This window comes from Acetivibrio ethanolgignens, from assembly GCF_001461035.1.
Lineage (GTDB): Bacteria > Bacillota > Clostridia > Lachnospirales > Lachnospiraceae > Velocimicrobium > Velocimicrobium ethanolgignens.
On the sequence record NZ_LNAM01000079.1, the window covers coordinates 1 to 57,671 of the forward strand.

The 57,671-nt window shown below is 41.8% G+C and carries 55 protein-coding genes and 1 pseudogene (1 of these 56 running past the window's edge); 17 read left to right on the plus strand and 39 right to left on the minus strand.

Annotated features, from left to right (window positions below):
• Positions 1-106: 106 nt before the first annotated feature.
• The 4 genes from ASU35_RS04595 to ASU35_RS19850 form a co-directional block, all read right to left on the minus strand.
• Positions 107-424, minus strand: coding sequence for a DUF6618 family protein (locus ASU35_RS04595; RefSeq protein ID WP_058351883.1), 318 nt, complete (start codon positions 422-424; stop codon positions 107-109).
• A complete protein-coding gene (locus ASU35_RS04600; RefSeq protein ID WP_058351884.1) occupies positions 421-1,239 on the minus strand; it encodes an ExeA family protein in 819 nt (272 codons plus the stop codon). Before ASU35_RS04600 ends, ASU35_RS04595 begins: the two co-directional genes overlap by 4 nt.
• Positions 1,232-2,641: a Mu transposase C-terminal domain-containing protein gene (locus ASU35_RS04605; protein WP_058351885.1), complete on the minus strand. Its 1,410-nt coding sequence runs from the start codon at positions 2,639-2,641 to the stop codon at positions 1,232-1,234. The genes ASU35_RS04600 and ASU35_RS04605 overlap by 8 nt, the downstream gene beginning before the upstream one ends.
• A 79-nt stretch (positions 2,642-2,720) precedes the next feature.
• Positions 2,721-3,224, minus strand: coding sequence for a DUF6431 domain-containing protein (locus ASU35_RS19850; protein WP_187142657.1), 504 nt, complete (start codon positions 3,222-3,224; stop codon positions 2,721-2,723).
• Positions 3,225-3,428: 204 nt separating this feature from the next.
• Between ASU35_RS19850 and ASU35_RS18525 the strand changes: the two genes are divergently transcribed.
• Positions 3,429-3,539, plus strand: coding sequence for a helix-turn-helix transcriptional regulator (locus tag ASU35_RS18525; RefSeq protein ID WP_278278056.1), 111 nt, complete (start codon positions 3,429-3,431; stop codon positions 3,537-3,539).
• A gap of 52 nt (positions 3,540-3,591) precedes the next feature.
• Here the strand turns inward: ASU35_RS18525 and ASU35_RS04615 are convergent, their stop codons facing one another.
• Positions 3,592-4,893 (minus strand): MATE family efflux transporter, encoded by a 1,302-nt coding sequence (locus ASU35_RS04615; protein ID WP_341416087.1) that lies wholly within the window; start codon positions 4,891-4,893, stop codon positions 3,592-3,594.
• A 257-nt stretch (positions 4,894-5,150) separates the two neighbouring features.
• Here ASU35_RS04615 and ASU35_RS04620 point away from each other — a divergent pair, with 257 nt between their 5' ends.
• Positions 5,151-6,641 carry a ParB/RepB/Spo0J family partition protein gene (locus tag ASU35_RS04620; RefSeq protein ID WP_479714982.1) on the plus strand — a complete coding sequence of 497 codons (1,491 nt, stop codon included), beginning with the start codon at positions 5,151-5,153 and terminating at the stop codon, positions 6,639-6,641.
• 283 nt (positions 6,642-6,924) lie between these two features.
• Here ASU35_RS04620 and ASU35_RS04625 read toward each other — a convergent pair whose 3' ends face one another.
• The 4 genes from ASU35_RS04625 to ASU35_RS04640 all read right to left on the minus strand — a co-directional run bounded on the left by ASU35_RS04625 (position 6,925) and on the right by ASU35_RS04640 (position 13,565).
• Positions 6,925-7,644 carry an ABC transporter transmembrane domain-containing protein gene (locus ASU35_RS04625; protein WP_083504140.1) on the minus strand — a complete coding sequence of 240 codons (720 nt, stop codon included), beginning with the start codon at positions 7,642-7,644 and terminating at the stop codon, positions 6,925-6,927.
• Positions 7,641-9,383, minus strand: a complete 1,743-nt coding sequence (locus tag ASU35_RS04630) for an ABC transporter ATP-binding protein/permease (protein ID WP_147525370.1) — start codon at positions 9,381-9,383, stop codon at positions 7,641-7,643. Before ASU35_RS04630 ends, ASU35_RS04625 begins: the two co-directional genes overlap by 4 nt.
• A 1-nt stretch (position 9,384) precedes the next feature.
• Positions 9,385-9,792 (minus strand): YbaN family protein, encoded by a 408-nt coding sequence (locus ASU35_RS04635; RefSeq protein ID WP_058351889.1) that lies wholly within the window; start codon positions 9,790-9,792, stop codon positions 9,385-9,387.
• A gap of 146 nt (positions 9,793-9,938) precedes the next feature.
• On the minus strand, positions 9,939-13,565 hold the full coding sequence (locus ASU35_RS04640) for an S-layer homology domain-containing protein (RefSeq protein WP_058351890.1): 3,627 nt from the start codon (positions 13,563-13,565) through the stop codon (positions 9,939-9,941).
• Positions 13,566-14,103: 538 nt separating this feature from the next.
• Between ASU35_RS04640 and ASU35_RS04650 the strand changes: the two genes are divergently transcribed.
• From ASU35_RS04650 to ASU35_RS04675, 6 genes are all read left to right on the plus strand, one after another.
• Positions 14,104-14,964 carry a sensor domain-containing diguanylate cyclase gene (locus ASU35_RS04650; RefSeq protein WP_058351892.1) on the plus strand — a complete coding sequence of 287 codons (861 nt, stop codon included), beginning with the start codon at positions 14,104-14,106 and terminating at the stop codon, positions 14,962-14,964.
• 194 nt (positions 14,965-15,158) lie between these two features.
• A complete protein-coding gene (locus tag ASU35_RS04655; protein ID WP_058351893.1) occupies positions 15,159-16,172 on the plus strand; it encodes an ABC transporter permease in 1,014 nt (337 codons plus the stop codon).
• Between the two features lies 1 nt (position 16,173).
• Positions 16,174-17,142: an iron chelate uptake ABC transporter family permease subunit gene (locus tag ASU35_RS04660; protein WP_058351894.1), complete on the plus strand. Its 969-nt coding sequence runs from the start codon at positions 16,174-16,176 to the stop codon at positions 17,140-17,142.
• Position 17,143: 1 nt separating this feature from the next.
• Complete coding sequence (locus ASU35_RS04665; protein ID WP_058351895.1) at positions 17,144-17,896, plus strand: iron ABC transporter ATP-binding protein; 753 nt, start codon at positions 17,144-17,146, stop codon at positions 17,894-17,896.
• Positions 17,897-17,911: 15 nt separating this feature from the next.
• Positions 17,912-18,934, plus strand: a complete 1,023-nt coding sequence (locus ASU35_RS04670) for a siderophore ABC transporter substrate-binding protein (RefSeq protein WP_058351896.1) — start codon at positions 17,912-17,914, stop codon at positions 18,932-18,934.
• A 253-nt stretch (positions 18,935-19,187) separates the two neighbouring features.
• A complete protein-coding gene (locus tag ASU35_RS04675; RefSeq protein WP_058351897.1) occupies positions 19,188-19,796 on the plus strand; it encodes a GNAT family N-acetyltransferase in 609 nt (202 codons plus the stop codon).
• Here the strand turns inward: ASU35_RS04675 and cysK are convergent.
• Complete coding sequence (cysK, locus tag ASU35_RS04680) at positions 19,766-20,695, minus strand: cysteine synthase A (protein WP_187142659.1); 930 nt, start codon at positions 20,693-20,695, stop codon at positions 19,766-19,768. The two genes, ASU35_RS04675 and cysK, sit on opposite strands and share 31 nt — an antisense overlap.
• A 122-nt stretch (positions 20,696-20,817) precedes the next feature.
• Between cysK and fliK the strand changes: the two genes are divergently transcribed.
• Together fliK and ASU35_RS04690 are read left to right on the plus strand one after the other, a co-directional pair.
• Positions 20,818-22,578 carry a flagellar hook-length control protein FliK gene (gene fliK, locus ASU35_RS04685; RefSeq protein WP_058351899.1) on the plus strand — a complete coding sequence of 587 codons (1,761 nt, stop codon included), beginning with the start codon at positions 20,818-20,820 and terminating at the stop codon, positions 22,576-22,578.
• A gap of 66 nt (positions 22,579-22,644) precedes the next feature.
• Positions 22,645-23,784 (plus strand): AI-2E family transporter, encoded by a 1,140-nt coding sequence (locus ASU35_RS04690; protein ID WP_058351900.1) that lies wholly within the window; start codon positions 22,645-22,647, stop codon positions 23,782-23,784.
• A 576-nt stretch (positions 23,785-24,360) separates the two neighbouring features.
• Here the strand turns inward: ASU35_RS04690 and ASU35_RS20080 are convergent.
• Complete coding sequence (locus ASU35_RS20080) at positions 24,361-24,609, minus strand: ATP-binding protein (RefSeq protein ID WP_242861200.1); 249 nt, start codon at positions 24,607-24,609, stop codon at positions 24,361-24,363.
• 174 nt (positions 24,610-24,783) lie between these two features.
• Between ASU35_RS20080 and ASU35_RS04700 the strand changes: the two genes are divergently transcribed.
• The gene (locus ASU35_RS04700) at positions 24,784-25,539 is read left to right on the plus strand and encodes a ZIP family metal transporter (protein ID WP_058351901.1); all 756 of its coding nucleotides are present in this window, start codon (positions 24,784-24,786) and stop codon (positions 25,537-25,539) included.
• Positions 25,540-25,567: 28 nt separating this feature from the next.
• On the plus strand, positions 25,568-27,283 hold the full coding sequence (locus ASU35_RS04705) for an N-acyl-D-amino-acid deacylase family protein (protein WP_058351902.1): 1,716 nt from the start codon (positions 25,568-25,570) through the stop codon (positions 27,281-27,283).
• On the opposite strand, the gene asnA is transcribed toward ASU35_RS04705, so the two are convergent.
• From asnA to trpS, 4 genes are read right to left on the minus strand one after another with little or no spacing between them, the layout of a single operon-like run.
• On the minus strand, positions 27,202-28,212 hold the full coding sequence (gene asnA, locus ASU35_RS04710) for an aspartate--ammonia ligase (RefSeq protein WP_058351903.1): 1,011 nt from the start codon (positions 28,210-28,212) through the stop codon (positions 27,202-27,204). The genes ASU35_RS04705 and asnA overlap by 82 nt on opposite strands.
• 42 nt (positions 28,213-28,254) lie before the next feature.
• On the minus strand, positions 28,255-29,295 hold the full coding sequence (locus tag ASU35_RS04715) for a DUF5692 family protein (protein WP_058351936.1): 1,041 nt from the start codon (positions 29,293-29,295) through the stop codon (positions 28,255-28,257).
• A 43-nt stretch (positions 29,296-29,338) separates the two neighbouring features.
• Positions 29,339-29,908, minus strand: a complete 570-nt coding sequence (locus ASU35_RS04720) for a glycerol-3-phosphate responsive antiterminator (protein WP_058351904.1) — start codon at positions 29,906-29,908, stop codon at positions 29,339-29,341.
• 8 nt (positions 29,909-29,916) lie between these two features.
• Positions 29,917-30,921, minus strand: a complete 1,005-nt coding sequence (gene trpS / locus ASU35_RS04725) for a tryptophan--tRNA ligase (protein WP_058351905.1) — start codon at positions 30,919-30,921, stop codon at positions 29,917-29,919.
• Between the two features lie 153 nt (positions 30,922-31,074).
• Between trpS and ASU35_RS04730 the strand changes: the two genes are divergently transcribed.
• A complete protein-coding gene (locus ASU35_RS04730; protein ID WP_058351906.1) occupies positions 31,075-31,479 on the plus strand; it encodes a hypothetical protein in 405 nt (134 codons plus the stop codon).
• Positions 31,480-31,490: 11 nt separating this feature from the next.
• Positions 31,491-31,781, plus strand: a complete 291-nt coding sequence (locus ASU35_RS04735) for a hypothetical protein (RefSeq protein ID WP_058351907.1) — start codon at positions 31,491-31,493, stop codon at positions 31,779-31,781.
• A gap of 61 nt (positions 31,782-31,842) precedes the next feature.
• On the opposite strand, the gene ASU35_RS04740 is transcribed toward ASU35_RS04735, so the two are convergent.
• From ASU35_RS04740 to ASU35_RS04810, 15 genes are all read right to left on the minus strand, one after another.
• A complete protein-coding gene (locus ASU35_RS04740) occupies positions 31,843-32,976 on the minus strand; it encodes a CDP-glycerol glycerophosphotransferase family protein (protein ID WP_058351908.1) in 1,134 nt (377 codons plus the stop codon).
• Between the two features lie 11 nt (positions 32,977-32,987).
• Entirely contained in the window at positions 32,988-33,998 is a 1,011-nt protein-coding gene (gene ilvC, locus ASU35_RS04745; protein WP_058351909.1) for a ketol-acid reductoisomerase, read from the minus strand.
• A gap of 25 nt (positions 33,999-34,023) precedes the next feature.
• Positions 34,024-34,530: an acetolactate synthase small subunit gene (ilvN, locus tag ASU35_RS04750; protein ID WP_058351910.1), complete on the minus strand. Its 507-nt coding sequence runs from the start codon at positions 34,528-34,530 to the stop codon at positions 34,024-34,026.
• Positions 34,531-34,589: 59 nt separating this feature from the next.
• On the minus strand, positions 34,590-35,531 hold the full coding sequence (locus ASU35_RS04755; protein ID WP_058351911.1) for an LCP family protein: 942 nt from the start codon (positions 35,529-35,531) through the stop codon (positions 34,590-34,592).
• Between the two features lie 12 nt (positions 35,532-35,543).
• Positions 35,544-36,476 carry a glycosyltransferase family 2 protein gene (locus ASU35_RS04760; protein ID WP_058351912.1) on the minus strand — a complete coding sequence of 311 codons (933 nt, stop codon included), beginning with the start codon at positions 36,474-36,476 and terminating at the stop codon, positions 35,544-35,546.
• Complete coding sequence (locus tag ASU35_RS04765; RefSeq protein ID WP_058351913.1) at positions 36,473-37,405, minus strand: glycosyltransferase family 2 protein; 933 nt, start codon at positions 37,403-37,405, stop codon at positions 36,473-36,475. The genes ASU35_RS04760 and ASU35_RS04765 overlap by 4 nt, the downstream gene beginning before the upstream one ends.
• A gap of 24 nt (positions 37,406-37,429) precedes the next feature.
• Positions 37,430-39,883: a homocysteine S-methyltransferase family protein gene (locus tag ASU35_RS04770; protein ID WP_058351914.1), complete on the minus strand. Its 2,454-nt coding sequence runs from the start codon at positions 39,881-39,883 to the stop codon at positions 37,430-37,432.
• Between the two features lie 22 nt (positions 39,884-39,905).
• Positions 39,906-41,120, minus strand: a complete 1,215-nt coding sequence (locus tag ASU35_RS04775) for an LL-diaminopimelate aminotransferase (RefSeq protein ID WP_058351915.1) — start codon at positions 41,118-41,120, stop codon at positions 39,906-39,908.
• Between the two features lie 25 nt (positions 41,121-41,145).
• Positions 41,146-42,510: an ATP-dependent Clp protease ATP-binding subunit ClpX gene (gene clpX / locus ASU35_RS04780; protein WP_058351916.1), complete on the minus strand. Its 1,365-nt coding sequence runs from the start codon at positions 42,508-42,510 to the stop codon at positions 41,146-41,148.
• A 206-nt stretch (positions 42,511-42,716) separates the two neighbouring features.
• Positions 42,717-43,373, minus strand: a complete 657-nt coding sequence (locus ASU35_RS04785) for an ABC transporter ATP-binding protein (RefSeq protein WP_058351917.1) — start codon at positions 43,371-43,373, stop codon at positions 42,717-42,719.
• Positions 43,370-44,428, minus strand: a complete 1,059-nt coding sequence (locus ASU35_RS04790) for a hypothetical protein (RefSeq protein ID WP_058351918.1) — start codon at positions 44,426-44,428, stop codon at positions 43,370-43,372. The genes ASU35_RS04785 and ASU35_RS04790 overlap by 4 nt, the downstream gene beginning before the upstream one ends.
• Positions 44,415-45,434, minus strand: a complete 1,020-nt coding sequence (locus ASU35_RS04795; protein WP_058351919.1) for a hypothetical protein — start codon at positions 45,432-45,434, stop codon at positions 44,415-44,417. The genes ASU35_RS04790 and ASU35_RS04795 overlap by 14 nt, the downstream gene beginning before the upstream one ends.
• A gap of 46 nt (positions 45,435-45,480) precedes the next feature.
• The gene (locus tag ASU35_RS04800) at positions 45,481-45,726 is read right to left on the minus strand and encodes a hypothetical protein (RefSeq protein ID WP_058351920.1); all 246 of its coding nucleotides are present in this window, start codon (positions 45,724-45,726) and stop codon (positions 45,481-45,483) included.
• Between the two features lie 222 nt (positions 45,727-45,948).
• Entirely contained in the window at positions 45,949-47,502 is a 1,554-nt protein-coding gene (locus ASU35_RS04805) for a S1C family serine protease (RefSeq protein ID WP_058351921.1), read from the minus strand.
• A 160-nt stretch (positions 47,503-47,662) separates the two neighbouring features.
• Positions 47,663-48,109, minus strand: coding sequence for a hypothetical protein (locus tag ASU35_RS04810; RefSeq protein WP_058351922.1), 447 nt, complete (start codon positions 48,107-48,109; stop codon positions 47,663-47,665).
• Between the two features lie 277 nt (positions 48,110-48,386).
• Here ASU35_RS04810 and ASU35_RS04815 point away from each other — a divergent pair.
• Positions 48,387-48,605: pseudogene (locus ASU35_RS04815) on the plus strand (IS1634 family transposase); the annotation flags it as partial.
• On the opposite strand, the gene ASU35_RS04820 reads toward ASU35_RS04815, so the two are convergent.
• The 6 genes from ASU35_RS04820 to ASU35_RS04845 all read right to left on the minus strand — a co-directional run bounded on the left by ASU35_RS04820 (position 48,595) and on the right by ASU35_RS04845 (position 52,948).
• Complete coding sequence (locus ASU35_RS04820) at positions 48,595-48,825, minus strand: hypothetical protein (RefSeq protein ID WP_058351924.1); 231 nt, start codon at positions 48,823-48,825, stop codon at positions 48,595-48,597. The pseudogene ASU35_RS04815 and the gene ASU35_RS04820 overlap by 11 nt on opposite strands.
• A gap of 589 nt (positions 48,826-49,414) precedes the next feature.
• Positions 49,415-50,092, minus strand: a complete 678-nt coding sequence (locus tag ASU35_RS04825) for a hypothetical protein (protein ID WP_058351925.1) — start codon at positions 50,090-50,092, stop codon at positions 49,415-49,417.
• Positions 50,089-50,733, minus strand: a complete 645-nt coding sequence (locus ASU35_RS04830) for an ABC transporter ATP-binding protein (protein ID WP_058351926.1) — start codon at positions 50,731-50,733, stop codon at positions 50,089-50,091. Before ASU35_RS04830 ends, ASU35_RS04825 begins: the two co-directional genes overlap by 4 nt.
• A complete protein-coding gene (locus ASU35_RS20085; RefSeq protein ID WP_242861201.1) occupies positions 50,734-51,564 on the minus strand; it encodes a hypothetical protein in 831 nt (276 codons plus the stop codon). It lies immediately after the preceding gene.
• Positions 51,564-52,409, minus strand: coding sequence for a hypothetical protein (locus tag ASU35_RS04840; protein WP_058351928.1), 846 nt, complete (start codon positions 52,407-52,409; stop codon positions 51,564-51,566). The genes ASU35_RS20085 and ASU35_RS04840 overlap by 1 nt, the downstream gene beginning before the upstream one ends.
• Before the next feature lie 128 nt (positions 52,410-52,537).
• Positions 52,538-52,948 (minus strand): hypothetical protein, encoded by a 411-nt coding sequence (locus ASU35_RS04845; protein ID WP_058351929.1) that lies wholly within the window; start codon positions 52,946-52,948, stop codon positions 52,538-52,540.
• A gap of 587 nt (positions 52,949-53,535) precedes the next feature.
• On the opposite strand from ASU35_RS04845, the gene ASU35_RS04855 reads away from it, so the two are divergent.
• Entirely contained in the window at positions 53,536-53,769 is a 234-nt protein-coding gene (locus tag ASU35_RS04855) for a helix-turn-helix domain-containing protein (RefSeq protein ID WP_058351931.1), read from the plus strand.
• Between the two features lie 67 nt (positions 53,770-53,836).
• Here the strand turns inward: ASU35_RS04855 and ltrA are convergent, their stop codons facing one another.
• The 3 genes from ltrA to ASU35_RS04870 all read right to left on the minus strand — a co-directional run bounded on the left by ltrA (position 53,837) and on the right by ASU35_RS04870 (position 56,819).
• The gene (ltrA, locus tag ASU35_RS04860) at positions 53,837-55,141 is read right to left on the minus strand and encodes a group II intron reverse transcriptase/maturase (protein ID WP_058351932.1); all 1,305 of its coding nucleotides are present in this window, start codon (positions 55,139-55,141) and stop codon (positions 53,837-53,839) included.
• A 542-nt stretch (positions 55,142-55,683) separates the two neighbouring features.
• The gene (locus tag ASU35_RS04865; protein ID WP_058351933.1) at positions 55,684-56,064 is read right to left on the minus strand and encodes a lipoprotein; all 381 of its coding nucleotides are present in this window, start codon (positions 56,062-56,064) and stop codon (positions 55,684-55,686) included.
• Positions 56,065-56,081: 17 nt separating this feature from the next.
• Positions 56,082-56,819, minus strand: coding sequence for a hypothetical protein (locus ASU35_RS04870; RefSeq protein WP_058351934.1), 738 nt, complete (start codon positions 56,817-56,819; stop codon positions 56,082-56,084).
• Between the two features lie 526 nt (positions 56,820-57,345).
• Here ASU35_RS04870 and ASU35_RS04875 point away from each other — a divergent pair.
• Positions 57,346-57,671 carry part of the coding region annotated (locus ASU35_RS04875) for an IS110 family transposase (RefSeq protein ID WP_147525372.1) on the plus strand (this coding region is incomplete at its 3' end). Its footprint extends 324 nt past the window's final position, so 326 of the 650 annotated nt are shown.

Sequence of the window (57,671 nt, forward strand, 5' to 3'; positions counted from 1 at the left end):
GTCGCAGGACTGCTCTTACGCACTGTCATTAGGATGACCAACTTTCTGTCACCTAAATGTTTGATACCAGAAGCGGGTAATCCCGCCCCTGGCATCTGTTAAGATTTCATCCTATGCATCCATTATCCGCAAGTATCTTCAATGCAGCTACAACTGTACATGCATCCACTTTTTTCATCTTACTGTAGTTTCGAAGTCGTTCTTCATTCCAAAAGGTATCCGACAGGGCGGCAAGTTCCGTACCGATATCCCAGTTGGGAATACAGATATAATTCCCATAGGCATGTTTTCCTACAATCAGGTGAAAATGGCTTCCTCTTGCGTCAAGTTCTGCCTCACAGGGATTACCGTTTCTTATAATTTCAAGCGTACCTTCCCACTGATGTGGGGAGCAGCCTTTTCCTTTGCATAAAAAAGTGATCATTGATGTACGTCACCTCCCAGAAGTTCGTGCTCGATGATATAATGCACCAGATGCTCATCGATCAAACGCTTATTCTGCTGGCTTGCATACATAAGGCTTTTTTCACAGATCCGGTTGATGCTGCGCGGAATCCCTGTGGATTCTTTATAAATATCATCTATGGCTTTATCGGTGAATATCTCCTGTTTCCCTCCGGCGTAAGCCAGATGGGAAACGATATATCTTTCCGTTTCCGCTCTGTCCAGGTGCGGAAGGACGCAGTTGATATCAATACGCTGCCGGACAGCCGCATAACGCTGCATCCGTAGCTTATCCCATAATTCCGTCTGTCCTACCAGAACCAGTGCCATCGGGCTCATGGAATCGAATTTATAATTCAGCAGGAAACGGAACTCTTCAATGGTTTCCTTTTCAAGCAGGTGGGCTTCATCCAGAATACATACGACTTTCTTTTTCTGCACACCTCGGATGATCTCGACTTCCTTCTGGAGCTGCCGCTTGGCATCACCCCGGTAGAACTTTGACTCGATCCCCAGCTGGTCAAGTAATCCTTTATAAAACCACCGCGGGGTAAGCTTTGAATCGGACAGGTAAAGGAAAATGTATTCTTCCTGGGAAAGGGTTGTTACAAACCGGCGGATCAGAGTGGATTTTCCACATCCGGCATCTGCAGTGACAACAGCGAACAGCTGCCGGTCTGCCGCATAGGCAAGCCTGCCAAGGGCGTCTGCCATGGCAGGGGACTCATAAAGTTCCTGTACAGGTGTATCCCTTACGAAAGGGGTATGCGTCATCTGGTAGAAGGTTTCATACATGGCGACCACCATCCTTTCTGTATTTCCCAAAGGAGATGGCATCTGCCCTCTGCTGTCTGGTCTGTACATGTTTTTTTTCCAGAGCGGCCAGCATTCTGGAAGATTCGGTTTCCTGTTCCTGCATAGATACGGGGAGAGAAGGTGCTTTGTCGCAGAACGGGCCGATCTTTACCGGTTCTGCTGTAAAAGGTTCCATTCCGGGATACCGTACGGTGATCGTTTCAGGTACCATGGGATCATAAGAGATCTCCACCCTGCACCCGATCAGTGACGGTTTTGTTTCGTATTTGTGTCCCCGGAAGCTGATGCAGGCACCTTTGTCCACAAGTCGTTCCTCGTGATGCAGGAATGCTTCGGCGACAACCGATGCGTCGAGGAATGTCAGGTGCCTTGTATCCCTTCCCCATTCCTGCAATGGTGTGATGCCTGCCGCCGGTATGGGACTGTTCATGCTCTCGTAGTACTCCCGGATCCCGTCATGCGGTGTTTTGTGATAGTATTCCTCCAGGTAAATCTCCCAGTAACGGTTCAGTTCCTCCAGGGTTTTGATTTTATGTACTTTTGCTTCCCTGAGGAACGAATCTACGACCTGGTGGAATTTCTCCACCTTACCTTTAGACTTCCCGCTCCTGACAGGCGCTGTACGGATGGTGATACCAAGCCTGGAAAGAGAGAACTTCAGCTGTTTTGCCACATACTGTGAACCGTGGTCAAAGTAACAGGCATCGAATTTCCCGTGCTTGAGGATGACTTTCCGGAAAGTATCCTCAACAATGGCTTCTTCCTGATTATCATAAAAACTGGACTGCAGGACATATCGGGAATGATCATCGATTGCCGATGACAGGTACGTCTGCACCATTGCACCGTTCTTTCCGATCGGGAGTTTTAAGCCGTATTTGATATCTCCCTGAAGCAGCATCATCCGGTGCGGTTTACAGAAACGTTTGGAAGAACTCTTCCTTGCGTCATTGTACATCTGCATCTGACGGACACCAAAACCTGCCTTATAAAGATAACGTTCCATGGTGGAGCGCTTCAGGATCCCCGGGGCTGCCCATCCTTCCAGTTCCAGTATGTAAATGATCTGCTTCACGGAACGTTTTGGGACTTCCTTTTTCAGTTGGATCGCCTGCTCAAGAATCTCATCAAAGTTCTCAAGCAGTTTCTGAGACCGCCGCTGTTCCCGGTTCATCGGTTTTAATCCAGCGAAACCGCCGTTCCTGTACGCTGCTTCATAGCGGTACAGGCTGCGTGGGGATATACCGTTCTTCCCGGCAATGTCTTCTCTCATCTGGATGCGTTTTGCATTATCCAGTGTTTCATCCAGCAGGGGAGCGATCAGCTGATACCGGTTAAGGGCCTGCTCATCCTGCCATTGTTTGTTTTCTGTTGTCTGCATGATCTTTATCCTCCTTTTGGAGGAGCGTACCATACTTGATGTGTGACAACAAAACAAAGTCGGTGCATGGACAACAGACTTAAAGGGATACAAGAAAGCCACCAGAATTATAAATAAAGCGGAGAATGGTCTCCAGCCATTCTTCGTTGGAACTGCGTAGCTTGTCAAGCAGAGACATGCTGGTACTCAGGAGTTCCTCACCGAATCCCAACAGACGATATCCTAACGATTTCAGATAACCGTCTATCCTTAGATGGTTTACCATCAGCCAGTGATGCCACCTATACATTGTAACCTCACAAGGATAATCTGCCGAATCGTCATCCTCTGGGGTAACGATCCCATCAAGCACTCCTGATATAACTTCCGTGGCATAGTGTTTAAATGGGACCAGACAATCCGGGAGCTCCCGATGAAGCCTTCCACACTGATGACATTTGAGCCGACGTATGATATAAATACGACGTTCCCGTCCTTCCAGTAGCATAATCCGTTGACAGGAATCACGGTAAGCTAATGGTTCACCACAAATAGGGCAATAGGATATGACACTGCTTTCAACAAAAAATATTTTCTTCCTCATTGTAAGTTACGGTGTAATCTGATACAATAATCATGGTTGTAAAACCATAGTCCCAGAGTGCATGTCTTGCAAGGAGGGTGCTCTGGGATTCCTTTCTTTATACTGATGTCAGTATAATGGTCTATCCAGAGACAATCAAGTAAATCAATTTTTAGTCATATGAGATTAGCATAAACAGTTGCTATCGGTTCCTGCGGACGCACTATCGGACGCATTGAACGAGGCGAAAGAAATGCCTCCCTTGAACTCGCTCTCAGGCTCTCTGCCTATCTTGGAATATCCGTTGAAGAACTATTTAAAGTTGAAGATGAATGATTTAATGCCAGCCTACGCAAGGCTGGCATTTCGATTAATCAAGTAATTATATTTATTCAACGATTCTTTTCTTTTCCCATTTTCTTCCATTCCATCGAACATACACGAATACTGCTCGAATTATTTCATCTAGTGCCATAGCAATCCATACCCCAACAATATCCCAACTCGTATATTTGTAAAACAAAATAGTTAATAATACAGCGATTAACCACTGGGTCGTCATTCCTAAAAAAGTAGGAAATTTAACATCACCCGCAGCCTTCAAGCTATAGATAATAACAATGTTACAGGTTCTTCCAATTTCCAGAAATATCGCAACCAGCATTACCTTTTGACCCAAATATAAAACTTCACTTTCACTAGTAAATAGTGACAGGGTATATGGCGAAAGGAGATAATTGACCGTTGCCACTAATACAGAAAGAATCATCGCATATGTAAGAACTTTCTTAACTTGTTTATATATAAAGTCCAATTTTCCTGCTCCAACCGATTGCCCGACTACAATCGACATAGCAACTGCAATTGCCATTGAAAACGAATATGAAAACTGGGCAAGAATTGAACAATAAATCTTTGTATTTAGAGACATTGTTCCCATCAGATTGATAATTGCTATTATCACTAATTGTGAAATATCATAAGATATATTTTCTCCTGTTGCAGGTACTCCAATTTTAATTAATTTTTTCAACTCATCTTTTGGCAGTGGAAATAAATATTTTATACTTATTTTCCCCTTTATGCTTTTTTGAAAAAATATAATATAAATGACTAATGCGATCACCTCACTGATAACTATAGAGACCGCTACACCAACAAATCCCAATCCCATTATTTTCAGTGGTCCATATAAGAATAGATAGTTTCCAATGATATTTAATCCATTCATACTTAAAGCAATAATCAATCCAATATAAGTCTTGCCATTGCTCCGTACAATTTGGTCAAACACATTGATCAATGCAATTGTAAATAACATAGAACCAACTATTCTTAAATAAGAACTGCTCAATTCAATCAATTCACTGGATACATTGAGCACTCTCAAAATATCTTTAGAAAAAAAGAACAAAATTAAGCCTACCATAATGCCTAAAAATAAATTCAAACAAATAGACAATGTATACACTTTATTTAGTCTTTCAGTCTGTTTTGCTCCAACATATTGAGCAACTACAATTCCAGTCGCTGATGAAATAATCATAAATGCGAGCAAAAAGAAGCTTATTACCTGATTTGCATTTCCAATTGCTCCAATAGCATCTTGTGAAAAATGGCTTACCATCAACATATCTGCGTAACCAATACAAAGCGAAAGAATCGCTTGAAAAAAACCGGGCAGGCTAATTTAAAGAACGCAAATGTCTGCTTTTCATTTTCCATTATCTTTCATATATCATTCTATAATCAACTGATTTTTGCGTCGGTTTACAAAGGGATACATATAAAAATAACTAAAAATGGACTGCCAACCTACTGAATTTACCGCCCTATCGAGACACAGGGCGGTTTTTTCATGGGCAGGGAAAGGAGGTATCCCTATCTGTGGGGCTTGACCGGAAACGGTCAGGCCCTTTTTTCATGCCATCAAATAAGAAGGAGGTAATGCGAATGGCCGATGAAAAAACAAAAGTTGTGACCGACGCAACCGGGCCGGACGCTGGCCCGGCCCCGGTACAGCCCGAGGCGGGCGGCGGAGCTCCGGCACCCAAGCAGGAACAGCCTGCCCCCGAAGCGGTTTCCCCGGATAAGGCCCCGGCTCCCGAGCAGGCGGCACCCGCCCAGACGGAGAAAGGCGCTGACGCTCCCAAGGAACAGAAAGCCGCCAGCGTGTCCGTCTTTAACTTCTCTGAAATTATGGCCGAGAAGAAAGCGGCGGAAAAGGCCGCCGCCCAGCAGGAGGCAAAAACCCCGGATAAGGTTGCTCCCCCTTCACCATCCAAGGAGACCGGGCAGAAGCGGGAACAGTCCAAGGAGCAGGAACAACCCCCGAAGCGCCGGGGCCGCCCTCCCAAGGGGGACAAGGCCAAGCCTGCCGCTCCCGCACAAAAGGAGGCTCCCGGTAAAAAGGATAAGGCGGCGCAGAAGCCCGCTCCCACCAAGAAGGCCGAGAAAGCCCCCAAGGCTCCCAAGCCCGCCAAGGGTGCGCCGGAGGTAAAGGCTCCCGTTCAGGCTGAAACACCTGCGGCTCCCGCCGAGGCTCCCCGTCCGGCCAAGGACGAGCAGATCGTCTATATCAAGCTGTCCGAGCTCCACGCCTTCAAGAACCACCCTTTCCAAGTCCGCAACGACGAGGAAATGAAGGCTATGGTGTCCAGCGTCCGGGACAAGGGCGTGACCCAGCCCGCTATTGTCCGGCCTCGTGAGGACGGCGGCTATGAAATTGTGTCAGGCCACCGCCGCCAGAAGGCCAGCGAGCTTGCGGGCTTTACAGATATGCCCTGTATCATCCGCAACCTGACGGACGAGCAGGCCATCACGCAGATGGTGGAGGACAACACAAACCAGCGTGAAAATATCCTGCCGAGTGAGCGGGCCAAGGCTCTGAAAATGCAGTTGGAGGCCATCAAGCATCAAGGAGCCAAGGAGGCCACTTCGGGCCAACTTGACCCGAAGGACGCCGGGCGGCGCTCCAATGAGATCGTGGCCGAGCGAAACAAGATGACCGTCAAGCAGGTACAGCGGTATATCAAGCTCAATGACCTTGTGCCGGATTTGCAGAAAATGATGGATGCCGGTCAGATCAAATTCACCCCGGCGGTGGAGCTGGCCTACATCAAACCCAAAAACCAGCGGTATATTGCCGTTGCCATCGAAAGCCAGCAGTCGGCCCCATCTCTCTCGCAGGCCCAGCGCATGAGGGAGCTTGACCAGAAGGGCGTTCTGAACGGGGATGTGATTGACGGCATTATGATGGAGGATAAGAAGGAGGTAGACAAAGTGATTTTGACAGGTGCGGAACTGAGCAAATACTTCGGGAAGGAAACCACCCCGAGGGAAATGAAAGACCAGATCATCAAACTTCTGGATGACTGGAAGGGCCAGCAGAAGGAAGTTGCCAAGCCGGAAAAGAAGTCTCCCGAGGCGGAGAAGTAAAGCCCACTTCGGGACAAGTTGGCCCGAGGATGTATGCGGGGCTCTGCCCCGCACCCCGAAGCTCAAAGGATATTTAATATTCCCCGTCGCCGGGTTTTCAGGTAGCATATCCGGGAAAATCAGTCAAGGGCCACAGCCGCCGCAGGCGGTGCCAAAGGCACCCTTGACGGATTTCTCCCGGATATGCTTTCAGGCGGCAAGCGACGGGGATATATATTCCTTTGAGCCGTCCCCCTTCCCACGGGAAGGGGCGGAGGGGTTGGGCTTATCCGGCGCAGCCTCATTAAAAAATATGTAGAAACGGAGGAACAAAACCTTGAAACGACCTTTGGCATACATTACCGCCGCATGGTGCGGCGACCCCGACACGGATATAGAGATTATCAAGCACAACTCCATTGAGTCTTCCATACTTCTTCCGGTACTCCTGTCCTATATCCTGTCCACGCCGGCTGTTTGCTATCGGAATCACCGCCCCAACCAGCAGGTAAAAGAAAGCCGCAATGCCTGCAAAAACCGGATGCAGACTTCCCAGAAAAATACACATAAAAAGGGAGGTTATAACCGCAATTGCAATCGGAGAAATCGTATGTGCGTAAAACACCTCCAAAAGCTCAATATCACTGGTAATAATAGAAATCAGATTACCCTTGTCCCGGCCCTCCAGCTTCGCCGGTGCCAGCTGCCGCAATGCCGCAAATACCTGGTGGCGGATGTTAGCTAAAAGCTTAAAAGCAATATAGTGATTGGCCGATTGTTCTGCATACCTAAGTACACCCCGGAATACAGCAAACAAGAAAAGAAGCAGAAAGACCACAGAAAGCGAAGCAGCAACCGGTCTTCCTAAAGCCACCAAAACACCATAGCCTCCAAGCACAGTAATAAAGGTAGCCATTAAATTTCCAATACAGCCTGCCAGTATCGCCAGACACATAATTCCCAAAAGAGGCTTTACCATACCAAAAAGCCCCAGCATTATCTTAAAGCCACTGTCCTTTTTCATGCAATCGCCTCCCTTCCATAATCCTCCAGCTTTTTCTGCTCCGCATACATCTTAAAATATCCCCCCTGCTTCTCACAAAGCTCTGTGTGTGTTCCTGCCTCCTTTATCCGTCCCCCCTCCAGAACATAAATCATTTCTGCACTGGTAATATTGGCCAGCCGGTGGGAAATCACCACTACCGCCTTGGTCTTTGCAAGCTCCCGTACGACCTCCATAATCCGGTCTTCACTTTCACTATCTACATTTGAGGTAGCTTCATCAAAAATATAAATATCGCTGTCATGAAGCAGCGCCCTCGCAAGACACAGCCGTTGCTTCTGTCCACCGGACAAATTTGCCGCAGCTTCCGTAAGCTCCATATCCAGGCCACCGTTCCGGGAAAGCAGCTCCAGCAGCCCTACCCGCTCCAAAGCCTCTGTCATTTCCTTTTCACCGGCTTTGGGATTACCCATACTTAAATTTTCCCTTACGGTTCCCTCAAAGAGATAGCTGTCATGAGAGACCTTTGTTATTTTCCGCCGCAATGCTTCTTTACTCATTTCACTTATCTTTACGCCCTCCAGACAGACGCTTCCCTGCTCTGGCTCAAATTCTCCCATCAAAAGAGCAGAAATCGTACTTTTCCCACAGCCGGAAACTCCTGCTAATGCTGTCATGCCCTGGGAAGCCACAGTAAGGCTTACTCCATGCAGCACCCTTGTTTCCTCCGTATAGCCAAAGACTACGTCCTTAAGCTCTATTTTATTTCCAACCGGGACTTCCTTTTCTCCCAATGACTTCTCTACTGCATCCAATAGCTGGAAAATCTTATTTGCCGCAGCATTTCCATTCATAGCAATATGAAAAAAGGAGCCCAACAGCCGCAGAGGGAGGAAAAATTCTGCTGAAATCATAATAATGAAAAAGGCCTGCTCCAGCATAAGTCTTCCCTGTAAAAGCTCAGAAACAGCCAGACCAATCCCCAATGCCGCACCACCATATGCTGCCAAATCCATGATACTGATGGAATTTAGCTGCATAATCAGCACCCGCATCGTTACCTTACGGAAACGCTCTGCCTCTTCATCCATTTTTTCAGCATATCGTTCATCCGCCTGATAAATTTTCAGGGTAGTCAAGCCCTGAAGACATTCTAAAAAGGAATCTCCCAGTTCTGTGTAGGTATTCCAATATTTATTAAGCATCCTTTTAGCAAATTTCTGTACTGCAACAATTGATACGGGAATCAGAGGCACGCAAAGCAGTAGAACCACTGCCACCTTAAGACTCATGACTCCGGTAATAAGGAACAGAGTCATAGGTGCCAGGAGACTGTAAAAGAACTGCGGTACATACCTTCCAAAATAGATTTCCAGCTGCTCCACACCCTCTGTACCAATCTGTACAGCCTCAGAGGTTGCAATATACTCCCGGTATCTGCCTCCCAGTCGCAGAAGCTTTTCGTAAATCATCTGCCGCAGTGTAAGCTTTATCCTTTGAGAAGCTGAAAACGATAGTCTTTCATTTATCTCATTCATTAATGCCCGTATCCAAAAGGCTGCAAATACTGCCAGGATAAGCTCCACACCTGAATGCTTTATAGCAGTCTGTCCCTCCTGCCGATACAGCACTCCTACAAAGCAGGACAGCCGGTACACCACCAGCACATTCGCTAGCAGAATAAACCACTGGCAAAGAACCATCCCGACCACCAGCTTCTGATTTTCTTTAAATTCCTTTAATAATCGTTTATGAAACACGCTATACCTCCTCTTGCACCTGTCCGTTCTGCTTGTCCACAGACTTCTCTGGAACGGTTTTAAGCCGGAACAGAAAATAATAGTAGTGAAAAGCCAGCACTGCCACAAGTAAAGCCTTTGCATGCCAGATTGAGCATAGAAAAAAGCTAATGGAAAGCAGTACCGTAATCATGAGCAGCACTTTTCGCTTTTTCTTCGCTGTCATTTCTTTTTTCCTTACCGTATCTTCTATGTATTCTCTGTACAGCTTTGTTCCCAGAAACCACCTATGGAACCTTTCAGACCCCTTTGCAAAGCAGGCCGCTGCCAAAATCAAAAAAGGCGTTGTCGGTAATACAGGAAGCATAACTCCCAGCACTCCAAGTCCTGCAAACAAAAAACCGAGTCCAATAAAAATTACATTTATCATATTCTCACCTGCTTCAATTAAATTTGTTAATATTAATATAAGTTAGTATAAGCTAACAAATATTTGTTGTCAATGGGTAAATTTATCCACAAAAAAACAGCCATGAAAATTATCATGACTGTTTTTCATCTATTTGCTGCTATCATTTACTGTCCAGTGCCGGTACCTGAAATAGCCTCTACAAAATGCTTCAGAACAGTTGAAAGCTCAGCACGGGTAAGTATTCCTTGTGGCTCGAAGCTGCTTCCTTCTCTTTCGTTCAGAATACCTGCCATCTGCAGCTTCTTTACTGCTGATTTTGCAGAATTGCTGATTTTATCCTGGTCAGCAAAGGCCTTTTCTTCGCGAAGCTTTGGCAAATCAAATCCCATGGCTTTTGCATAATTTACCATAATTACCGCCATTTGCTCATGGGTAATAGTCTTGTTCGGCGCAAAGGTGGTTTTAGTATCTCCCTTAATAATCCCCTTTTTATCTGCCCATACAATATACCCAAAATAACTGGATTTCGTCTTGACATCGCTAAAGCTACTCTTTTTATATTTGCTAACATCTGCGTTGGCTATCCGGCCAAGAGTTGCCGCCATCAGCTCTTTTGTCACTGCCTTATCCGGAGAAAATTCCGTCTTTCCTGTGCCTTCAAGGATACCGCGAGCCGTTACAAACTCAATGCTTTCTTTCGCCCAATGCGTCGTAATATCCTTAAAGGTTGTTGTGCCCGTCTTATATCCAACGGCAAATTTTGAGAAATGATCTGTCACAAAGCTAATGGCCTTTGCTTCTTCGTTGTAAACAGAATTTGGCATCTCCTGTGTTTTTCCCTTGTCATTGATGTAGTAGACAACCAGATTACTTGCCTTTTCATTTACACCTAATTTGTAAGGAATAGAAATCTTGACTTTTCCATTTCCAAAATCGGTGACCTTTTTTCCATTTTTAGCTGTAATGCTGAAATCATAAACAGGCCTCTTGCCTACCTTTTTCTTTGCACTTGCAGATAATGTACTGTTATCTACCTTGTTTATTGTTGCAGTTACATCCTTATTTACCTGTTTTTGGATTTCCTTCAAAGTATCCCTATCCAGCGTAATAGTGGAAACATCATTGCGGATGCTTATTTCCTTGACCTCGTTTTCCACTAGCTCTGAAACTGTAGCTTTTGGCAGATTGAAAGCAAAGTTCTTTGCCTTATCCGTATCTGCCTGTATCGTTACCGCGATTTCATCTGCTTCTTTCCCACTCTTTTCTGCTTCTGCCTTCGCCTCTTTGATAGCCTTATTTACCGTAGATTTGCTCAATGTTGCAGTAGCCTTGCTTCCCTGATAGGTAGCCTTCACTGTGGTGGCAGCAGGCTTTGTCACAGATTCTGGTTTTTCTGTCGCTACAGGCGGAGTCGTACCAGAAGTATCATCCTTGGAGGTACTGCCGCCGGATGTGTTTCCACCTCCTCCGGACGTGTTGCCGCCTCCTCCGGATACGTTTCCTCCTCCTGACGTGTTGCCGCCTCCTCCGGATACGTTTCCTCCTCCGGATGTGTTGCCGCCTCCGGATGTGTTGCCGCCTCCTCCGGATAGGTTTCCTCCTCCGGATGTGCTGCCGCCGCCAGATGCACTGTCTCCTCCGGATGTGTTTCCTTCATCAGAAGTGGAAGGGTTAGAATCCTCTACAGGTGTCCCTTTTATCTCACCATTGCCACTGATTTTTCCAAAATTTTGGATTTTACCATCATTCTTTATGGTTCCATTATTTTCTACAGTTCCACGATTAACCATAGTACCTTCACAAGTTAGAGTAATACCAGCCGGAATCGTAAGCCTTTTCGTGTCTGAAATCACCATTGTGAGCCTTTTTGGAAGCACTGGATTTCCCTGGACGTTCCAGTTTCCATCCTCTTGTTTCCAAAGCAAATTGTCAAAGGTTTTGGCATTTTCGTTTATTAATTTATTTGATTGTTCTAAATATCCATATCTCTTACCTTGAACTGGGCTATTCTCGCCGCCACCATAGATAGTATAGACTGTTGATAATTCTCCAATATTTATATAAGCATTACCCTTGACAGCTTTATCAAATCCTCCGCCATAGACATTCCCCACTTCGCCGCCTGTCACGGTCACAGAAGCATTGCCTTTGACAGCACCATGCTCGCCACCACCATAGACAGAGGATACCAGACCACCAGTCATTGTAATATTTGTATTCTCTACTTCGTCCATAGCAGCCCCACCAAAAATGGTGTAGTCCTTTAAATCAGCCGCATCTTGTACTCCCTCTGCGTCTGAATCTAAATCCATATAGCTCCACTTTTGCCCATCGTAATATTTGATTTTAGTCTCTTTTGTTCCTTCTTTTCCCTCTATGATAATTGGGAAACCGTTGGCATAGATAGTATCTGCTTTTACCATTGGACCGTTCTTTGATGACGGACTGCTACCACCGGACTCTGATTCGGGAGGATTGGACTCCTGTTTTTCTCTTGCAATCCACCGGCCATTCTCAAAGCTCATTCCTATCCTTTGCTGTGTCCTATAAGGCTTAAACATGACTTGTCCCGTACTCTCCACATTCTTAAGTACATTGACATAGGTGTGATCCGGTTCTACCGGACCGGATGTCTGCTGATTCAACGTTGTAGTATCCGGAGTTCTCAGCTCAATCTCTCCTGTAAAAAGCCCTCCAATACTCAATTGACCGGTTTTATCAACATATAATTGGCTACCCTTTTCTCCTTTTAAGGAAGAAACATCAAACACCTTCTCTTCCTTCGTAAATGAACTCAAGTCCAATGCACCGTTAGATCCAATTTCTATTTCTAAGCCTGCTGTTCTGGAGGATAAAGCCTTAGGAATCAGTTTTCCTTCTTTCAGAATCAGCTTACCGATATTGCCCAATTCCATGGTATCATTACTTCCGTTGAAAGAGATAGCTACTGTAGCCATATCTCCATCAGAATTTTGCTTTCCATTTATCCGTTTCACGTTTGTATTGACAAGATTAATGGTAACTTTTTCTGTTACATCGGAGATTCCATCATCAGTTGCTACTCCAGATGCGAATATTTCACCAATATTTTTAACTTTTCCCTCTATTGTGATTTCAGTAGATTTATTCCATTCAGTGTTAAAATTATCACAGCCAGCATAAATATTTCCTATATATGTATCCGCCCCCGTTACAATGATTTCACTTTTATCACCCTGCTGTACACTCGTTCCACCTTTCGCACCACCGTAAATATCTACAAGCTTTGTCCCACTTCTATAACCAATATTGTTTAGCTCCAGCTTGTGCCCATTTACAAAAATCCGACTAGAGGGATTTGTATAGTTAAAGTCAAAATCCTTTAAGATTACATCGGCGCCGAGAATAATATCGGCTCTACGCACAGTAAAAGGAACCTTTCCTTTTTCCCCGATTTCTCCTCGTATTGTAACCTTTTTATCAATGAGCAAAGGAACTCCCTGTTCGTCCTCTGGCAAGGTGCTTCCATCATTGGCATAGCCTCCAATAACTACATCCGTTGCGCTATTATGGACATACTTAAAAACAATTTCATCGCCATCCTTTGCCTTCGCAAGGGCATATGCTATATCCTCAAAGGGATCATTATATTCTCCTGTCGCTTGCATCCCTTTATTTGTTGCATCTCTAAATACATAATATGTATTCGACCCACCACTTTCCGTACTATTGGCAAAAGCCGTACCGCTTTGAGCTATCATAGCAACAACTAAGAGCAGCGACAAAAGCCTCCATCTCCATGCATTTTTCATAAAATTTCCTCCTTATTAATGTAATACTTCCCTGTGCTTCTCCTGAAAAATATTTTCTTTAAAAATAATAACATATATTTCTCACTGCAACAAGGGATTTAAGAAAATTTTCCCAGAATCTTTTCTTCTTGAATAATCTGAAGCAGTGAACTATAATGATACTGAAGATAATGGAAGCTATTTGACTGTTTTATGTTTTATGGAGTAAAGATATGATTAACGTTCTATTTTTAATATCTGCCAGCATATTAATGCTTTATAATCTGCTGTATGTGATTTACAAATTTTACAAATGGCCTGCTTTAGAGGAACTTTGCACAAAATACCCACGACTAAGGAAAATGGGATTTTTGTATGTCTTTCTTTTGATAAGCTTTTTTGCAGGATATACAGCGATAACGGTTTTATGGACTATAAAAGACTCCCACCAGGTAAGTGAAACAAGTATTATTGCACAGATTTTATTTTGGGGAGCTGTCTTCGTCAAAATAAGCAATAACAATCTGTTTCTTTTTTTCAATCCTTTGAGCATGATAAAATGTACCAGATTTCTAATCTGACAATGTCTCTGGAGGGATACATTAACAGTATTCCTGGAGGTGTACATCATTGCGTAATGGAGCCGGAATTCTCCGTTGCCTATGTAAGCGATGGATTTACAAATATTACTGGTTATAGTATTGATGATATAAATTCCCTGTTTCATGGAAAATACATAGAAATCTGCTATGATGCTGATGACCGAAATATACTTAATTCTGCAATTAACCATATTTTAGCAAATATTTCATCCACAACCATTGTCTATAAAATACGGCATAAGGATGGGCATTCCATATGGGTATCTGAAACCATGAAAGCTGTTAAGGATTCCCTGGGAGCGACACATATATTTGCTGTGTTGACTGATATTACTTTGGAAAAGAACCAGGCTGATATTGACGGGCTTACCGGACTGCTAAATAAAAGAACCTTTTGTACCGCAGTAAAGGACTATTTATCCTCTCACCCTGATGAAACTATAGGTTTGTTTATGATTGATCTTGATAATTTTAAAACTGTAAATGATACTCTGGGACATCCTATAGGTGATACTGCACTTATCAAAACAGCAGAATTCCTGCGTTTTGCATTCTCCGAAAAGGACTGCCTGATTGGACGTGTCGGAGGTGACGAATTCATGATTCTTGTGAAAGATGTCATCTCTAAGGAAGAGCTTCATGAGCTGCAAAATAGCGTATATCAGGATTTCAAAATATTACTACCTGATATACCTCAAACACCCCCGCTTTCCGGAAGCATTGGATATGTTTTTGCCCACTGCTCTGAGAATTTCGAGGACATCTATCATAAAGCAGACCAGGCTATGTACCAGGAAAAGTCACGCAGGCATACTTAGTCAATAAATGAATAATTTCTTGTTGACAACCCAAAGGATTTATGTTATCCTATCAAAAGTTAGTTGTTGCTAATCAATTAAATACGAATGTGCATTGCGATAGCATATAAGGCCAGTTCGACCATTATTACTTAGCAATGCCTTTTTTATTTCATTAAGTTAGCTATAGCTAACTTAATTATATGGAGGTTCTTATGAGAAAATACTTATCGACTATATTCCTAACCCTGGCACTACTCCTGACATCCGTCTTTTCTTTGTTTATTGGTGTGATAGATGTCAGTATTCCCGACCTTGTATCTGGTAGTGCCAGACAGCTGGAGCTGCTTCTGATTTCCAGACTGCCACGTCTTCTTGCTATTCTTTGTACGGGAATCGGAATGAGCGTGGCCGGTCTTATTATGCAACAGCTGTGTATGAATAAATTCGTATCACCTACCACTGGTGCAACTATCTCATCTGCACAGCTTGGCATCCTTTTGGCATTGGTATTTATGCCATCCTCCACGCTTGTAAGCCGGGCAGTTTTTTCTGCTGTCTGTGCTGTAATTGGAACCTGGATCTTTATATGGTTTATCCAGCAGATTCATTTTAAAGACCCCGTTATGGTTCCTCTGGTAGGAATCATGTTCGGTAACGTAATAGGAGGAATTACCAGCTATATTGCATATAAGCACGAGATGACACAGGCACTCTCCAGCTGGCTGACAGGCAGCTTTTCCACCATACTGCGTGGAAGATATGAAATTGTATGGCTGACAGTTCCCCTGGTTATTCTTGCATTCCTTTTTGCCAATCACTTTAATATTGTTGGTATGGGAAGGGACTTCTCCCAAAATCTAGGGGTCAATTACAATCTGGTACTGTTTTTAGGTCTGACGATTGCTGCTATGATTACTGCTAGCATAGTCGTTGTTGTGGGAAGCATCTCTTATATTGGTCTGATTGTTCCTAACCTCATTTCCCTATTCAAGGGAGATAAAATTCGTGGAGCACTGATAGATACCGCTCTGTTTGGAGCCTTATTTGTACTGCTCTGCGATATAGCCGGCCGCATCATCATTATACCCTATGAGCTTCCAATTGAGCTGATTATCGGGATTATCGGAAGCCTTATTTTCATTATGCTGCTGATATACCGGTTAAATCATGGTCGAAAAGCAATCCACCGCTTTTCTTTTTTCAGAGCACAGAAGGGAGGAAGGTAGTGTGAGCAGGACTTCAAAAAAATTTATCCTTTTGTTTGTACTGACTTTGCTTGCTGTCATTCTCTACATGACCGTCAATGTCCGTTTTGACAAGCCAAAGCTTTTTGCTTATGCTATGGAGCTTCGCTCAGTAAAGATAACTGTTATGCTTCTTGTAGCCTTTGCAATCGGTGCTGCTTCTTTAGTGTTTCAGTCTATAATAAACAACACCATTGTAACCCCCTGCCTGCTTGGTATGAATTCTCTGTACAGCCTGATACATACTGCCGTAGCTTTTTTTCTAGGTACCGGAAGTATTCTTGTTCAAAATGAAAAACTTGCCTTTGCAGTGGATTTAGGTATTATGGGAAGTGCTGCCACCTTTATTTACAGCTACATGTTTAAAAAAACGAAATACAATGTTCTTTATGTCCTGCTGATTGGTACTGTATTGACTTCCTTCTTTTCTAGTATCCAAAGCTCTCTGGTCAGAGCCATGGATCCAAATGAATACGAAACCCTGTTGACTGCTTTGGTGGCGAGCTTTAACAACATAAATGAGGAAATCCTACTTTTTTCAGCCCTCCTGATGGCTGCCGTTGTCTTTGCTCTAAGAAAGGATCTGGCTGTTTTAGATGTCATTACATTGGGAAAGGATCAAGCCATCAATCTCGGTATTGATTACGATAAAGTCATCCGGCATCTGCTTTTAGGTGTTGTTTTGTTTATCTCCATTGCTACTGCTTTAGTAGGTCCTGTTTCCTTTCTGGGTCTGATTATCGCCAACCTGGCCCGTCAGATTTTTAAAACCTACAGACATAGCCAGCTGATTTTGGCTGCTTCCTTGATCGGTATGCTTTTACTGATTGCCGGACAGCTGATTGTAGAACAGTTTTATGCCTATGCCATTCCTATCAGTGTTTTTATCAGCACCGGCGGTGGCTTGTATTTCTTATATCTTTTATTTGCACAAAGAAGGAGGACAAAATAATATGCGTATTCAGGATTTATCCAAGTCCTATGACGGAAAAATTGTAGTTGATAGCGTCAATTTTGAAATTCCCAGAGGAAAGGTACTTTCTATGATTGGTCCAAACGGAGCTGGGAAATCAACTGTTATGGGGATGATTTCCCGCCTGATTGCAAGTGATGCTGGTCTGGTGGATTTTGATGGGAAATCCATACAGGCGTGGAAAAGCCGAGAGCTTTCCAAACGTCTTGCTATTTTGACGCAGACGAACAATATACAAATGAAGCTTACCGTCCGTGAGCTTGTCAATTTTGGACGTTTCCCTTACTCTGGAAACCGTTTGACTGCTGAAGACAATGAAATTATTGATCGCTCTATTGCCTATATGGAGCTAACCGGTATGCAGGATACGTTTATTGATGAGCTTTCCGGAGGTCAGCGGCAAAGGGCATACATCGCTATGGTTATTGCTCAGGACACAGACTATGTGCTTCTTGACGAACCAACAAATAACCTTGATATCTATCATTCTACAAATATGATGAAAATCGTACGCAGGCTCTGTGACGAGCTTGGAAAGACCGTAATTTTGGTGCTTCATGAAATTAATTATGCGGCCTTTTATTCTGATTACATCTGTGCCTTTGTAGATGGAAAGATAAAAAAATTTGGTACAGTGCAGGAGGTGATGACAAAGGAAAATCTGGCCCAAATTTACCATGTAGAATTTGAAATCATGAAAATTGAGGGAAAACCTCTTTCTATTTATTACTAAAAAGGAGACAATACCATGAAGAAATTTTTAACAATTCTATTAACTGGAGCTCTGGCTTTATCCTTAAGTGCATGCGGCAGCAAAACTGACACAGATACTACCGTATCTCCAACCAGTTCCTCTGAAGCAACACAGGTGACTTCAGAAGCCCAGGAAGTACCAGACACAGTTACTCTTGACACCTATAATGGTGCCGGTGAAAAAGCAGCAATTACCTTTCCTTTTCATCCAGAACGTCTGGCTGTTATGGATCTGGCTGCCTTAGATATTCTTGATACTATTGGCTGCGGCGATAAAGTCATAGGTGTTTCCAAGAGCACCTCCATCGATTATCTGCAAAAATATGTAACCAATGACGAGCTTTTCAATCTGGGTACAATCAAAGAAGTCAACATGGAAGCTCTTATGGAATGCGAGCCAGATGTCATTTTTATTGGCGGACGTCTTTCCCATATGTATGATGAGTTATCAAAAATCGCACCTGTATATATGGTGAAAACTGATATTGAAACAGGAGTTATCGAAAGCACCTTAAGAAATGCTCAAAACATTGCTTCTTTGTTTGGCCTCCAGGATAGTGTGGCTAATCTTATGAGCAACTATACTTCCCGTATAGAAGCTCTGAAAGCCTTTGCCAAAGGAAAAACTTCTATTGTTGGAATGGTCAATGCCGGAGGCTTTGGGCTGCTTGGTAATGATGGCCGCTGCTCCATCATCGGTAATGAAATTGGATTTGAAAATATCGGGATAGATGCCAGCATTGATACCTCTGCCCATGGTAACGAGGCTTCCTTTGAGTTTGTTGTAGATAAAAATCCTGATTATATTTTCGCAATGGACAGAGATGCTGCCATTGGAACAGAGGGTGCAAAGCTGGCTGCTGAGGTGTTAGATAACGAACTCATTAACATGACCAGTGCTGCTAAAAACGGTAATGTTATCGTTCTTGAGCATTCTAATATCTGGTATACCGCAGAAGGCGGCATTAAGGCTCTTGATATTATGCTTTCTGATTTAGAAAATACATTACTGAAATAAAAATGAGGGGCTGTTGGTAAATAGCGATTTTTAGTCCCTTTCCTTGCAAAATAGGAATCTCCTATAGGCTTCCGTGTTTTTCAACATCTGTTTTTCTATGGGAGATTCCTATTTCTTTTTATACAAAGTATTTTAGAGCACAAAAATCCCTTGGTCTTACATTTTGAAAGCACACGAGCTCCAGTTTTCTCTTGCTATTCCTCTGCTTTCTTCTTATAATAATTCTATTAATAACTGCAAAGGAGCTATCCCAATGACAAAAGAACCTTCCGGCACAATCCGCATGGCAGCACCATCTGATACTGAAATGCTGCTTGCCATCTATAATCCCTATATTACAGATACCACAATTACCTTTGAATATGAGCCTCTCCCCACAGAGGTCTTTCAAAAACGGTTGGAGACTGTTCTGGAGCATTTTCCCTGGCTGGTCTATGAAGAAAACGGTCAGATTCTTGGCTATGCCTATGCTTCCCCCTTCCATGAAAGAGCAGCCTACTCCTGGGACTGCGATTTGTCCATCTATTTAAGCCAGAACTGCCAGGGGCAGGGCATCGGCGAAAAGCTTCTATCTGCACTGGAGCTTCTTTTAAAGGAGCAGGGCTATTACAATATCTATTCTCTGATTACCGACCCAAATCCTTCCAGTGTTGCCTTTCATAAAAAGCACGGCTTTACAGAAGAAGGACTTCATCAAAACACTGGCTACAAATTTGGCCAATGGCTGGGAGTCCGCCTTATGGTAAAAAAAATCGGAGACTTTACAAAGTCCCCGACTCCAATCAAAAATATCCATGAAATACCTTATAAGGAGCTCTTAAAAGCCATTCCTTATGCTTCAAATAAATCGCCAGATAGATAGCGTTCTCCTCCATCCGTACAAATAACTACAATCCGTTTCTCTTTATTTTCCGGGCGGACTGCCAGACATACTGCGGCATGGATAGCCGCCCCGGAAGAAATGCCTAGTAAAAGACCCTCGGTTTTCGCAGCCTCTCTGGCTGCCTGATAGGCTTCCTCATCCTTTACCGCAATTACTTCATCAATTAAATTACGATTTAAATTCTTAGGAATAAATCCCGCACCAATTCCCTGAAGCTTATGTGGTCCTGGTTTTCCTCCTGACAAAACAGGCGAACCTGCCGGCTCTACTGCTACTATCTTAATCCCAGGATTCTTTTCCTTCAGCTTCGCTCCAGTGCCGGTAAGAGTACCTCCCGTTCCCACAGAAGCCACCAGAATATCCACCCTTCCATCCGTATCTCTCCAGATTTCCTCCGCTGTTGTCTCATAATGGGCCCTGGGATTGGCCGGATTTTCAAACTGCTGTACAATCACAGCATTTCCGTATTCCTTCTTTAATTCCTCTGCCTTCCTGATAGCTCCTGCCATCCCTTCTATCCCCGGTGTCAATACTACCTCTGCTCCCAGGGCTGCTACGATTTTTCTCCGCTCTATCGACATGGTCTCCGGCATCGTAAGCACCAGCTTAAGCCCCTTTAGCACAGCTACAAAAGCAAGGCCGATTCCTGTATTACCACTGGTCGGTTCAATCAGAACTGTGGCTTGATTAATAGCTCCGTTCCTTATCCCTTCCTCCACCATAAAAAGAGCAGCTCTGTCCTTGGCACTTCCCAAGGGATTAAAATATTCCAGCTTTGCCAGAATTTCTGCCTTTGCCCCATATTTTTTCCCATATCGTGAAAGCTCAAGCAGTGGCGTATTTCCTACCAGATCTGTTAATGCTTTTGCAATTTTCACCCCGTTTACCTCCATATCTCATTTTTCCTATTGTACCCCATTCCTCTCCACGGAGCAATAGTTAATTTTCCCCTCTTTTTTACCGATATAATAATATAGTGTAAAAGAAATGAGGTATTTTTATGGCTATCAATCACACACCACTGACTTCTGGTGCCTCTTCTTCCCAGAAATCAGCCTCCCAAACAGCCTCCAGGAGCATCGGCAGCATGAGCAATCCTGGAAGAACCACACCTGTAAGGGCTCTGTCTATCGGACAGACCATCCGTGGCGAGGTCACAGATTTAAGAAACCACCAGGCCACTATTACCATGGAGGATGGCACACAGGTAACAGCCCGGCTGGAAAATGCTTCCCAGCTTTCCATCGGAGATATTGCTTCCTTTGAAGTTCAGGATATGAACTCCTCAAGCATTATTCTGAAGCTGCTTCCAATGAGTAAGGGGCTGGTGGCTGGCAATGCTATTATGAAGGCTCTGGAGGAAGCAGGACTCCCCCGCAATGAAAAGAACATTGCCATTGTCCGGCAGCTGATTGACCATCAAATGCCAATTAACAAGCAGTCTATCCAGCTTCTTCTTCGACAGTCCTATCAATTCAAGGATGCTGACTTAGGTACACTGGTATTGATGAACCGTCATCATATTCCTGTGACGGAGGGCAATGTCTCCCAGTTCCAGGCTTACCAGAATCACGAGCATCCCATGCTTACCAAAATTGCCGATATGGCCCAGGAAATACCAGCCCTTTTGTCGGAGCTTACAAAGGAAAATCCTGGTGAGGTTCTTGCTCTTTTTGGAAAAGAGCTTTTGTCTATCCTTCCACAGAAGGTCTCTGCATATGGCCATAGCCCGGCTCTTCCAATAGATTTTCTATCTCCTGAGGAACGAGAGGCTCTTGCCAGCTTATTTCCGGAGGAGACCCTTCCAGAGGAAGCAAGAGAAATGCTTCTAAAGGGTTCTGCTTCTACCAGGGCCGTCCTTTCCCTGCTTCCCGAAGAAGCTCAGACCCATCCTCTGGCAGCCCTTTTATCAGAGCATCTGGCAGATTATCAGTCTGAAACCGGACAGCTGATATCCTTACTAACACCGGAGCAGCTGTCCGACTTTAGAGATCTGACAAAGGATTTCTCTCTGCCTCTTCCTCTAAAGTCGCAGATTGCCTCTGGAGAAGCCTCTGCCGGTGAAGTCCTGGCAGCTATCCGTGATGCCCTGTCATCTCTTTCCGGTCAGCAGGTTACTAAGCTCTTCCAGGCCCCTTCCTTTCAGGAGCTTTTACAACAGAATATTCTGTCCGGCTGGACGCTGAGCACAAAGGATCTTGTAAAAGAAAAATCCATAGAACGGCTCTACGAATCCATACAGAAGGATTTCGCTGCCCTGGAGCGGCTGCTTAAAGGTGCCCTGCCTGACAGTGAAGCTGCTGCCTCCGTAAGTGCAAAGGCCCAGAACCTACAGCAGAACATGGATTTTATGAATGTTTTAAATCAGTTCTTCCCTTATGTCCAGCTTCCACTGCAATTGAAAGAGCAGCTGACCCATGGAGATTTGTATGTTTTCACGAAAAAGAAAGATCTGGCAAAGAAAAAGGATTCTCTAAGCGTTCTTCTGCACCTGGATATGGAGCAGCTGGGGCCCCTGGATATCCATCTTTCCATGAACCGAAGTGAAATCTCCTCCACCTTTTATGTCGAAGACCGCTCGGTAGAACGGCTTCTTAAGACAAACATCGAGGAGCTTACGAAGGCTCTCAGCGAAAAGGGCTACCAGCTTACCTCCTCCTTCTCCATCCGGGAGCGTTCCCTAGATATCATTAAGGATTTCATAGAAAAGGATGGAGCTCCGGCAGGGATGAAACGCTACTCTTTTGATATCCGTGCTTAAATACTATTGTTTTTTGGCAATTTTCATGCTATAGTAGCAATAAATTCTTTATAGTGGGAGGCTCTTATGAATTTAGATAAAGATACAATAAAGAAACTTCGGGGACTGATTTTTTTTACCGTTTTTCTCCTGGCAGCTATGCTAAACCTGTCTTTCATCGGAACCGGAATCCGCACCCTGTTTAAGTTGATTTTTCCTTTTCTTTTGGGCGGCTGCATTGCCTTTATTTTAAATGTGCCAATGTCTGCCCTGGAAAATAAATTGTTTCACCAGATAAAATCAAAGGGACTGCGTCGAGGGCTTAGCCTTGTCAGTGCTCTTTTATTAGTTATTGGCATTATATTTATTGTCATGTTCCTTGTAATTCCTGAGCTGGGAACTACCTTCCTTTCCTTAAGCAAAAGTGTTCCTGTCTTTGTAGAAAGGCTTTTACTGAAGGCTGAACAGCTTTTCCACGAAAATCCGCAGATTGTTGAAAAGCTGCAGACCATCGAATTTAACTGGGAAGCCATTTTTAACGGTTTCCTTGGCTTTTTCAAAAACGGTGCCGGCAATTTTCTTGGCTCTACCGTCAACGTTGCCATGAATATCGTCAGCAGCGTGACCGCCTTTTTTATTGCCCTTGTTTTTTCCTTCTATATCCTTCTTCAAAAGGAAAAGCTGGGGCGACAGTCCAAAATGATTCTGGCAGCCTTTCTGCCGGATAAATATTATGAACGGATTTTAAAAATCGCCTCTCTCACTTACACTACCTTTGCAAGCTTTTTATCAGGCCAGTGTATTGAGGCTGTTATCCTGGGAAGTATGTTCTTTGTTACCATGAGCATTTTACGTTTCCCTTATGCCCTGTTAATCGGTGTCCTGATTGCCTTTACCGCCCTGATTCCGATTTTTGGTGCCTTTATCGGCTGCATTGTCGGCACCTTCCTCATTCTGATGGTTTCCCCAATGCAGGCATTATGGTTCATTGTTTTATTCAATGTTCTTCAACAGATTGAAGGAAATCTTATTTATCCAAAAGTCGTTGGCGGCTCTGTCGGCCTTCCATCCATGTGGGTCCTGGTAGCAGTTACCCTGGGTGCCAATACAATGGGTGTCGCTGGTATGCTGATTTTTATTCCTCTGACCTCAGTTATCTATGCACTGTTCAGAGAAACGGTGTATCAGAGACTTAAGGTACGAAAAAAAGACCCTGCAAAGCTTTAGATACTTCCTATCGAATAAAAAAGGGAATGCCTGAATACCAAGCGTTCCCCTTTTCTTTTTAACCTTCCTCACACCACTGCTTATACTCCTCCAGTCTTTGAATAAATCCGCTAAACTCCGGTACAGTAAAATCCAGTTCTTTATATCTGATAGGATATATAATACCTTTACTAATTAACTGTGCTCTTGTAGTAGATATAGAGCTTACATTTTTATGAAGATTTTTTGCTATATTTGAGATTGTGCATGGCAATTCCTGACATTTAACCATAGCAAATACAAATTTTTGATTGTTCCGCTGTTAATGAACTAATCTCTTTATATAAAAACAACCTCTCCGAATATGATTTTTCATCTGATAGCATCTTATATATTTTGGGCAATCCTGCTCCAATAACCATTACCGGATATCCTAATTAATTTGTACGATGCAAAGCTGCAATCAAAGAGCCAAGCTCCTTTGGCTTCATATACTGAATTTCATCAATAAATAAGCAAATTGGAGTCTCTGACTTGTATGCAGTTTCTCCATTTATTGTAAATACTTCTGTCAAGCTTTGAGTTAAATTAGTCGATTTATATATTTCTTTCTTCTACTTCTATATGTTTACAAAATATGTCCTTATCCTCTGCTATTTTCTGCAATTTATTTATAAGTACAGTTTTTCCAACACCTCTTAATCCACTGAAAATTATAGATTGTATTGGTATATTCATAGTAAGTGCATCAAACATCTGCTCAACATTTTCTATATCTTCCTCACGTCCAGCAAGATAAGTTGGCATTAATCCTGCACCAGGTCTATATGGATTAACTTTAAACATAAAATCACCTCTAACCACAGTATTACATATCGATGCGCTTTTGTCAACTTCTCTACGTGCTTTACCGCAATATAAATCTTTCTTCAAGCATTCCGATAAAATAGTAAATAATAAGTATATTAAAATCTCCGCATTTCTGGTAAAATAGTCTTAAATGTTGAAAGGAGGAATTTTATGTATCTGGTCGGCATTACCGCTCTTGGCGTTGGCGGTGCCACAGTATTTGGAGCCTTACTTGGATTCTTATTTAAGCGAATTCCACACAAATGGAACGATGCCATTCTCAGCTTTGCCGCGGGTATCATGCTGGCAGCCGCTGTTCTTGGACTGATTCTTCCTTCTTTGGAAGCTGGCGAAAAAAACGGTGTATGGATTACAGCTCTTGGCATCCTCTGCGGTGCTTTGTTTCTTAATTTTACAGACCGTTTCACTCCACATCTGCACAATATTGCCGGAATTGACAGAGAAACCCACGAAAATAACCAGTCCCTGGATAAGGTTCTTCTCTTCGTTATGGCAATTGCCATTCATAATCTGCCGGAAGGCCTGGCAGCGGGAGTTGGCTTTGGTGGAGGTGATGTGGGTAATGCAATTACCGTAGCCCTTGGTATCGCCCTGCAGAATATTCCAGAGGGTATGGTCATTATCTCACCTCTTCTTTTAAGCGGTGTCAGCAAGAAAAGAACACTTCTCATAGCCTCCTTTACTGGTGTTATTGAGATTATCGGAACCTTTATCGGCTTTTTCGCCGTAGCGGTTTCTACTTCCATACTGCCATTTGCCCTTGCCTTTGCAGGGGGCACCATGCTTTATGTCATCAGCGATGAGATGATTCCTGAAACCCACAGCCATTCCTATGAACGGATGGCAACCTATTCTCTGCTTTTGGGCTTCATCGTTATGATGATACTTGATTTCTATTTGGGATAATAAATAATTATATAAGGGGATGTAACTAATGTTATACGATTTTATTTTAGAAAATGGAAGGATTGTCGATGGAACCGGCGGAAAGCCTTATTTGGGTGATATCTGCGTCTCCAATGGAAAAATTGCTGCAGTTTTTCCAGCCGACTCCCTGGATGCCAATTCTGCCCTATCCAAAGCCAGCCAAGTCTATGATGTTCACGGAGCCTATATTACTCCTGGCTTCATTGATATCCACCGTCATGCAGATGTCAACCTGTTTACAAAGGATTTTGGCAAGCCAGAGCTTCATCAGGGTCTTACCACCATTATTAACGGCAACTGTGGTCTAAGTGTAGTACCCTGCCCTCCACAGTACAGAAATGATATCTATACCATGCTGCAGCCGGTCATTGGTGAGGTTCCTGCAGACAAGGAATTTTCTGACTTTGAAGAATACATGGGGCTGGTAAAAAAGCAGCCCCTTCCACTAAATGTGGGTATGGATATCGGCAACGGAACAGTCCGGGCTGCCGTCCGGGGCTACCGTCCGGGAAAGCTCACCAGGGAGGAAGTAAAAGAAGCCCAGGACTATATCCGAAGCTCCTTAAAAGCCGGTGCTCTGGCTGTAACCCTTGGTATCGTCTACTCACCGGAAAACTGCTATGATAAGGATGACTTTGTCGAGGTTTTAAAGCCTATGACCGAATTTGACGTTCCATTAGTCACCCATATCCGTGGGGAAGGTGATTTGTTCTTAGAGTCCCTTGAGGAGGTTATCTACATAGCAAAAAAACTCTCAGTTCACCTGCATGTCAGCCATTTTAAGTGTATCGGAAAACGCAACTGGGGCCATGTAACCAGGCAGGCCCGAGCTCTGTTAGATAAAGTAAGAAAGGAAGGACTCCCTGTCACCTGCGATGTCTATCCCTATACAGCAGGCTCTACCCAACTGATTCAAATTCTACCACCGGAATATATCGAAGGTGGTGCCCCAGGTATCGTTTCCAGGCTTAAGAACCCTGTACTTCGGAAAGAGCTTAGAGAAATCCTTTCCAAGCCTTCCGATACCTTTGAAAATCTGGTGTCCTCCATCGGCTGGGAAAATATCCGTATGAGTACGCTGACCTTACCGGAGCATGCACCTTACAGCGGAAAATCCATTACTGAGATTGCTAAAATGCAAGGGAAGGACCCCTTTGACTGTGCCTGCGATATGCTGATTGCCGAAGAATGCCGGATTTCCATGGTAGATTTCATCGTATCTGAAGAGGATATCCGAGAAAACCTTCAATATCCTTATAGTGCCATTATCTCCGATTCCGTTTATCCAACCGGAGGTGTATGGCATCCTCGGCTTTTTGCTGCCTTTCCAAAAGTCTTAAAGGAATATGTCCACGATGAGCCGGTTCTTACTATAGAAAATGCTATCCGCAAGATGACCGGCTTTCCGGCAGATATTTACCATCTGAAGGGCAAAGGCTACTTAAAAGAAGGCTTTGATGCTGATATCAACGTGTTTTCCCTGGAAAATATCAGTCCAAAAGCTACCTACGAAAATCCAAACCAGTTTTCCTCCGGTTTTGACTATATCTTTATTAATGGACAGCTGGTATTGAAGGATGACTGCCTGACAGATGCTTTAGCAGGACAAGTTATTTTAGCTTCTGACAAAGATAGCAAAGCTTATAATAGATTAACTCCCTGCTCCCTTGCGTACTCCACCACATCCGGCTTCCAGATAGAGGACTGCACCTCTCCGATGTGAGCTCTTCTCATAAAAAACATACAAATACGGGACTGTCCAATACCCCCGCCGATAGTATATGGAAGCTCTCCGTTAAGCAAGGCTTTCTGGAATGGAAGCTTTGCACGCTCCTCACAGCCTCTTTGCCTAAGCTGCCGCTCCAAAGTCTCTTCATCCACACGGATACCCATAGAAGAAAGCTCCAGAGCAATATCCAGCACTGGATAATAAACCAGAATATCGCCATTTAGATGCCAATCATCGTAGTCTGGCGCTCTGCCATCATGGGGCTCATCATTACTCAATACATCTCCTATCTGCATCAGAAAAACAGCTCCCCACTTTTTAGCGGCCTCATGCTCTCTCTCCTTAGAGCTAAGCCCTGGATAGGCATCCAAAAGCTCCTGAGTTGTTATAAAATGAATCTGCTCCGGCAGAATTTCATCAATAAAATCATATTTTTCTGCCATATATTTTTCTGTTTTCCGAAGAGCCAGGTACACACGCTCTACCACAATACGGAGGGTTTCCTCATTTCGCTCTTCCTTATGTATAATTTTTTCCCAGTCCCACTGATCCACATACAGAGAATGGATATTATCCGTATCCTCATCCCGCCGGATAGCACTCATATCCGTATAAAGGCCCTCTCCATAGGTAAATTCATATCGCTTCAAGGCCTGTCGCTTCCATTTTGCCAGAGAATGCACAATCTCTACTGGTGCATCCCCCTGCTCCTTAATTCCAAAGCTTACCGGCCGCTCCACACCATTCAGGTTATCATTTAAGCCGCTCTCCGGCCGTACAAACAGCGGTGCTGATACACGGGTTAAATTTAACGCCTTTGCCAGGGCACGCTCAAAAAAGTCCTTTACCTCCTTAATTGCAATCTCTGTATCCTTAATTGACTGAGGACTTTTGTATCCATCAGGGATATATAAACGCTCCATATTTCCAATTCCTTTCTTCTCAAAAAATTATTTGTTATTTTATTACTTTTCAGCTCTTTCCATAGCAAGCTTAAAATCTCTTTGATCGGTAAAGATTTCATTCTTATACGGGTTCTTCCTTTGTTCTATGGAACGCTTTACAATGAAAGCAAATACAATTACGTTAGCTGCCAATGCTATAATGGCAATAACCCCCTGCATTGTCGGATTAGCTGTAGTTGGTCTGACTGCTGCATCCATAAATCCATCTGCATAGACACTGGTAATCGTCGTAAATCGGCTTGCATCCTGGAACAGTGGAAATACCTGGGCAAACATACACCATAAAGCCAGAGTATTGGCCCGGTTCTGAATCCAGCCTCCTTTATTCCACAGGGCATTAGCAAAGGTTGGTGCCAGCAAAAGAGCGAGACCGCAGTACCACGCATGGGTCGGAAGGTTATTGTAGGTATATTCAAAGTTCCACAAATCGTAAGCAAGGATAAAGCACCAGGTCATATCCGGCCAGAGCATATCGTCCTGCTTTTTAGAAGAATAGATTCCCCACCAGCCGGTCATACACAGGATATTTAAGATACCTGCAATGCCATTAACCCAGTTCCACCAGCCGCCATAAAGCCAGACATTCTCAGAGGAGAGCCACCAACGGTCTCCGTACTCTGCCATTGCCATAGCACCACGGATGCCAGATTCAAAATCACTTACAACTGCAATCAGAATATTAATTGCAACAATTAAAAATGGGAATACCTTGAACCATTCAGTTTTTCCAATGCTCCACTTGTATTTAAGCATCATAAAGCCAATACAGCCTGCCGTTGCTGCATAAAGCTTTGCATAATGAAACCAGCTGTTCATATGGGTATAGGTAGGATTTGTAAGAGCCCATTCCCCACCATTAGAAGCACCTACATAGATTGCGACAAAATAGATAGTCAATGCCGCCGGTAGTATCAGAAAGCAGAAAATACCTCCCTTTTTCGTACGACGTGCAATTTCATTAGCAAGTACCAGCCCGGCAAAAACCATAAGCCATCCTAACAGCTGCCATCCAGCATTTTCACCATAAATCTGAAATAACATATTCTTTTTCTCTCCTTCATTAATTTTTATAACACCGTCTCCATTACCCAATCTCTTCTAAAAAGTCAAATGCCGTCAGTGCCAGCTTCATATCTGATATCGTCACTGCACAGGCACCATTTTTTAAACACTCCTCTATCTGCTCCCGGCTCCGTATCAATCCACCACTCATCATAGGCACATTTACCCTTTCCTTCAGTCCTGGTATAATAGAAGAAGCAAGCCCCGGAAGCACCTCCATATAATCCGGCTGTACGGTGCTACACAGGTTCAAGCCCTTTTCCAAGGATTTTGTATCAATCAGGAAAAGTCTTAAAATTGCAAGCTTTTTGTTTCTCTTTGCCGTCTCTACTACCTTTCCCTTTGTGGAGATTACACCATCTACCCGAAGCCTCTGACAGGCATATTCACAGCCGTACTCATCACCAGACAAGCCGTGTATCAGCTCCAGATGTACTAAAACCTTTTTTCCTTTTTTCTTTGCCATAGGCAGCATCTGCTCCATCAGGGAAATATGAAGGTTCATCAGCACACAATATTCCAGACTGCTTTCCAGAAACTTTTCAAAATCCTTCATATTGGTCACTGCCGGTACAATCCTCTGATTTATCATAGTTCCTCCTAACGGATACGCTCAGTCAAGCCCACCTTCTTCTGAACCTTGCGAAGAGTCTTATTGCTGAAATACTGGGCTTTTTCATCATTTTCCTTAATAACACGGTCAAGATATGCCTTGTCCTTTAATATTTCATCATAGCGGCTTTGAAGCGGTGCCAGAAGGTCAGCTACCGCAAAGCCTACTGCCAGCTTAAACTCACCATAGCCCTTACCATCAAATTCCTTTTCAATCTCCTTGCGGCTTTTTCCTGTCACTGCACTATAAATATCAATTAAGTTGCTGACTCCCGGCTTATCCTCATGGTAGACGATTTCTGCACCGGAATCTGTAACTGCACGCTTAAACTTACGGATAATTGTATCCTTATCATCCAAAAGATAAATAGTGGCATTTTCATTTTCATCTGACTTGGACATCTTTTTTGTTGGCTCCTGCAGGCTCATAATCCTTGCCCCCACCTTACCAATATAAGCCTCCGGCATCGTAAATACATCCCCATAAATATTATTGAAACGCTCTGCGATATCCCTGGTAATCTCCAAATGCTGCTTCTGGTCAGCTCCAATTGGAACTACATCCGTTTGATACAGCAAAATATCAGCAGCCATCAGCACCGGATAGGTGTAAAGGCCAGCATTTATGTTGTCTGCATGCTTTGCAGACTTATCCTTAAACTGGGTCATGCGGTTTAATTCACCCATATAGGTAAAGCAGCTTAATATCCAGCTAAGCTCTGCGTGACCAGACACATGGGACTGAAAATAGATACAGTTCTTCTCCGGGTCAAGACCTGCTGCTACATACAAAGCATATAAAGCCCTCGCCCTCTGGCGAAGCTCCGTCGGGTTCTGTCGCACCGTCAGAGAATGTAAATCCATAACTCCATAAAAGCACTCGTATTCATCGCTTAAATTTATCCAATTTTTTAAGGCTCCCAGATAATTTCCCAGGGTCAGCTTCCCTGTAGACTGCATACCGCTGTATAAAACCTTTTTATCATTTAACATAGCCTCTCCTCTTTTCCTCTTTTTTGAAGTTTCCCTATATTGCTATATAATACCATAATCTTAATTGCATTTCCAGTGGTTTTCCTGCATTTGTATTTTCATTTTTCCATTGCTTCTGCATATATTAATTAAAAAGAGCCGGAGGATATTATTTTGGACCAGCATAATATCGAAATGATAAAGGCAGCTCTGCCCTATATGAATTCCCGTGCCCAGAAATCCTTTGAAATTCTGGTCAAAACCGATGAACTCAGGAATACAATACAAAATTTAGATTCCAAAGAGCTTTCTGCCTGTGATGTAAAGCCTAATTCCATTGACATGGAAACCTTTCTTCTCCAAATGCGTTCCTTAAGCAACAAGCGAGAAAGTGAAATGATTGACAGTATGCTTCATTTCATCAAAATGCAAAAGCTCCTTACCGCTTATCGGAGCTTTATGAACAACAAACCGGAAAATGCAGATAATTTGATGGAATTTTTCCTGTCACAGATGGCTCCCGAGCAGAAAGCCAATTTTGAAAACATTAATATGATGTTCAATGCCATGAATAATTAAGGAGGATTGCTATGACAGATATGAGCTGGATACATAATCCAGAGCTAAAACGCCTAAGCCCACGTAAAATGGAGCTTGTAACAAAACTGGTAGAAGAAACTAACGGGAAAACACTTTCCCAGTCTATCCCTGTTCTTGTAAGTATTAACAAAACCCTGCAAACCGAAGGTCTTTCCTTTACCGAAGAGGAAAGTGCCTTGATTTTAGATATTCTGACCAGAGATATGACGCTAAAGGAAAAGCAGCAGGTCGAACAGATGAAGCAGATTATTATAAAACAAATTGCTAAAATCCAGAAATAAATTAGAAAGGAGCTTCCACACCAGTTATCGGTGCAGAAGCTCCTCTTTTAGTATAAATTATCTATTTTTCTTTTAATAATTCTACAACCCGCTTTGTCGACCTTCCATCAAAATATTGGTAGCTCTCTTTTTTAAAGCGGGAAAGCCTTTCATAATCATAGGAATGCTCTCTTATTTCTGCCAGTAGAAGCTCACAAAGCTCCCCTGTCGTATAAGCGATCGGACCTGGCATATCCTTTTTATAATCTACATAGGTGCCTCTTCCATCCTGCAGAAAATCGTCCAAATCATAAGCATAGAAATAAATAGGCTTATCCAGAATACAGTAATCAAAAATAACAGAAGAATAGTCTGTTATCAGAGCTGTACTCACCTCATACAGTGTATTAATGTCAGGAAAACGGCTTAAATTTACAAGACGGCTGCCAAAATTCTTTTGATATTGCTCCTCGTGGAAGGCCGCTGCTACAAAGGGATGAAGTCGAAGCCCTACTGCATATTCATCGGGAAGTCTCGTAAGTAATAGCTCCAAATCCAGCATAACCTGTGGCTTTTTTGCCTCCTTATCCCGAAAGGTAGGGGTGTATAAAAGAAGCTTCTTTTCTCTTAACGCAGGATACGCAGCATAAAACCCGGCTCTATTTTTCTCTCTTTGCTTTTCATCAAAAAGAGCATCTGTTCTTGGAAGCCCCAAGGCATAAATCTTTTCTGCCGGAATACCAAAGGCACTCTGATACAGCCATGCCATCCCTTGTGCATTGACAATCATATGGGTAATTGCCTCATTCGCCCTGGCCTCCAGCTTTTTTAAGCGTCCTGTATTATAGTCCTGACCGAATTTCTTAATCGTACCGGTTCCATGCCACAGCTGGATTACTTTTACTTCCTTTGGAAATCTGAGATAGGCCATCGGCAAAAAAACATTATCCTGCAGCACACAGCTAGCTGTAGCCAGGTGATAGCTCTTTCCAAAATAAAAGGATAATTTTTTTTCATCACCACGTTTCAGCCGTATAATCTCATAATCTTCTTCCCTGGAAAGCTCCTCCAGCACCATTCCGACATTACTTTCCTTACTGGAATCATGGGTCATAATTCCAAAAACCTTTTCTTCCTTCCGTTTACACATAAGAGTACATAACCAATAATTCCATGCAAAAAGAAGATATCCTATGGTTTTTAATTTTTCTTTCATTTTACCAAATCTTAGTTATCAATCAGCTTATTTTCATTATTCCAGCTGTAAAGCTTACGAAGCTCTGCACCAACCTCTTCTAACTGATGTCCTGCCTCTTTCCTTCTCATTGCGTTGAAATTCGGGCAGCCAACCTGATTCTCTAGCAGCCAGTTACGGGCAAATACACCCTCCTGGATATCCTTTAATACCTGCTTCATAGCCTTCTTGGTATCCTCGGTAATAATCTTTGGTCCGGTAATGTAATCACCATACTCTGCTGTATTGGAGATAGAATATCTCATGCCCTGGAAGCCACTCTGGAATATTAAATCTACGATAAGCTTCATCTCGTGAATACATTCAAAATAAGCACTTTCCGGCTCATAGCCTGCCTCAACTAAGGTCTCAAAGCCTGCCTTCATAAGAGCACACACACCACCGCATAAAACTGCCTGCTCACCAAAAAGATCTGTCTCTGTCTCCTCACGGAAGGTAGTCTGGAGAACTCCAGCTCTTGCGCCACCAATGGCCAGTGCATAAGCAAGTCCGATATCATGGGCATTACCAGTAGCATCCTGATGTACAGCGATAAGGCAAGGAACACCCTTACCCTCCTGATACTGGCTTCTTACCGTATGTCCAGGCCCCTTAGGGGCAATCATAACAACGTTAATGTCCTTCGGAGGAATAATCTGTCCAAAATGAATTGCGAAGCCATGAGCAAACATCAGAGTGTTGCCTGACTCCAGATTTGGAGCAATGGACTCGTTATACATCTTAGCCTGTTTCTCATCATTAATAAGAATCATAATAATATCAGCTCTTTTTGCTGCCTCTGCAGCTGTAAATACTTCAAAGCCCTGAGCCTCTGCCTTTGCCCAGGATTTACTTCCTTCATAAAGACCAATAATAACATGGGCACCGGATTCCTTTGCATTCAGTGCATGTGCATGTCCCTGGCTTCCATAGCCGATTACCGCAATTGTCTTTCCATCTAATAAAGACAGATTACAGTCTTCCTGATAATAAATTTTTGCCATTTTAAATCATCCTCCAATTTGTTTGTTAATCATCTATGTAGTCAGCTAAATCTCCGGCACCTCTGGTAAGTCCGGTGATACCAGTCCGTACCAGCTCCTTGATTTCAAAGCCGTCTAACAGCTTAATAAAGGCATCCAGCTTTGCCTGGTTTCCTGTCAGCTCTATCATCATGGACTCCATAGCTACATCCACAATCTTCGCCCGGAAAATATCAGCCACAGCAATAATAGCCTGGCGTTCATTCTGCCCTGCCAGCACCTTAACTAAAATCAGCTCTCTGCATACGCTTTCACCGTCTGCCAGCTCCTTGATTTCCCTGACATCCTCCAGCTTCGCCAGCTGCTTTCTAATCTGCTCTAAAATCTGCTCATCCCCAGTCACAGCTACCGTCATCCGGGAATACGCAGGATTCTCTGTCTCACTTACGGTAAGACTGTCAATATTATATCCACGGCGGCTGAAAAGACCGGATACCCGGCTCAGAACACCTGCCGTATTATCTACAAGAATTGATAGCACCATTCTCCTCATCGTAATTCCTCCATAAATTTAAAAGTTATTGTAGCAATATCAGTTTGTTTTGTCAATAGCTATTCTGCTGCCTCAAAAATAAACTTATTCATTGCCTCTACATTCCCAGGCAGATTCAGTACCAGCACCTTTTCCTTCCCTATCGTTTCCGGCGTATGTGCCTCATCTGTCGGTATACGAAACTGCTTGATTTCTGTTGTCCCCATCATCAGTACCGAAAACATATAAGAATAAATCTGTTCATTCGACAAATCTGTTACAATATTCGGCAGCATCTTTTCGGCCAACGTTTTAATTTCTCCCATAGACATACTCTTTACATCGGTAAACATGGACTGGATTACCGTCCGCTGCCTCTCTGTTCTCCTAAAGTCGGAGCGTCCTACCTGGCGAATCCGGGAATAAGCAAGAGCCTGGGCACCATTCATAATATTTTTCCCTGGCTTAAGTCCATTCTTTACCTTTGGATGCCGTTTATAGGCTTTTACCAGATACTCATATTCGGCCTGAGTCAGCTCAATTTCTACACCATCCATAGCATCAATAACCTCCTGAAAGGCCTTAAAATCTACAACGGCATAACCATCCAGCTTTAAGCCGAAATTTGCTGCAATCGTCTGATACAAAAGAGAGACCCCGCCATAGGAATAAGCAGCATTAAACTTATGGGTACCATGCCCCGGTATCTCAACCCACATATCCCGCATCAGAGAAGTAAGCTTTAGCTGCTTGTGCTTCATATCCAATGTCGCTATCATCACGGTATCTGAGCGTCCTGACTCAGACCAGCTTTCCCGCTTATCCGCTCCTACCAGTAAAATATTTACAATCTTATCGTCCGAGGTCAGATTTTCTTCTCCTGCTACTGCCTCCGACAAATTAATTGCAGACTTTCTATCCAGTTTATTCAGGGTACTGTCCAGCTCATACTGAACCCGGGCTACCCCTACACCCGCTATGATTGCTATTAAAAAGCTAAGTACCAGTAAAAATCGTTTCATCCTGTCTCCTATCTATATCAAAAGAAATACACCTATATTGCGAAGCAGTCCTGTTTTCCAGAAGCCATATTTTATAAGCAGATACCGTTTTTTTAAAAATCCGGCTGTTTTCATTGCCACAAAGGCTTCCAGGATAGTTTTATTTTTTCCGGAAAGCTCAGAAGCAAATATCTCTAAAAAAGCTTCGGCCTGCTCCTCAGTCTGCTTAAGTGCCAGCCGCTGTCTCCCAAGAGCAAAAAGCCTGTTGCTTACATAATTGGCAAAGCTTTTAATTCCTACCACATTTTTTTCATGCTGCCGGTATAGAAGGGTCGCTTCTGGAAGATAGGTAATCTCTCCAAGAGCTGCGGATATCAGCCCAATCCACCAGTCATGCATCCTTAAGCCCTCTGGCACGATAGAAAGCCTTTTTGCCATAGCCGCATTTATCATCATTGTACAACCAATCAGCTTATTTTCCATTAAAAGATGAGGCAGATCTGTTTTCGCCGTATCCAGGTGGCTGCTGCCGTGGAAGGATGGATGAATTTCTTCAAGCTCCTTATCCACCACCTTAGCATCGGTAAATACTGTTAAAGGCACCTTTGTTCCCTTCCTGCTTTCCAGCTCCTTCATTTTCTGCAGGGTTTTGGAAAGCTTGTCCGGAAGCCAGACATCATCCTGGTCACAAAACATGACATAAGGACTGTCTGCAATATAAGCCCCCTCCATAAAGTTACGAATAACGCCTTTATTTTTTTTATTAGCGAAAAAGCACACCTTATCCGTATATTCTAAAGACAGCCTCCTTAAAATATCCCGGGTACCGTCAGTAGAACCATCATCATACACATGAATAACAAAATCTTTAAATCCACCATTCAAAATAGACCTTATCTGTTCTTCAACATAGGCTTCGCCATTATAAGCGGCCATTATTATTGTTATTTCATTCAACTGCTTCACACTTTCTCTTTCCAGAACTTTTTATTCATACTAAGCCTCCGGCAAAGTGCCAGCGGAAGCCTTTCGTATGCTTTTCCCAGACGATAGCCGATATACTTACAGCCACTTTGGTATACAAGCTCTGGAATCAGGTAGGCCTTTCCCTGGGAAATCAGCCATTTTGCCGTATCCTTTACCAGACGGATGCCCTCTGACTCCGATCTTACACCATCAAAAATCTCCCGATACTGCCGCTGGGATACACCCAAATCAAAATTTCTCGTAAGCTGCTGCCAGCCAGTATAGCGATGGGAATGTTTCACCCGGCAGTCTGCTGCATAGGCTATCTTATAGCCTGCCTGTATCAGTCCCGCAGCAAAAATCATATCTTCATTAAAAATTGTCTTTGTCACAAAACCACCCTGCTTTTCATAAACCGCCCGGTCATAGGCTGCACATACATTTGAGCAGAAGTAGGTCTTAATCCCCAGGCTTTCTAAATCCTTTTCTGATTTTACCCTGGAAACATCCGGATAATTAAACTGTCTGGTATAACTCTCGATTACTCCGGTTTCCCTTCCACAGAGCTGCCGACCATAGACCGCTGCAATTCCATCCTCTTTTTCAAAGGCCTTCAGCATATTCCTGATAAGAAAAGCGTCGGTTGGCACTGCATCCTGGGTCATAAACATGATGTAGTCCGCAAAGGACATTAACGCCCCCTGGTTTCTCGTTCCACCATGGTCAAACTCCTCCGGTGTAAGCTCTGTTATCACTATATTCGGAAAGCTTCCATACCTTCGGCGAAGCTCCTCTGTATAGGGTTCTACTGCCGTATGCATTAAAAATATATGATCCGGTATTTTTTTCTGCTTCAGCATACGCTCCATCAAAATATGAAACTTTTCATCCGGCTTGTATACCGGAATAATCAAATCCAGCGTTTTCATCTTATCTCCATCCTACACACATCTCTATTCATGGTGTAAGAGCCGTTTTACCAGCTCTACTGCATCCTTGGCGTCTCGGGAATAACCATCCGCATGGATTTCCTCGGAAAATTCCTGGGTCGTCACAGCTCCGCCGATAATAATCTGAGCCCGTATATGCTCTTTCTTTGCCAGCTCTACTACCTTTTCCATCTGCATCATTGTCGTCGTCATCAAGGCGGACAGACCAATGACATCTGCATCTTCCTTTTTTGCAGCCTCTATAATCCGTTCAGCCGGCACATCCTTTCCCAGGTCAATAACCCGGTAGCCATAGTTTTTAAGCATCAAAACTACCAGATTCTTGCCTATATCATGGATATCACCCTCAACCGTTGCCATAATAATCGTAGCCTTTTTCTCTGTAGAAGCCCCAGCTGCTAAAAACGGCTCCAAATAGTCAATTGCCGTTTTCATAGTCTCTGCACTTCCAATCAGCTGCGGCAGAAAATATATCTGCTTGTCAAAAAGCCGCCCTGTCTCATTAATTGCCGGAATCAGTACCGAATCTACGATTTCCGAAGCTGTAAGCTTCTGCTCCAGCAAAAACTTTACATCTTCTATAATTTTCTCCCGGCGTCCCTTTAGTACATCCTGGTATGCCTGTTCACAGCTTACACCCTGAACAGCAATCCCTTCTGTCTTTGCAGCTTCCTTTTGCTCTACAGACTCTGCTATCTTATTGCTGGCCTCCATATCTACTACTCCTTCAATATAGTAGTCCGCAGCTCCCGGCTTATTTAACAGCAAATCTGCCGCCAACACCGTATTCATAAACAGTGCCTGGGAAGGGTTGGCAATCGCCATCGTAAGCCCGGAAAGCCTTGCAAAGGAGAAAAAGGCTGCATTTACAAACTGTCGCTTTGGAAGTCCAAAGGAAATATTGGATAAACCGCAAACTGTAGCTAAAGAAAGCTCCTCCTTACAATAGCGGATCGTATCAATTGCTTCAAAGCTTGCCTGCTTATTGGCACCCACGGTATTTACCAGTCCATCAACTACAATATCCTCTTTTGTAAGGCCGATTTCCAGAGCCTTGTCCATAATTGCGTGAATCATCTGCTTCTTTTCTTCCACTGATTTTGGAAGACCTTTTTCCGAAAGAGGCAGAAGAATGAACATAGCACCATATTTTTTCGCCATCGGAAGAAGCTTTTTTATTTTTTCTGTTTCCATGGAAATAGAATTAATCAAAGCTCGTCCCGGATAAAGCCGAAGGGCAGCTTCAATTACCTCAGGATAACTGGAATCAATAGAAAGCGGTACACTTCCATGACTGGTTAACGCATAAATACATTTTTCCATCATTTCCTTTTCATCAATTCCATTCATACCCATATTGACATCCAGAATCGCAGCACCAGCCGCCATCTGTTCCTCCGCCATAGAAAGCACCATATCCAGTTTCCCCTGCCTTAGCTCCTCCTGCAAGGCCTTCTTCCCGGTAGGATTAATTCGTTCTCCAATCACCAAAAAGCTTCCGTCAATATCAATATCCAAAACACTGCATTCGTTTGTCAGCACTCTTTTGTTTTTCTTTCTTGGAAGCACAGGCTTCTTTGTCTTAACCTGTGTGGCAAGACACGCAATATGCTCCGGTGTCGTTCCACAGCAGCCGCCGACGATAGAAGCTCCTGCTTCTACAAGCTCTGCTGCTGCCTCACCAAAGGCTTCGGCTTCCATGTCATACTGGGTCATGCCATTTACCAGTCTTGGAAGTCCAGCGTTTGGCTTTCCCAGTAACGGTATGCCAGCATAGTCTGCCATCCTTTTTACAACCTCGCAAAGCTTTTCCGGTCCATTGGAGCAATTAACACCTACGGCATCTGCCCCCATGGCTTCCATCACGACGGCTGCTGTCTCCGGGTCCGTACCATACAGTGTCCGCATATCCTCATTAAAGGTAAGACTTACCATTACAGGAAGATCACAGCATTCCTTTACTGCCAGAACAGCTGCCCGGCACTCCTGTAAGCTCATCATTGTCTCTACAACAAACAAATCCACTCCAGCTTCAACACAACAGGAAATCTGCTCCTTGTATACATCTACCAGTTCTTCAAAGGTAAGGTTCCCAAGCGGATACAGCTGCTCTCCTGTCATTGTCAGGTCTCCGGCAATATAAACCCTTCCATCACAGCAAGATGCAGCCTCCTTTGATAGTCCTACCAGCTCCTTATTAATAGACGCAATGTCTGCCTCCAATCCATACTCTTTAAGCTTAATCCGGTTGCTGGTAAAGGTTGGTGCATATAAAATATCAGTTCCTGCAGCAATATAAGCCTTCTGAAGCTCAATTAAGGCCTGGGGATTCTCCAAAATCCACTTTTCTGGACAGACTCCTACCGGCATCCCAGACTTCTGGAGATTTGAGCCGGTTGCTCCATCTAAAAGCACAATTTTTTTCTCTATCAGTTCTCTAAATTCCTGTCTGGTCATCTTCCCCTCCAAAGGTCTTCTTTTAAAGCTTCTTTATCCGTTCAATGGCTGCTATCGTATTTTCGTAGCTTCCAAAAGCAGTCAGGCGGAAGTATCCTTCCCCACTTGGACCAAAGCCTGAACCTGGTGTACCTACTACATTTGCATTCTCTAACAGATAATCAAAGAATTCCCAGGAGGTCATCCTGTCTGGTGTCTTTAGCCAGATATAAGGTGCATTGACACCGCCGTAAACGGTATAGCCAGCAGCCTTAAGCCCTTCCTTGATTATTCTTGCATTGTTCATATAATAACCAACCTGATCCTTTAGCTGCTGCTTTCCAGCTTCAGAGTAAACAGCCTCACCGGCTCTCTGAATGATATAAGGAGCTCCGTTGTATTTTGTACCATGGCGTCTTGCCCACAATGAATGTAAGGCTACGTCACCACATTTTAAATCCTTTGGAATTACTGTGTAACCGAGGCGGGTGCCGGTAAAGCCTGCATTCTTGGAAAAGCTGCGAAGCTCAATGGCACAGGTTCTTGCTCCCTCACACTCAAAAATGGTATGCGGTACATCTTCCTCGGAAATATATGCCTCATAAGCAGCATCGTAAATAATTACAGCCCCGATACGGTTCGCATAATCCACCCATTCCTTAAGCTGTGCCTTCGTAATGGCAGAACCGGTCGGATTATTTGGGAAGCACAGATAAATCATATCCGGCTTCTCCTTCGGAAGCTCCGGAACAAAACCATTAGCCTCGCTACAAGGCATATAGATTACGTTACCAAAGCTCTCCGTGGCCTGATTAAAGTCTCCGGTACGGCCTGCCATAACATTGGCATCAAGATAAACCGGATATACCGGGTCGCAGACTGCTACCTTATTATCCAAGCTGAAAATCTCCTGAATATTACCGGAATCACTCTTTGCTCCATCACTAACAAAAATCTCATCCGGCTGAATGTCAGCACCCCTATCCTGATAATCATTTTTGGCAATCGCATTTCTCAAAAATTCATAGCCCAAATCCGGTGCATAACCATGAAAGCTCTCAGCCTTTCCCATTTCATCAACAGCACCATGCAGTGCATCAATAATTGCTGGTGCCAGTGGCTGAGTTACATCTCCTATCCCCAGACGGATAATTCCCTTATCCGGATTAGCTGCAGAATAAGCTGCTACCTTCTTTGCAATCGTGGAAAACAGATAGCTTCCCTGTAATTTTAGATAATTTTCGTTAATCTTAAACATAGCTTCCTCCTGTTTATTTACTATTTTAACTCATAGGAAGTGCTGCTATGCCACGCATCTCAATCCGCGGTGCACCACTTCCTTCAATGTACTCTCTGGTAATCGTCACTCTGCCGATATTATCATCCTTTGGAATCTCATACATGATATCCAGCATAAATTCTTCAATAATCGCCCGCAGAGCCCTGGCACCGGTTTTTTTCTCCAACGCCTTTTCTGCAATAGCTTCAATAGCACCTTTGTCAAACTGAAGGTCAACCTCATCCAAAGCAAGAAGCTTTGTATACTGCTTTAAAATTGCGTTCTTTGGCTCTGCTAAAATCTCCATCAGCATTTCCTTAGAAAGACTACTTAAGGTAAAAATCACCGGCAAACGGCCTAAAAATTCCGGTATCATACCAAATTCCCGTAAATCCTCAACAGCTACTTTTTTCAGAATATCCGGGTCTTCATCATATTTATCCTTTAGTTCTGCATTAAAACCAATACCTGCTGTCTTATTCAGCCGTTTTTTGATAACCTTATCCAGCTCTGGGAAAGCTCCCCCGCAAATAAAGAGAATATTTCTTGTATTAATCGTGGTCATAGGAACCATAGCATTTTTGCTGGTTGCTCCCACAGGCACCTCTACATCTGCCCCCTCCAAGAGCTTTAAAAGACCCTGCTGTACGGATTCACCGCTGACATCCCGGCTGGTCGTACTTTTTTTCTTTGCAATCTTATCAATTTCATCAATGAAAACAATGCCCCGTTCTGCCTTTTCTACATCATTATCTGCTGCCATCAGAAGCTTTGATAAGACACTTTCCACATCATCTCCAATATAGCCTGCTTCCGTAAGAGAAGTCGCATCTGCTATCGCCAGCGGCACCTCTAAAAGCCTTGCCAGTGTTTTTACCAGATAGGTCTTGCCACTTCCGGTTGGTCCAATCATCAGCATATTAGACTTTTCAATCTCAATTTCATCCATGGTATTAGTAGCAACCCTCTTATAGTGGTTGTATACAGCAACTGAAATCACCTTTTTCGCATAGGCCTGACCGATGACATATTCGTCCAGCCGTTCCTTTATGATATGTGGAGACGGCACCTTGCGAATATCCAAAACGGGATCGCTGTCTTCTTCCTTTGGCTTCTTCTTTTTCAGCCTCTGATTTTTCGGAATCTCCTGATTCATATTCATATTAGCAAAGCTCATCATATTCGGATTCATACTCATGAAATCCATATAGGGTATATTTCCATTATTCATAGAATCAAAGGTTTTCTGCATACACTCCTGGCAGATGCAGATGCCTCCGGGAATTTTTGTCATCTTTCCAGCCTTGCTTTCCGGCCGGCGGCAGATATAGCATATATCTTCATATTCTTCCTTTTTATCCTCACCCATGTAAGTACCTCTTTCTATTTTTATATCTATTGTAATTTATTCTGCTTTTACTATTTTACCCTACATCCTACTATAGCACAAGTTCCACTTTCTAAATTTTTTCTGAAGCTTTCCACAATTACTACGAAAAAACCAGTGATAAAGTAGGATTTCTCTATCACTGGTTTTTATCTTTTTCCTTTGCTCTGTCACTGCTGGCAAATAAATCAGGTACATATTTTCCCCTCTGCAAGCAGGAGCTTTTTATTTTCCATCTTTATTTCCTTTAAATCATGGGTTGCCATTACAAGTATCTTTGTTTCGTCCAGATAATCATATAAGGTCTGCAAAACCTGTTGTGCATCCCGAACTCCCAAAGAAGCCGTAGGCTCATCTGCTATGATCACATCCGGCCGATTTATCAATGCTCTTGCAACAGCTACTCGCTGCCTTTGGCCGCCTGACAGGTTCCGCACCTTTTTATCCATAAATTCTTCCAGGCCAACCTTTTCAAGAAGCTTCTCGACCTCTTTTTTATGGCTCCATTTCCTTTTATTACTATAAAGCAACGGAATTTTAACGTTTTCAAATACCGTATCGTCTTCAATCAGGGCAAATTCTTGAAATATAAATCCAAAGGCCTGATTCCTCAGCTTGCTTAACTCTCTCATATGAAAATCCCTGCTGTTTTTTCCATCAATATAATATTCCCCTGAAAAATCCCGATCAATCAGCCCAAGCAAACGCAATAAGGTTGATTTTCCCGCACCCGATTCTCCTCTCAAAATCATTCGATCACCTGGCGAAAGAGTCAGAGAAATATCCTGTAAGGCTACTGCTTCCTTATGGTATATTTTTCCTACATTCCTCAGCTCCAGCCTCATTTCATCCCCCCTATTATGAGATTTTCGCTCAAATCCTTCTTTTTCAGTTTTTTCACTATCATAACCAAAATCAGGAAAAGGAAAGTCACATTCACGAGCAGATACATCCACAGTTCTTCTTTTTCAGCAATTCCCAGCAAAAAGCATATGAAATCAGCCAGAAGCAAAATGATCCCATAATACAAACCCAGTCGAAAAACAATATCTGACAATCTGGCTCCCTGAAGCAGGTGCAATGTAAATTCCTTTGCTCTCTTTTTCATCATACCATCTAAAATAATAGAAGTACATAAAAAATAGCAAATTAATAAAATCAACAAAAACGGATACATCTGCCCCAAAATAAAACCAAACTCTTCTCCTGAATATCCCTGCTTTTGTTCTCTTATCTCAACAAAATCCGTACCAACGCTATCCAGGAACTGCTGCATTTTTTCCTTCTCTTTCTTTAAAATATGGGTATTGGATATTATTTCCATAATCACTTCCGTATTTTCTTCACTAATCCACTCAGATAGCTCCGGCTGCTTTATGATAATAAATGCCAATTCATCCGTATTTTCTTCAAGCCCCTCTGTTCCTTTATAGACATAATTCTTTTCCAATTCCTTATCTATCGGATAGCTTTCATCGTTTAAAAAAATTTGCTCTGCTTCTATCGCTTCTTTTCCCGCTGCAATATAAAAATCCTGTTCCGATTTTAAAAAAGGATAAGCCTGCCCCGGATCTCCAAACATTAAATAGGTTCTCACCGGCGCTCCCTTTTTTACCCGCAAACTAAGAGCACAGTAAGAAAATGCATCGTCCCTGTAAACCTCTGACAAATCATCCATCAGCTTCCCGGTATCTTTTAAATCTTTTTCTATCACATAAGTATCAAAGCGGGTATAATCGGAAATATCTGCAGAAGGTCTGTTTTTTATCTCATGTACCAGGGACTGCGTAACTGAAATTAAAGCAAAGGTTACACAACCAAAAAACAGAATGTAAAACACAACCAGGATCCCATCCTTCAACAGATCCTTTAGTGTCAGTTTTATATTATTTAACAGCATTCCATTCCCTCCCCCTTCTGTAATGGATAAAAAATCCCAAATAGTAACCAAGATCGGTAATTCCCACATGGAACAGCCATATCACACCATATTCCCAAAGCTTAATCTGTAAAGAAATTTCTCCTCTTACCAAAAAGGCATAGAAAAAAATAACCAAAAGAGAACCAATTGCATTTACCAGCAAAAAATGCTTTGAAAAAAGAAGAAACATTTTGCTCCTTTTTCCTCCATGCAATTTATGCAGATCCAGAATCTCTTTATTATTAAAAAAATACATAATGCAGGTAAACAAAAAGATGATATAAAGAGAAACTGCCGGCAGTAAAACTATCTTTGTATAAAGCCCTCCTTTTTTCAAACCATCCATAAAAGCATTCCGTACTCCCGTATAACCGCTATCTGTAATAGAATATCCCTCTTTTAAAAGAGCTTCCTTAATCCGGTCTCTTGCCCCGGTATCCCGACTGTCTATATATACCCGGTCACCCAACTCATCCAGGCTCATCTGATTCACAATACATTCCGTATTTTCCTTATATAATTTACTCATCGGATTGATTGAAAACAAAAGCTCATGAACGAGCTCAGTGCCTTCTTTCTCCATTTCGCTAAAAGCATCTATCGGATTTTCCTCACTGGAAACATAGATTCCAGTAGAAGTTTTTTCCCTATAATCCTTTCCTGAAAAATAACGTGTTGTTCCCAGAAAATCTATCGTTTTTTCATTATAAAAATAATAAACCGGATCATAAATTGCCATATAATTTTGTCCTGTATACTCAGAGAGCACTATAATATCCTGATCTTTATCAGCATCAAGGACCTGATCCGTTTTTACTCTCCCACTTTCCGCTACTTCCAAAACAACAAAATTAGGAGATAGCTCAAATGGGGTATCCTGTCTGGCAACACCCCTCAAAATACAATAACTGCAGGCAAAAAGCATTGCGGCTAATATAAAGCAACTTATTACAGCACATAGAATACTCTGTTTCTTATAAGACATGGTTTCCCTCCTTAAAAAAATGTTACATGATATTCTCTTGTTTATCTTATCTTTCTTCCGCTAACAGTGCGGTAGGTTGAATACTTCGTTTCGCTTTTCCAAATAAATAGCTACAGGTTGTTTTTTCTCCTGTATTCCACTTATCTTTTACTGTAACTGTATCCATTCGTTGTTGACTATCTGTTTCACCTTGAGAATTAATTTGTAAAGTTGTTTTTTCTCCCTGTACATTATATACTAATCTTGTATAAGTAGGATAATACCAATATCCATTTTGCTCAAGAACATCCATTCCATAGACAGATACTGTCCCTACATATTCATCTGCAAAATAATCATCTGCATGGTAATTTTGAGCATATGTTCTTGTACTTCCACCAAATCCATTATAACATATAATTTTTCAAAAATTTATGACGTTTTCGGAAAATTTTCTAATTATTTCTTTACTTTTTTATAACAAAAAATAACGCTCATCCCTCCTATAAAATGAGCGTTATTTTTGTCCTGCTTTTTAATATCCAAATCTCTTCAGAAAATCATCTAAAAGTCCATTGTCAAACTGATTTTCCTCAGAGTCCTCCTGATTTGGAATCTGCTGTTGCTGGTTTTTCTGCGCATTCTCCCCTGTAGTAAGAGAATTTAGGGAATCTTTTCCCTGCAGAATAATCTTTAATTCCTTTTCTGCATAGTCACCGTTTTCATTTCTCTTAACAGTAACCGTAATTTCCGTGCCAACCTTGGTATTATTCACCTTCTGCCTAACAGCCTCCATGTTGGTAACTGCATTGCCGTTAATTGCAATGATAATATCGCCCTTTTGCATGCCGCCTTTATCTGCAGCTCCACTCTTTGCTACCTCAGATACATAAACGCCTGTTGGCATATTGTAGAGGTTATTTTCTTCGGTAATATCCATACCGGTAATACCTAAATACCCCTTTTCATCCTCGCTAAGCTTCTGATAATTCATTAGCTCATTAATAATCGGTGTGGCAGAGGAAATCGGAATTGCATAGCCCATGCCTTCTACACTGGTATCTGCGTATTTCACGGAATTGATACCGATAACCTCGCCTCTCATATTCAGAAGTGCACCACCACTGTTTCCAGGATTAATTGCTGCATCCGTCTGTAAAAGCGTCATACTGTTGGAAGATTTGCCACTGCTTACACTGACCTGACGGTCGGTAGCACTGATATAGCCTACGGTAATAGACTGGCCATAGCCTAGGGCATTACCAATCGCTACTACTTTTTCTCCCAGCTGTACGCTGTCGGAGTCACCCAGAGTAGCTACCTTGATGGACTGCAGGGTAGACTGCTTCATATTTTCCAGAGGTACAGAAACTACTGCCAGGTCTGAAGAAGAATCGGTTCCCTTTACTTCTGCTTCTACTACCTCGTTATCTATAAAGCTTACCTGGATAGTCTTCGCATCTGAAATTACATGATTATTGGTCGCAATTAAAAGCTCCTTATTATTCATTCCAACGATAATTCCGGATCCACTTCCCTTCTTGTCTTCAGAGAACTTCTGTCCGAAATAGCTGTAGTTTGCTGTTACTGTACTGGTAATAGATACCATAGAAGGCATGCTGTTCTTTATCAGCTGGGTTAAATCCGTCTCATCCTCTGTAGCACCACTTGTCGTAGTCGTAGTTGTTGTTATCGGCATCTGCACCCTTTCATCACCGCCACGGAAGTAGTCCACTGCAACATCTACCCCCTGGAATACACCGCCAGCTACCAGTCCGAAAACAGCTGCCACTGCTGCCACCTTTACAAGCTTTACACCAAAGCCTTGCTTTTTCTCCTTACTCTGAGTACCAGCCCCACCTGCTGTACCGCTATAGCCCGTCTGTCCCTGGGTGTTCCCCTGATTCCAGTCAGCACTTCCAGCGGTATACCAGTCGGAGTCTCCCGCAGTATGCCAGCCCTGATTTTCCTGGCCTGTACTCTGCTGTGTCTGTCCCTGCTTCTGGTAGCAGCTGCTGTAATCTGCCGCTCCATAATTCTGCTCCTGATTCCAGTTATTTTGTTCATTATTGTTATTATTCTCGTTCATATGATACCTTCCTTTCATCTGCTCTCTCTTCTTTGTTTCTAGTGCTATTCTAACAATAATTTGTGTTCAATCTGTGAAAGTATTCTTAATAAACTATGATAAATCTATGTTTTTCCTGTGAAAAAAAAGGAAGGCAAATAGCAAAGCCTTCCTTTTCTTATTATTCCTGCTTTTGATTAAATGCCTCCACAACTAAATCTGCCTGTCGCTGCCCCTCTTCATGGAGCTTGGAAAGATATGCAAAAGCACTTCCCATATACTCCCGTTCTTCGCCAAACAAAGCTACCTCATAACAGCTTCTTATCACGTTAATAATACAATTTGCAAAATGCATCTCTCCACAGGAACGGCATATTTTCAATATATTTGCAATCCCTGTTGCCATATCCTCCTCGCAGTAGAGCTTGGTATCTCCGACAGGAATCTGATCCATACCATTTTCTACATAGGTTACTTTATCCTTTAAGCAATTAGTCAGGCATTTTTTGGCATATCCTACCAGACATTCCTCTTTATCGCAGCCACCACATACGCCTTCTGTCAGACAGACATTACCCAAATCCTTGAGGGCTATTTCATCATTCAGTTCTTCATACATAATTCCCATAGCAGTTCTCCTTTGTTTTTATTAACGATGATTAAAATATTATTTATTAATTATACTCCGGATTCTGCGATAGTACAAGCTTTTTTCATGACAATTCCCTCTTATTTCCCGTCTTTAGGATTTAGCAGCATATTTCTTTGAGAGTTAATTATATATCATTTTTCAGTAAGTCAGCATAATTGCTGGCTTTTTTGTTATTCAAAAAAAATTGACAAAATTTCTTTTTATCTGTTGTATAAATAGTGCTATGCTACTATACTATAAGAGGGTGATTTTTGTGGCATACTTTCTTAAAAAAACTAATAATAAAAAAGGTACTTATCTTCAGATTCATTCAAGCTTTTATGATCCTGAGCGTGGACATACAGCTCATAAAGCATACAAACCTGTTGGCTATGTTCACGAACTTCAGACAAAAGGAATTGATGATCCTATCGCATTTTATAAAGAAGAAGTTATTAAACTCAACCAGGAACTTAAGGCTGCTAAAGATGCTTGTTTGATTTTACTTGTTTGTATGCCTTGTTAAGGTTTTCTTCTCGCAAAATCAGCTCCAAAAGATTGTTCGTCCAATAGTCTGTGATGACACCGCTCTTTTCAGTAATCTTAGAGTAGTCGGACACTTCTGCATACTCTTTCTGTTCCGCAGATACCATTTGCAGATAGTCCTCCATATGAAGTTGTCTGTCCTTAAGTCCATCATTGGTTACTTTCATTTACTCACATCTCCTAAAGTTCAGTCCTTTCCACCATGTTTGCAACCACAATGGTACTATGACCTCTGCTGACTTCTTACCATTTGTTGTTACTACAAGTTTCGTACTCTGTTTCCACTTGCTGGCAAGACCTCCCTTGGTACCACACGTTTCTTTCTCTCCATATATCTGCCACATTTACCATAGTTAATTCCGAGTAGTTATTGGACTTTAGTTTGTTATGCAACCTTATCCTTAACTATAGCCTGATGTGATTTCTGTTCGTCAGACCAGAGATTTGCCGACAGCTTCCTTCAGATTCCACCTCACGATGGACACCCTTGCTGTTCGGCTATACACTTCCTCGTTGCCTAGGCGTGTTCGGGACTTTCACCCGTTAGAGCGCGCCCATGGCGCGCAAACAAAAGGACCGGACTCCAGATATAATCTGTTGTCCGATCTCTTTATATTTAACATTTCTATTTTTCCTTTTATCAAAAATCTCTTAAATATATCTATTTGGAATCTATACATTATAAGAAACTTTATTTCAAAACTAAACTGTTTTCTAATCTCTCCTTGAGTTTCACATAAAACTTTTTATTCATACTCATTTATTAATTATATCTCTTGGATATAAAGATAACATCTGACTTTTTAGCGTTTCTATAATCTGCAATGTTTCTTCTGATGTAACAAAAAACTCATTATTCATTACATCCTTATAAGTAACATATGTTGTATCACCCGATATTGACATTATCACATTCTGATGATCTTCATAACAAAAAACTGGTGTAATATAAAAATCGTCGTACAATTTAACTACTAGGGTTCCAGTTTCTATATCTTCACTTACAGCCTCCCCAAATACCAAATATTCCTTTCCAACCTCCATGATATTCACAAATCCTCTTTCAATCGAGTCAGGATTTCCATCTAAAACTAATTGCCAATGTTTAGAAAAAATATATATTTCTTCACCTTTTTCCAATTCATTACCTGCATATACTTCCCTAATTACTACCTTCTGCCTGTCCACCTGAAACAAATGCTCAATTTCTCCAGTCACTTCTACTCTTAATATAATAGCTGAATTGGGCAAGCTTTGGGACATGACATCACATTCATTCTCTGCAATACTTTCTGCTAATTCTGTAACCTGAATCTGCGCCAGATAATTTTCTTCTTTCACCAAATCTGTATATGTCTGTTTTTTCACAATACCAAACGCCATTACTGCTAAAAATACACATACGGTAAAAAACAATAATAACTTTTGCCTCATAAACTCGCCTCCTGCTTTATTACCTGACCATTTTCTACTCTGTACCATTCATCTGACAAAACCTGAATATCCTCTTTATTATGACTTGCCACCAAAATCAATGCCCCTCTTGCTTTTTCCTCTAAAATGATTTTTCGGATTTCCTCTACCCCCGTTTCATCAAGAGCATTTGTAGGCTCATCTAACATAATTACATCAGGTTTTTCCATAATAGCCTGAGCAATTGCAAGACGCTGTTTCATTCCAAGTGAATATTTTCCATATAATCTTTTATCATATGGATTCAATCCAACACGGGTAATAGCTTGAATTATCTCTTCCTGCCCAATTCTCTTTGTCAAGTTGGCAAGATATGTAAGATTTTGTATACCTGTAAAGTTAGGATATAAACCTGCATTTTCTATGATAATTCCCAAACTCGGCAATACTGAAAAATCTTTGTGAAGAATTTTTTCTTCCCATACAATGCTACCAGAATCTATTTTCATTAGCCCCGATAATGCTCGAAACAACATTGTTTTCCCTGATCCATTTTTTCCGACAAATCCATATACGTTTCCGCTTTTTAAACAAAGACTAACATTAGAAAGTATCGCTTTTTCTCGTATCGTTTTGTTTATGTTTTTTGCAACTAATTCCACTTATGCTACCTCCGTTTCCAAATCTGAAACCAATAAATCGTACTCTTTTATAATAAACGCACCTGTAGATGTAATAATTATTCCAAACAGCAAAAACATTATTAGGGAACACTTCAAATCTACTTGCATATCAGATGATGTTAGAACTTGATTGGCACTTACCATATTACTGCTATGCCAGCCCAATACCAGATGGGCAATAGGATTCCATTTTAAAACATTTCCATAAGATAACTTACCATCATAATATTTTACAATCAAATCCATAAGATTTAACAACACTATACAAACCAACTGTACAGAAATCACTAACGCATATGCGGTACTGCTCCCCAAATATATAGCAAGCAAATTTACTGAAAGTGTCATTCCATACATCCACAACGAATGGATTAGAAGATGATATGCCATCAACACTATTCCTGCACTGTCTATCTGCAATCCGTAGCGGCTGGCAGTTGTAAGTATTGTTACTGCCAGTAAAAGCATATTAAATATACATACTGCCCCTCCTAAATAACTGACTTCCCCAATATACCATCTCACACGATGCGGATAACGTGAAAAAATATAAATGCTTGCTGTACAAAAATGACGATATAACATAATTCCTGCATACAATTCAAAAATAAACTCGGGAAACAATCGCATTGCAAAAGATGCAAGTTCAGAATATGAAAAACCCAATACGAAACTACCTCTTGAACCACTTAGCTGTAAAATCATTTCTGAGAGCGAAGTTACCCCATTATGTGGATTTATATACATCACAGAAAGATATACACCACTTACTACCGCTATCAAAAACAATAGCCGATACCTATACTTCATTACAAACAATCCTTTCTTCCGCTAACACAGATAGCGCCTATCAAAAATAGAACAAGCCCAAATATACCTATTAACCCGAAACTTATACTCTTTAATTCATCATTAAAAAGCAGAACATAATCATACCACTTGATACTAGGTGCTTCTTCCGGAAAACCATTCGCTAATATCGTTGACATATTTAAAGCAACAAAGACTGGCAGAAAAAGAAAAATATTATATTTAACTCTTTTAATTGAAGATACCGCCACGGTAAAAACACCAAACAACCCTGATACAGCTCCAAAAAAAAGCGTCCCAATCACAGCATAAAGACAAGGGGAATATAGGTATATACTTTTCATAAAGTAATGATTTACACCAATTCTGTAAGCACTATCATATATTGACAGATTTGATAAATCACCCGTTGCAGAAAGAGGAAATGACAGACAATTCAAAATAATCTCCAATAAAAAAGGTACTGTAAAAATAATCATTGTTGTCAAAAATGCGGACAAGTATTTACTTACCAGATATGTAAAATTTCCTAATCTGGAAACCAAAAAAAACCTTGTGCCAATCTGATATTCCCTTGCCAACGAAAACCCCGCCGGACATACCACTAAAAGCGGATATAGTTGTATCAACAATAGTGTATTTGTTGCATTCCAATTTGTACGATTATAACTTAACAAAAGCAATTTCATTGGTTGATACATCTCCAAAATATCTCTGTCTTGAAAATATAGCACATTACCAATAAAATTGATAATTACTATAAAAAATAAAACATAAAATACACAAACGGTTTCCTTTTTTTTCAACATAAAAGCAGTTTGTGATATTGTAGTTTTAAATATCATATAAAAATTCTCCTATAAATATATTATTTGTAGACAAGATGTAGCAAATGGTGAGCATTGTCGATAATATTACGTTATATAATCACTCACCATTTGCTATAAATATGTTTTCAAACTCTATCCTGCAATTATTTTCCCCTATAATTCACAACTGCCTCAGCCGCCGAGCTTGTGTTCCCTCTGAACTGGATATATACCGTTTTTAATGACAAATATCCGTCCTTAATAGGAAGTTCCTCATATCCTTCGCCTTCTTTCAAAACCACATAATCTTTTTTCATTATCAGCGTTCCTGAAGAGTTTACAACACGTGATTGTATCTTTGAAAAATTATCATTGCCACTTGTTGGATATACAGAATCACAGCTTGCTTCTATATAAGAATAATTTCCTGTTCTTGTCACATCCTTTTTGGTAGTCCATGCCTGATCTTTAGGCAAAGAAACCACTACATTGGTAGCCGCCAAAGCAGATATTGACATCATGCAAAACATTGCCATTGCGACAATTACTGTTGTAATTTTCTTTTTCTTATTCATTGCGTTTTCCTCCATCTCACAAACAAGTTTAAAGTTGCCATCACACTAGATTTTATCCATCTCTAATCATATAAATCCCCCCTTCTATTAATATAAATGAATTTTAACAAATTCAATCCATAACAACAATATCTCTTGCAGAAAGTGGATATTTTGAGCAGAAAATGGACACAAAAGTTGCTTTACCATATTTATGATAAAACTGCTTGCTTTAAAATACTATGCACTTATTAATCTGCCTATCTTCTAACAATCTGCATTGATAAATACTCAACAAATTCTTCTGGGCCTGGCAATCGTCCTGATCCAAACAGGCTATCCCACTTATGTCTCGTTGTTCAAAAAACAACCATAATAGCTTTCTCCATTTCCTCTCTAATTTCACTTTCACTTTTTCCCTCTCTTTTAGCATTTTTTTAATTTCATCTTTAGCAGCTCTCTTATTCAATCGTCTTTTCCTTTCTTGTAGTATAACTTCTTATCTATAACATTTTATAACTGATATGTTAATTCTAACTAATGTATACTTAATTAGTCAAACAGTTTGTGTCTACTTAATATGACACTTTTCGACAGGAGGTACACAATTGAGCCAAAACGGAAGTATTAAAATTCACTTAGGGCAACTACTCAAAGAGTCTGGTTTAAGTAAAAACAAATTCTGTCAGAAAGCAGAAATTCAACGTTCTCAACTAAATGGATATATCAATAATTCCATTACTCGGCTGGATACGGAAGTGCTTGTGCGAATATGCAAGACACTAAATTGTTCCATCTCGGATCTATTGGAGTATATTCCACCTGATGAAAAAATAGGGTAGAGGGAGAATAATTTTCTCGCCCCTCCCATTGAACCGTACGTACGGGTCTCGTATACGGCTCTACAATTTACATTCCAACTTTCACTAAGTAATAGGATAAGGGATTGAGCAGACCTGCTCCATCTTTTATCCTATTTTCAAGTAAATCTTTACTGATAATGAAATTTACTACGTCCATTCCACTTCTTCTGTACCAACCAAGTCTTGAATTCGCCACCTTATAAATATCTTCATGGCTAAATCCATTTCGATTCTTCCAGTTTAGATAACACAGATTTCTGTAGATGGTTTTCGGTTTCTTCCATTGCTTCATGACTATAATTCTTATTTTGTGTCTCAGCCATTGTCCAAACTCTTCTATAAACTGCTTCATCAACCCAATTCTAAAGTAATTTATCCATCCTCTCACAATCTCATTTACTCTCTTGATTGTGACTACCAGAGGTCTGGCGATTGCTTTCCCTCTTTTCAGATATTCACTCAGCTTCTCCTTGAGTTTCTTTTTCTTTTCAGTGGTAGGTTTTACTTTCCATTCACCACCATTTTTCAGAAACGTGAAGCCCAGATATTTACTTCGTGTCGGTCTGACTACCTTTGTTTTGGTTACATTCACTTTCAAGAATAATTTCCGTTCTAGCCAGCTACTTATAGACTTCATTACACGATTGGCTGACATTTCACTTTTTGTGAAAATCAGCACATCGTCCGCATACCTTGTAAATCGCAGTCCCCTTTGTTCCAGTTCTTTATCCAGTTTATTCAAATAGATATTTGAACACACAACTGAAAGAGGTCCGCCCTGTGGCACTCCGGTGATAGTCGCTTTTTCCAGACCATTTTCCATTACCCCTGCTTTCAGATATTTCCGAATCAGATTTAATGTGGTACTGTCATTTACTTGTTCTCTTAGTATCTGAATTAATTTGTCGTGATTTACCTTATCGAAAAACTGTTCTATATCTATATCCAATACCCATTCATATCCATCATTCAAGTACTCCAATGCCTGTCTGATGGCATCGTGACAACTTCTCCCTGGTCTGAAACCATAGCTATAGTCACTGAATATTTCTTCATATATTTCCGATATTGGCTGTGCTATTGCCTGTTGAATAGTCCTGTCAAGTGCCGTTGGTATTCCTAGTGGTCTTTTCTTACCATTGTCTTTTGGAATATATACTCTTCGTACTGGTTTCGGTATATAAGTTCTGTTTCTAAGGGATGTAACGATTTTCTCTCTGTTCTCTCTTATATAATCTCCCAGTTCTTCTACAGTAACTCCATCAATCCCACTTACACCTTTATTGGCAACTACCTTTTTATAGGCTCTGTTCAGATTTTCTTTTGCTAAAATCACTTCAATCAATCCCATTGTTGTTACTCCTCTGACCTATCTCAAAATTCATACATAACACCCCTCTAGGTATAAACAGTATTCCTCGGTTACGCTCCTACTTTTCCTGTCCACCCGATTTCTGGCTCATGTATTCTTTTAAACATAACGATTCGTACTATAAATCGTTTCTGTCCTTCGGCTTTCGCCTACTATGACATCATCTGACTCCCTCTCCAAACCTTTTTCGACCATACCTTTCAGTATGTGAGTAGGGTCTCCCGAGGTAAGACACTAATCTTTCGTTCCACAACCTCTTGATTTACAACTTCGGTTTACGTTTACCATTAGGGCTTCGGTTTGTCTAGCAACCTTACCCACCTAATCGCCTTATCAAGTTTCTGTTCGTAGGCTCAAGAACTTTGCTACACCACTTCCTTCATCCATACCATTACTGGCACCGACTTGTGGTTCACTACACTTGGCGGTAAATACCCGTGACTGGACTTTCACCAGTAAAATTAGTGCCATGCTCGGCACACAAGCAAAAAGGGGCGACCGATATGGTAACCCCTTTTAAACTAATTCTTTTCTATCAACTCTATTTGCTCAACATTTAGAAACTCCCCATGTTCTTTATTTAATTCCTTTTCACTGACATTAAGCTTAATCCTATCAGCTACTTTTAAATCATCAAATTTTAAATATTCTAACTCTGTTGAATTCTTGGTTTTAAATATTTTGTTGCCAATTTCTAAATCTTTACAGTTTATTTTTGCCTCAGTTTGCAAAACTTTTTTACCACTTTCGACTCCGACTACTGTTAGTATTTTATCATTATAATTTCTTGACAGTATTTCTGCATCAATCCCCAAATACACTAATTTTTCTTCCTTCTGTGAGCAAGCCATTAAAGCAAAGAGCGAGCTAATTAAAAGAATTCCAACAACTATTTTTTTCATTTTGATTTTACCTGCTATTATTTATATATGAATTTATATAAACCATCAGCTTCTCCATCACTGGTTAATTTTACTGAATAACCTGCTACTCCTCTTTCGGTACTAATCAACCCATCACCCCAATTACCATGAAGTTCTAAATCGCCTACTACCTTATTATAGTATGGGTAAAATCCTATATATCCCTTTTCTCCTGCCCTTAAGTTCACAGTATATGATGTCGATGTGCTTGCAGAAGATTGCCAACCTATAGTAGCTCCTGCTTGTATTGCAGACTTTTTATCTTGAGAACCAATTGACGCTGAGAAAAAATGTGTTGATGTGTATCCTACATTTTTAGTAATTGATCCCCCACCTCTAGGTGCGACTAAATCAGCCGAAACCTTCTTTAGTGAACCAGTATACAGAGTAGGTTCGCTCGTTTGTCTAAATACATACCAGTTTCTATAATCTCTTAGCATGATTTTATCATTGATCTTGTTGCTATTTGTTTCTTTAAGATTTATATCTTCACTTCCGGCATTTTTCGTAATACTATCTGCTTCTGTTTTAGTAAGGTAATTAACGCTACCATCTTTATTTAGAGTAAATGCTATGACATTTGCTCCCACTGATTCATCATAATAAATATTTTCTCTATTAGTCAAATCAATATTTTTATTTTCCTGTGCAAATACATTGTTAGTTGGTGCAATCATCAATGCTGCCATCATTATAGTCGCTATCCCTGTAGCAAATAATCTTTTCCCAAACATTTTCTTCCTCCTTGATTTTATTATTATCATCATTCAAAAATTCTATCGTAAAATAACTTAATCTCCGTTCTTATACCTCTGAGGATTTTTATAGTTCATTAACACCACTCCTCGTATAATAAGTTTGTAAGCAAGAAAAACCGCTTACAGACTTATTCTTTTTTTTGGTATAAATGGTAAGGACATCTAAGAGGAACTCCCCTCATCCCGATTCCCATCTATACAGTCAATAGTTTCATTTCAATATAGGTAGATCCTATGGTATGATATCAGGCAGAGTCTGATGTCCGAAGGCACTGCTGTTTCTCCTTTCAGCCGGCTTAGTCCGAGACTGCTTCAATAGCATTCAGCCTAGCACATACGGCACATTCCGCTGACACAGAATTTTCATCCCCAGCCGTTAGCCCCAGCAAGAAAGGCTGACTGGGTGCATGCTCATTGCGCGAGGTTTCGGTCACCGTATGCAGCACAGGATAAACCTTTTGCTTCAGGCTTCACAAATCCCCATCGGAATGGAGGTGATATCATGTTAAAGATCAACTATTTGTCCACCTTGTTTGTAGGTATTGATGTAAGCTCAAAGACCAATGCCGTCTATGCTATGGACTTTGAGGAAAACAAATACATCTCATCATCGTTTGGCAATAATCAGCCGGGTGCCGATAAGCTTGTAAATATGATTGCCGAGTGTATGCAGAAGCATAAAAACCTGGATACGATTCTTATCGTGCTGGAATCTACTTCTGTATACAGCGTGCATATTTCAAGTTTCCTATCGACCAGCGAGGTTCTCATGCCCTACAAGCCTTACGTCTTCTGTGTAAACCCAAAGGCCACTTCGAATTACCGGAA

What these genes read in the sequence shown, in the direction of transcription:
- ASU35_RS04810 (WP_058351922.1), bottom strand. Translation starts at nt 48,109, where the DNA reads ATGGGAATTATGTATGAAGAACTGAATGATGAAATAGCCCTCAAGGAT.
- ASU35_RS04675 (WP_058351897.1), top strand. Translation starts at nt 19,188, where the DNA reads ATGACAAAAGAACCTTCCGGCACAATCCGCATGGCAGCACCATCTGAT.
- ltrA (WP_058351932.1), bottom strand. Translation starts at nt 55,141, where the DNA reads ATGGGATTGATTGAAGTGATTTTAGCAAAAGAAAATCTGAACAGAGCC.
- ASU35_RS20085 (WP_242861201.1), bottom strand. Translation starts at nt 51,564, where the DNA reads ATGAAGTATAGGTATCGGCTATTGTTTTTGATAGCGGTAGTAAGTGGT.
- ASU35_RS04705 (WP_058351902.1), top strand. Translation starts at nt 25,568, where the DNA reads ATGTTATACGATTTTATTTTAGAAAATGGAAGGATTGTCGATGGAACC.
- ASU35_RS04755 (WP_058351911.1), bottom strand. Translation starts at nt 35,531, where the DNA reads ATGAAACGATTTTTACTGGTACTTAGCTTTTTAATAGCAATCATAGCG.
- ASU35_RS04720 (WP_058351904.1), bottom strand. Translation starts at nt 29,908, where the DNA reads ATGATAAATCAGAGGATTGTACCGGCAGTGACCAATATGAAGGATTTT.
- fliK (WP_058351899.1), top strand. Translation starts at nt 20,818, where the DNA reads ATGGCTATCAATCACACACCACTGACTTCTGGTGCCTCTTCTTCCCAG.
- ilvC (WP_058351909.1), bottom strand. Translation starts at nt 33,998, where the DNA reads ATGGCAAAAATTTATTATCAGGAAGACTGTAATCTGTCTTTATTAGAT.
- ASU35_RS04665 (WP_058351895.1), top strand. Translation starts at nt 17,144, where the DNA reads ATGCGTATTCAGGATTTATCCAAGTCCTATGACGGAAAAATTGTAGTT.
- ASU35_RS04625 (WP_083504140.1), bottom strand. Translation starts at nt 7,644, where the DNA reads ATGAAAAAGGACAGTGGCTTTAAGATAATGCTGGGGCTTTTTGGTATG.
- trpS (WP_058351905.1), bottom strand. Translation starts at nt 30,921, where the DNA reads ATGTTAAATGATAAAAAGGTTTTATACAGCGGTATGCAGTCTACAGGG.
- ASU35_RS04690 (WP_058351900.1), top strand. Translation starts at nt 22,645, where the DNA reads ATGAATTTAGATAAAGATACAATAAAGAAACTTCGGGGACTGATTTTT.
- ASU35_RS04605 (WP_058351885.1), bottom strand. Translation starts at nt 2,641, where the DNA reads ATGCAGACAACAGAAAACAAACAATGGCAGGATGAGCAGGCCCTTAAC.
- ASU35_RS04775 (WP_058351915.1), bottom strand. Translation starts at nt 41,120, where the DNA reads ATGTTTAAGATTAACGAAAATTATCTAAAATTACAGGGAAGCTATCTG.
- ASU35_RS04820 (WP_058351924.1), bottom strand. Translation starts at nt 48,825, where the DNA reads ATGAAAGTAACCAATGATGGACTTAAGGACAGACAACTTCATATGGAG.
- ASU35_RS04840 (WP_058351928.1), bottom strand. Translation starts at nt 52,409, where the DNA reads ATGATATTTAAAACTACAATATCACAAACTGCTTTTATGTTGAAAAAA.
- ASU35_RS04620 (WP_479714982.1), top strand. Translation starts at nt 5,151, where the DNA reads ATGCGAATGGCCGATGAAAAAACAAAAGTTGTGACCGACGCAACCGGG.
- ASU35_RS04825 (WP_058351925.1), bottom strand. Translation starts at nt 50,092, where the DNA reads ATGAGGCAAAAGTTATTATTGTTTTTTACCGTATGTGTATTTTTAGCA.
- ASU35_RS04790 (WP_058351918.1), bottom strand. Translation starts at nt 44,428, where the DNA reads ATGCTGTTAAATAATATAAAACTGACACTAAAGGATCTGTTGAAGGAT.
- ASU35_RS04595 (WP_058351883.1), bottom strand. Translation starts at nt 424, where the DNA reads ATGATCACTTTTTTATGCAAAGGAAAAGGCTGCTCCCCACATCAGTGG.
- ASU35_RS04635 (WP_058351889.1), bottom strand. Translation starts at nt 9,792, where the DNA reads ATGATAAATGTAATTTTTATTGGACTCGGTTTTTTGTTTGCAGGACTT.
- ASU35_RS04735 (WP_058351907.1), top strand. Translation starts at nt 31,491, where the DNA reads ATGACAGATATGAGCTGGATACATAATCCAGAGCTAAAACGCCTAAGC.
- ASU35_RS04795 (WP_058351919.1), bottom strand. Translation starts at nt 45,434, where the DNA reads ATGTCTTATAAGAAACAGAGTATTCTATGTGCTGTAATAAGTTGCTTT.
- ASU35_RS04845 (WP_058351929.1), bottom strand. Translation starts at nt 52,948, where the DNA reads ATGAATAAGAAAAAGAAAATTACAACAGTAATTGTCGCAATGGCAATG.
- ASU35_RS19850 (WP_187142657.1), bottom strand. Translation starts at nt 3,224, where the DNA reads ATGAGGAAGAAAATATTTTTTGTTGAAAGCAGTGTCATATCCTATTGC.
- asnA (WP_058351903.1), bottom strand. Translation starts at nt 28,212, where the DNA reads ATGGAGCGTTTATATATCCCTGATGGATACAAAAGTCCTCAGTCAATT.
- ASU35_RS04765 (WP_058351913.1), bottom strand. Translation starts at nt 37,405, where the DNA reads ATGAAAACGCTGGATTTGATTATTCCGGTATACAAGCCGGATGAAAAG.
- ASU35_RS04670 (WP_058351896.1), top strand. Translation starts at nt 17,912, where the DNA reads ATGAAGAAATTTTTAACAATTCTATTAACTGGAGCTCTGGCTTTATCC.
- ASU35_RS04715 (WP_058351936.1), bottom strand. Translation starts at nt 29,295, where the DNA reads ATGTTATTTCAGATTTATGGTGAAAATGCTGGATGGCAGCTGTTAGGA.
- ASU35_RS04870 (WP_058351934.1), bottom strand. Translation starts at nt 56,819, where the DNA reads ATGTTTGGGAAAAGATTATTTGCTACAGGGATAGCGACTATAATGATG.
- ASU35_RS04640 (WP_058351890.1), bottom strand. Translation starts at nt 13,565, where the DNA reads ATGAAAAATGCATGGAGATGGAGGCTTTTGTCGCTGCTCTTAGTTGTT.
- ASU35_RS04800 (WP_058351920.1), bottom strand. Translation starts at nt 45,726, where the DNA reads ATGGATGTTCTTGAGCAAAATGGATATTGGTATTATCCTACTTATACA.
- ASU35_RS04785 (WP_058351917.1), bottom strand. Translation starts at nt 43,373, where the DNA reads ATGAGGCTGGAGCTGAGGAATGTAGGAAAAATATACCATAAGGAAGCA.
- ASU35_RS04740 (WP_058351908.1), bottom strand. Translation starts at nt 32,976, where the DNA reads ATGAAAGAAAAATTAAAAACCATAGGATATCTTCTTTTTGCATGGAAT.
- ASU35_RS04700 (WP_058351901.1), top strand. Translation starts at nt 24,784, where the DNA reads ATGTATCTGGTCGGCATTACCGCTCTTGGCGTTGGCGGTGCCACAGTA.
- ASU35_RS04600 (WP_058351884.1), bottom strand. Translation starts at nt 1,239, where the DNA reads ATGTATGAAACCTTCTACCAGATGACGCATACCCCTTTCGTAAGGGAT.
- clpX (WP_058351916.1), bottom strand. Translation starts at nt 42,510, where the DNA reads ATGGGTGAGGATAAAAAGGAAGAATATGAAGATATATGCTATATCTGC.
- ASU35_RS04865 (WP_058351933.1), bottom strand. Translation starts at nt 56,064, where the DNA reads ATGAAAAAAATAGTTGTTGGAATTCTTTTAATTAGCTCGCTCTTTGCT.
- ASU35_RS04770 (WP_058351914.1), bottom strand. Translation starts at nt 39,883, where the DNA reads ATGACCAGACAGGAATTTAGAGAACTGATAGAGAAAAAAATTGTGCTT.
- ASU35_RS20080 (WP_242861200.1), bottom strand. Translation starts at nt 24,609, where the DNA reads ATGTTTAAAGTTAATCCATATAGACCTGGTGCAGGATTAATGCCAACT.
- ASU35_RS04650 (WP_058351892.1), top strand. Translation starts at nt 14,104, where the DNA reads ATGTACCAGATTTCTAATCTGACAATGTCTCTGGAGGGATACATTAAC.
- ASU35_RS04805 (WP_058351921.1), bottom strand. Translation starts at nt 47,502, where the DNA reads ATGAACGAGAATAATAACAATAATGAACAAAATAACTGGAATCAGGAG.
- ilvN (WP_058351910.1), bottom strand. Translation starts at nt 34,530, where the DNA reads ATGAGGAGAATGGTGCTATCAATTCTTGTAGATAATACGGCAGGTGTT.
- ASU35_RS04655 (WP_058351893.1), top strand. Translation starts at nt 15,159, where the DNA reads ATGAGAAAATACTTATCGACTATATTCCTAACCCTGGCACTACTCCTG.